Here is a 42,035-nt window from a genome sequence, read left to right on the forward strand (position 1 = left end):
ATAAGTATTTTTTTTATGATTTAAATAAAGATTTAGCAATAGTTTACGTTCGTTTAAATTTTGTTTCAAAAAGAAGATTTTTTTAACAATTAAAATTAGTAAAATAATGAGGGATAATATTTTATTATTTTATAAAAATAGTACTTTTATCCCCACTTAAAACGAACGTTTTTTATAGCTGAAATTTGAATGATACATAAAAAGATTGAGTTTTATGCAAAAAAGAAGATAACTTTATTATTCTTTCATAACATATTCTTAATCAAATTATTCTTACATATACTCATTTCCTTCCTTTTTGCAAAAATTGATATTTTCAAGCTTTGTTTTTTGACCTTTAATATACTAAAAAAACGTTCGTTAATGTGTGTGAATCGTGTATTGATAATAACTTCTTTTTGAATTTTTCGTAGATAGGAGAAAAATCGATTAATATATATGACCAACAATATTGATAATAGGACTGTTACTGAGCTTGATTTAAAGCGTTATATGGGTAAATGGTATGAAATTGCCCGGTTTAACCATCGTTTTGAGAGGGGAATGGATGGAGTGACAGCAGAATATTCAGTGCGGGAAGATGGAAAAATAAAAGTACTCAATCGGGGATGGAAAAAAGGAGCCTGGCATCTTATCAAAGGGAAAGCAAAATTGCCTGACAAGTCACAACCCGGGAAATTGAAGGTCTCTTTTTTCCCGTTAATTTATAGTGATTATTATGTTATGGAATTGGATCAGGAAAACTATTCTTATGCCATTGTTGGGAGTTCGAGTGATAAGTATTTATGGATATTGAGCCGTACAAAAGAGTTAAGTGCGGATTTAATGACTGATTTATTGACGAGAATTCGGCAAAGGGGGTATAATACGGAAAAATTAATTTTTGTTATTCAATAGATTTAAAATCAAAAGTCAATTCATATTGATCTACCTAAAAGGGCTGTCTCCGGGCAGCTCTTTTTATTTAAAATGTGCCTGTAAAATGCTTTAGGGGAAGATTCCGGTGGGTGTATTGCTTATCTGTCTGAAATGTAAAATATTGAAAGCGGAGATCAAACGTTGTAAATAGGGAAAAAAGGCGCTAAATAATTTTTTTAATCCTTTAAAAGGCTTAAATTTGTTCGTTTTTTACAATAAACAGTTACAGTTAAATATATAAATTATGGCAGAAAATGTAAATCAGAAGCTTTTCAGTGAGTTTGCGCCTAACACTATGCAGGAGTGGGTGGACAAAGTTACTGTCGACCTGAAAGGGGCCGATTTTAGTAAAAAGCTCGTATGGAGAACCAATGAAGGTTTCAGTGTTCAGCCGATGTATCGGTTAGAAAACATGAAAGACCTCAAGAATCTCGATTGTTTCCCGGGAGAGTTTCCGTTTGTAAGAGGCAATAAAAAGGATAATAATGATTGGTATGTGCGTCAGAATATCCGGGTAGAAGACGTTGCCGAAGCCAATAAAAAAGCATTAGATGTATTAAACAGGGGAGTAAATTCGTTAGGATTTATTTTTACGGGATGCCGTGAATTTTCAAAAGCTGATATGGCGGCTTTATTGAAAGATATCTGTTTGGAATGTGTAGAAATCAATTTTGTATGTGAGTGCAAAAAATGCTCTTTACTAGATGCATTTATGGCAGTAGTGGAGGAAAGAGGAATTGATCCGGAAAAGATATACGGAGGTATAAATATTGATCCGTTAACGAATTTAACTTTGAAAGGTAAAATTTGTTGTGAGAATCCTTTCGGAGCCCCTCTGGAAAATACCAAAAAAATGGCGGCTTATAAGAACTTCAAAACTATAGAAGTCGGAGGATATGTTTTCAATAATTCCGGAGCTTCTATTGTACAGGAGTTAGGTTTTAGTTTAGCTGCGGGAGTGGAGTATTTGGACAAGCTGACAGAAGCCGGAATGAGCGTAAATGAGGTGGCACCCCGGATTCGCTTCCATTTTGCTACAGGGTCTAAATATTTTATGGAGATTGCTAAACTGCGTGCAGCCCGTTATCTGTGGGCACATATTGTAAAAGCATACAATCCTTGTTGTGACAGTATGTGTAAGATGAATATACATGCGGAGACTTCTGAATGGAATAAGACTGTATATGATCCGAACGTGAATATGTTACGGACTCAGACAGAAACGATGTCTGCCGTATTAGGGGGGGTAGATTCTTTTACAGTACATCCTTATGATTATATATATGAATGCGAGCCTTCTGAATTGGGAGAACGTGTTGCCCGTAACCAGCAATTATTGTTGAAGGAAGAATCGCATTTTGCCCGTATTGTGGATGTAGCGGGAGGTTCCTATTATATTGAAGAATTGACAGAATACATTGCAGAGGCTGCCTGGAAATTGTTTTTACAAGTACAGGATGAAGGTGGCTATATTGAGGCGTTTAAGAAAGGTTTCATCCAGGCTGCTGTCAAGGCTACTGCACAAGCCCGGGATTTAGCAATTGCCCAGCGGAAAGAGAATTTCGTAGGTACGAACCAATTCCCGAATTTCAATGAAAAGATAGAAAAAGCTATTTGTTCTTGTGTTTTAGAGCCGGAAGATCATACTGCAGAAGGAGCTACAGTGGAGACACTTAAGCCATACCGGGGTACTCAAGCATTTGAAGCATTGCGGCTGAAGACAGATATGTTCGCTGCTAAGAATGGCCGTCCGGTCGTATATATGTTCCCCATGGGAAATCTGGCTATGCGTAAGGCAAGAGCTCAATTTGCTTGTAACTTCTTCGCTTGTGCCGGATTCCAGGTAGTTGATAATAATGGATTTAAGACTGTTGATGAAGGAGTTCAGGCTTGTTTAAACAATAAAGCTGCTATTGTAGTACTTTGTAGTTCTGATGATGAGTACGCCGGATTTGCTCCTGAAGCATTTGAGAAGCTGAAAGATAAGGCAATTCTTGTTGTAGCCGGTAATCCGGAAAGCCGTCCTGAATTGGAAGCTAAAGGATTGACCAATTATATACATGTTAAGAATAATGTATTGGAAGAACTGAAAGGCTATCAACAAAAGTTAGGTATTTAATAATTAATGAGTAGGGAAAGAGGATGAAGAGAATTTTGTTCCTCTGTACGTTATCACTCTTTAGATTTAAAAAGTATGAAACCGAATTTTAAAAATATAGATATTAAGACGGCTCAAAAGACTACCCTTTCAGCTGAAGAATGGGAAAAAGCCAATCATATCGCCAAAAATTGGACGACGCCAGAATTGATACCCGTTAAGCCGGTATATACGGCTGAAGATTTGAAAGGAATGGAGCATCTGGATTATGTTTCCGGTATTCCTCCCTATTTACGTGGACCGTATTCAGCCATGTATCCTTTACGTCCCTGGACGATCCGTCAGTATGCAGGATTCTCTACTGCTGAAGAATCCAATGCATTTTATCGCCGGAATCTGGCTGCGGGGCAAAAGGGGTTGTCAGTAGCGTTTGACCTGGCTACACACCGGGGTTACGATTCCGACCATCCGCGTGTTATCGGTGATGTCGGGAAAGCCGGTGTAGCAGTGGATTCTATCCTGGATATGAAGATATTGTTTGATCAGATTCCATTGGATAAGATGTCTGTTTCAATGACAATGAACGGGGCTGTATTGCCCGTGTTGGCTTTTTATATAGTAGCGGGTTTAGAGCAGGGGGCTACTTTGGATCAATTATCAGGAACGATTCAGAATGATATTTTGAAAGAATTCATGGTGCGGAATACTTATATTTATCCGCCTAAATTTTCAATGAAAATTATTGCTGATATTTTTGAGTATACTTCCAAAAATATGCCAAAATTCAATTCCATTTCCATTTCCGGTTATCATATGCAGGAAGCTGGAGCAACGGCAGATATTGAATTGGCATACACCTTGGCAGACGGCCTGGAATATTTGCGGGCAGGAGTAAATGCTGGTATGGATATCGATGCCTTCGCTCCTCGTCTGTCATTCTTCTGGGCGATTGGGATGAACCATTTTATGGAAATCGCTAAGATGAGAGCGGGAAGACTGTTGTGGGCTAAAATCGTAAAACAGTTTAATCCGAAGAATCCGAAATCTTTGGCTTTACGTACCCATTCCCAGACATCAGGTTGGTCTTTGACGGAACAGGATCCGTTCAATAATGTGGGACGTACCTGTATAGAGGCTATGGGAGCTGCTTTGGGACATACCCAGAGTTTGCATACCAATGCTTTGGACGAAGCAATTGCTTTACCTACGGATTTCTCTGCACGTATTGCCCGTAATACACAGATCTATATTCAGGAAGAGTCGACAATTTGTAAAGCAATCGACCCATGGGCCGGTTCTTATTATGTAGAAAATCTGACGAATGACTTAGTACATAAAGCTTGGGAACACATCCAGGAAATTGAAAGATTAGGTGGTATGGCCAAAGCAATTGAATCGGGAATTCCGAAATTACGTATAGAAGAAGCTGCAGCTCGTACACAGGCCCGGATTGACAGTGGGGAACAGACCATCGTCGGTACGAATAAATATCGTTTGGATAAAGAAGATCCGATTGATATTCTGGAAATTGACAATACCGCTGTACGGGAAGCTCAGATTGCCCGTTTGAAAGAATTAAAAGCTAACCGCAATCAGGCTGAAGTAGAAGCTGCTTTAGATGCTATAACAAAATGTGTTGAAACAGGAGAAGGGAATTTGTTGGAATTAGCTGTAGATGCTGCTAAAAAGCGGGCTTCTCTGGGAGAAATCTCTTATGCATGTGAAAAAGTTGTTGGACGTTATAAAGCTGTAATCAGAACTGTGAGCGGAGTATATTCAAGTGTTGCTAACGAAGATGCAGACTTCAAAAAAGCAAAGGAAATGGCCGACGAATTTGCAGAATTGACAGGTCGTCGCCCGCGTATTATGATTGCTAAGATGGGACAGGATGGTCACGACCGGGGTGCGAAAGTTGTAGCGACAGGGTATGCCGATATGGGCTTTGACGTCGATATGGGACCTTTGTTCCAAACTCCGGCAGAAACGGCTAAACAAGCTGTAGAAAATGATGTACATGTTATCGGAGTTTCTTCTTTGGCTGCCGGACATAAGACATTGGTACCGGCTGTTATTGAGGAATTGAAAAAATTGGGACGGGAAGATATTCTCGTGTATGTAGGAGGAGTTATACCTCATCAGGACTATCAATTCTTATTCGATGCCGGGGCTATTGCCGTATTCGGACCCGGAACGAAAGTTTCTAAAAGTGCTATTCAGGTACTGGAGATCTTACTTCAGTTAGCTAAAAAATAGTTTCCGATAGAAAGGAGATAAAAAGGGGTTACCGGCAACGATAACCCCTTTTTGGATATAGATGTGTTTACTGTACAGTAGGTACTTCAATAAAGAGAACTTTTGCATTTTCTTTTACTTCAATGCCAAAGGAGAGTGTATCATATATACCTTGTCCGTCCCTTCTGCCTAAATGAGAACCTTCCACAAAAACGGAACCTTCTATGACGAAAACATATACACCAAAACTATGGGATGACTTAAAATGATAAGTGTGACGGGTATCTTTTGTGAGTTCTCCGATTGAAAACCAGGCTTGCTGGTAAATCCATAATCCTTTTTCTTTTCCTGGATAGGGAGATACAATTTCTGTAATTTCATTTCGCCGGATGATATCATTAATCCGGGCGGTTTCATAGCGCGGAGCCACGTTCATTCTGTCGGGAATGACCCAAATTTGTAAAAAATCGGTATTTTTTTCATTGCTGGCGTTGTATTCACTGTGGAGAACCCCTGTACCGGCACTCATTACCTGAATTTCTCCCTGATGAAGTACAGTGGTATTTCCCATATTGTCCCGGTGTTTTAATGCACCGCTGAGCGGTATGGATATAATCTCCATATTCCGGTGAGGATGCATGTCGAATCCTGTGCCGGGATCGATAGAATCGTCATTTAATACTCGTAAGGCTCCGAAATTAATGCGTTGCGGATCATAATAATCAGCAAAGCTGAAGGTGTGGGAAGTGCGTAACCAACCGTGATTGAAATGTCCCCGGCTCTCTGCTTTGTGTAATACTGTTTTCATAATTCGTTTTTGTTTCGTTTAGTCGTATAAAATTAGAGATTAGCAGAACATCGGGCAATTCTAAAGCCTTATTATTTGTTAAAAAGGAAAGAGGATTAACTTTGGATTAATTAAAGATTGTAAACAAAACGAAGGAATAAGGTAAAAGCTTTCCGGAAAATTTTTGAATACTGATTGTTTATTTCTGAGCCAGATGAAAATAGTCTTTTAAGATAGTTTTTATAAAAGTTTGATTATCCATATCAGTGGAAATACCGGTAACTTCTTTTATTTTTTTAGCTAAAGGATCTAAAAGTTTAAAGTCCAGGCTGCGATTTACTTCTGTGATTACTTCGTTTACGATTCGGATGTCCCGGTCGGACAGTAAACTGACCTGGGGAAAAATGACGGTGTATCCGGCAGGCATTACATGTTGGGTTAAATCTTGTAAGCGAACAGGCGTTTTTTGGCGGATGACTGTTGTTCCGGCAGCCAGGTCCCCTATCCTTTGCATGCGGCGGGTCACTACAATTGAAATGATGGCAAGTGTACCGCTGGTGAGGGTAATGTCGATTAAACGGAAAACCCAACGCAACATATAATCCCAAAAGTTTACTTTTTTACCGTCTAAACGAACAACTTGTAATCCTAGGGCCATTTTTCCGACGCTTTTCCCGTTAAAAAATAATTCACAGAGCAGGTGGTATAAAGGGAGGATACTGAGCAGAATAATGATAAAAACAATGCTGCCTGTACTGCCTTGGCTGATGCCTACGCCCATACTGCCTAACAGGAGGAACAAAAGACCTGTAGAACCCAGAATGAGAAAATCCAGAAGAGTAGCTAAAATTCGGGGACCTACACCTGCCATTTCGTAGTCGATATTGACATTTTGAACAGTATTGACGGATATTTTCATCGGAAACAGAATTGTATCGTGCAAACATATGCTTTTTTGATAAAAAAATCTATTTTTGTTATTAAAATTACATTTATCCGTGGTAAAAGAATGAGTGGCTAACTCTTTTTCGTCCTATGAAAGAAGCAAAATTTATAGCTAAAAATAAGCAAAGGTGGAAGGAGATTGAAAAAAGAAGACAGGAACGCACGGATAAACTGGCTTCCGATTTTATTGAATTGTCTGATGATCTTTCTTATGCCCGGACGTTCTATCCGGGAAGTGCTACAGAAAAATACCTGAATCAGCTCATGATTCATTTTCAGACAAAAATTTATCGTTATCGTTCGGAAAGAAGAAAGGGACTCTTTTCTTTTTGGAAAGAAGATTTTCCTCTTTTACTGTTTCAGGAAAGAAAAACAATGTTTTTTGTATTATTGTTTTTTATTGTTTCCTGTATCTTGGGATGGTTTTCTGCAGCACATGAGGGAACTTTTGTACGTTTAATTTTAGGGGATGCTTATGTAAATCAGACTTTGCACAATATTGCAGAAGGAGTTCCTAGGGGGGTGTATAATTCTGGTAACGAATGGGAGATGTTTTGGGGAATTACGCTGAATAATATACGAGTGTCTTTTGTTGCCTTTGTATTCGGAGTATTTTTTCAGTAGGGGCTTTGTGGATTTTGTTTTCCAATGGCGTGATGCTGGGGGCCTTTCAATATTTTTTTTATGCTCAGGGCTTGTTTATACATTCAGCTTTATCCCTATGGGCACATGGAACATTTGAGATTACTTCCATTGTAATTGCCGGAGGTGCAGGAGTAGTGATCGGAAATAGTTTTTTATTCCCCGGTACATATACCCGTATTCAGTCGTTTAAAAAGGGAGCTTTAAAGGGAATTAAAATAGTAGTAGGATTGATTCCCTTCTTTATCTTAGCCGGAAGTATAGAGAGTTTTATAACCCGCTATGCAGACCGTTATCCGGTTGTGGGGTTGTGTTGTGTCGTGGTGTCGTTTGCGGGTATTTTGACTTACTTCGGATTTTATCCGGTTTTAGTAAATAAAAGGAAGAATGGAAAAAATTGATTTGTGTCAAAGACGGAGTTTCGGAGATTTGTTAACGGATACATTTGTGTTTATCAAACAAGAATTTAAGCCGTTTTTACGTTGTTTCTGTTATCTGGTATTGCCTGTTCTGATTGTGGATGTTTTATTTAAGAGTGCCTTTTTACAGGATTTTATACTTAATACAGGAGAACAATACTCAACAGATATCCTTCGTTTTAGAGGACAATTCTTCTGGACTTATTTTTTTAATCTCATTGTAATTTATGGGTTGATGTTGGAAACTTTATCTTATATACGGGTATATCAGGATAAATATGAGGCAGGCGACACTTCACCGGTAAAGCCCCGGGAAGTATGGTTTGTTATGAGACGCAAAGGGGTTCTTCTGGGGATATGGGGAATTGGTTATCTGTGTATCAGTTTGATTGCCTTTTTATTTCTCATTATACCCGGGATTTATTTTTTTACAGCCCTGACTTTTGGAGCTTATTTGATTGTAATTACGGATAGGAAAATGAAAGAGGGTTTTTCATTTTCTTTTATCCGTGGAGAATGGTGGAGTACTTTCGGATTCGGAATTGTCCTCTATCTGATTATAAGTTTTATGTCTTATATTTTTTTGATACCCACCTGGATTTTGTATATACCCGGTTTGATGACCGGCAATCCGGAAAATAATTATATCGCTTCTATGCTTTTGTTATTGGCGTCGTTGGGACAAAATTTTCTGTATACCATTTATTTTATTGGGATGGGTTTCAAATTTTTCAGTATTATAGAAGGACGGGAACATTATACTTTATATAAAAAAATCAATAGTATCGGTGAAAATACAATTTAGGAAAAGTTTAAAAATGACTTTCCGATACGGGAGTTGGACGTTTATTTTCTGTTGCATCATGCTCCCTTTATTTGGCGGACCGGCGAGGGATTCTCTCTATGAAATACGTTCGCCGGGAAATGCTTTTGTTGAAAAATTCCGTGCTGAGCCGGCATTTAATTATACGGAAATTGTGGAAGATAATCCTTGGGGAAAGCGTATGATACGTTGGCTGGCGGATCTTTTCGGTGGGCTACCGGCTGAAACTACGGCAGATGTTTTGGGATTCTTGTTGAAAATGCTGGTTGTTAGCTGTCTTATTTATGCTTTATACCTTATGGTGAAAGCAGGCGTAATATCTCCATGGGGACAAAAAGAGAAAAAATTTAAAGAAGAAACTTTAGATACTGCTTTATTTTCCGATCCGGACAGATTCCGGAGACGGTTGGAGGAAGCTTTAAAAACAGGGAATTATAAAAGTGCTGTAAGAATTCATTATTTAAATGTATTGTTTTTATTGAATGAAAAAGGACTGATACATTGGGATTTATGCAAGACAAATGCTTTGTATCTCAGGGAGATTCCCTTGGAAAAAAAAAAGGCTTTCCAGCGTCTTTCTACTGTTTTTGATTGTGTTTGTTATGGGGATTTTGAAATCGATGAGAAAGTTTACCCACAGATACGTGATTGTTTCCTAGGGTTTGAAAAGGAGATAGAGGAATGAAATTGAAAATTTACATCTACCTTTTTATGATGACCGGTATAGTGTTGTTTTATGTTTGGTATGAAACAAACCGGCCGGCCACTGTTGATTGGACAGAGACTTTTTCGGTAAACGATAAAATACCGTTTGGAACATACATTGCCGGTAAAAGTTTACCTTATCTTTTTCCGGAAGGAAAGGTTGAGATTTCGCGTAGGCCGGTAACTGAGCGGCTCCGGCGTAAAGATACCCTTTATCCTTCGGCTTATGTATTTATCGATTACGGATTTCAAACGGATCCGGCGGAAATGGAAGATTTACTGAACTTTGTGGAAAAGGGGAATTATTTATTTATTGCTGCATTACAGATGCCCGATACTTTACTCTCCTTATTCCATTTAAAACTGGAAGGTGATTATGAGGAACAGAAACATCAGTTAAAGGTGGATACAGCCGGTCAGCAGTATTTATTCCGAAAACGTTTTGTCGCTTATTTTGAGTTACAAGAGGACTTCGAAGGAAAAGTATGGGGGACTGTAACGAAAAAAAAGCGTCCTGATTTTGTCCAATTGAATTATGGAAGGGGACAGATATTTCTTAACTTAAATCCTCATGCTTTTACGAATTACCATGTTCTGGAAGCAGAGCAGGGGGAATATTATTATAAGGCATTGTCGGTTTTACCTGCCCGGGTAAATGTGATATGGGATGAGTATAAAATTGCCGGACCGGAAGGAGGCGAAAGTCCGTTCCGGGTAATAATCCGTTACCCTGCCTTAAAAGGAGCTTTGTATTTGATAGTAGTATGTGGAATCTTATACGTTTTGTTCCGTTGTAAACGGGAACAGCGGGCGATGCCTGTAATTGAACCTCCCGAAAATAAGTCATTGGAGTTTATTGCAGCTGTCAGTTCGTTGTATTACAAACAGCAGGATCATTACCGGATAGCTTTGAAACGAATTAATTTTTTTCTGAATGAAACAACTGTAAAATATAAACTGGATACAGGAAAATTGGATGGGTCTTTTATTTCGGACCTTGCCCAACGATCCGGTATAGAGGAAGAAAAGGTTGAAAAACTGATTCGGTTGATTATCACTATCCGTAAAACGGAACATATAAATGAGCCCGGATTAAAAAAATTAATACAATTATTGGAATTATTTAATGAAAAAAATAAAATATGAAAACTGAGCAGGAGGAAATAAACATAAATTTTGAATCCCGTATCGATTTTACTCTTTCAAAGAATAAACTGGATTCATTGCGGGGAGAAATCGCAAAAGTAATTGTCGGTCAGCAGGAGTGGGTTGACTTACTCTTGACGGCGATATTAGCGGATGGGCATGTGTTGGTGGAAGGGGTACCCGGTGTAGCAAAAACATTGATGGCTAAAGTATTGTCCCGTTTAATTGATGCGGATTTTTGCCGTATCCAGTTTACGCCCGATTTGATGCCAAGTGATGTTTTGGGAACTTCAGTGTTCATGCCTTCAACCGGACAATTCGAATACCGGAAAGGTCCTGTTTTTACGAATATATTATTGGTGGATGAAATCAATCGTTCTCCGGCAAAGACACAGGCGGCATTGTTTGAAGTGATGGAGGAGAGGCAGGTGACAAATGACGGGAAGGAGTATAAGATGGATTATCCTTTTCTGGTTATGGCGACTCAGAATCCGATAGAGCATGAAGGTACCTATCGTTTGCCGGAGGCACAACTGGACCGCTTTATTTTTAAGATTTCCGTTGGATATCCTGCTTTTGAAGAAGAGTTGCAGATACTTCGTTTGCACGATTCGGGGAATATTGTAAATTGGGAAAAATGGGTTCCTGTATTGGGGGCTGAGGATTTAAAAACATTGAGAGAACAGGTAATGCACGTCCGGGTAGATGAAAAGATTAAAGCGTATATCGTTCAGTTAGTGCGGATGACCCGGGAAAATGGATGGCTTTATTTGGGTGCCTCTCCGCGGGCTTCGATAGCATTGATGAAAGGGGCAAAGGCTTATGCTGCATTGCAGGGGAGAGATTTCGTAATTCCGGAAGATATTATACACCTGGCCTTACCTGTTTTCCGGCATAGAATACAATTGTCGGCAGAAAGAGAACTGGAAGGGGTTTCTGTGGATCAGGTTATTACTCAGTTGGTCGCTAAAGTAGAAGTGCCCCGTTAAAATCCCGGGTACGAAAAGAGGATATTATTCAAATTCTGTAGAAAGTGAAATTATTTCGGGAGTTATATTTACCGCCGCGTTTTTTTGCCTTATGTATACTTGGGGTACTGGCTTTGGTTATGGCTTTTGTTTTCCCTGTTCTTTACTGGGGTGTTTTAGGATTAATAGGGGCGTTGGGGATATGGACTGTAATGGATATTTTACTATTATTTACGGCAAGAGGGAGTGTATGCGGAAGCAGAGAAATGGCTGATAAATTTTCTAACGGGGAAGATAATCAGGTGAAAATTGTCTTACAGAACAAGTACCGGTGGACGGTATATTTACGGGTAATGGATGAGATTCCATTTCCTTTTCAGATACGCACTTTAACGCAAAAATGTAAATTGGAAAGTGAGGAAAAGCAAATTCTGTGTTACCGTCTCCATCCGGTAAGGAGGGGAGAATATGAATTTGGCAGGATTCGCGTATTTGTTTCTACTGTTTGGGGATTGGTTGAACGTCGTTTTTCTTTGGGAGAGGAAGCTAAAGTTGCTGTTTATCCGGCTTTTGCTGAAATGAGAAAGTATGAATTAAGGGCTATGGGTGCCCGCCAAAATGCAGGAGATAAACAAGTCCGTTTCGTAGGGATCAGTACTTCTTTTGATCAGATAAAACCCTATGTATGGGGAGATGATCCCCGCCGGGTCAATTGGAAAGCTACGGCAAAGTGTAACCGTTTAATGGTCAATTCTTATACGGATGAGAGGGCTCAATCTATTTATTGCTTATTGGATAAAGGCCGTACGATGCAATTCCCTTTCCGGGAGATGACAATGTTGGATTATGCAATAAATGCGGTCCTGGCTTTGTCGGATGTGATTTTGAAAAAAGGGGACCGGGCCGGTTTATATACATTTTCAAATACGTCCGATGTTTTTATAAAATCCGATAACCGGGGCGGACAGTTGAGACAGATTAATGAGGCTCTTTATAAGCAGCAGACTTATTTTCTGGAATCGGATTTTGAACAGATGTATGTTGCTGTTAACCGCTCGGTACAGACCCGTAGTTTATTGATTTTATTTACAAATTTCGAAAGTATGGCTGCATTGGAAAGACAATTACCTGTACTGCACAGATTGACACAAAAACATCTGCTTTTAGTGGTGTTATTTGAGAATTCAGAAATACGGGAAGTTATGGAAAACGCCAATAAAAGCGTATACGATATTTATTTTCAAACAATAGCAATGGAATTCATGGCAGAAAAGCAGCGTATTGTACGGACCTTGCGTCAGCAAGGTATTCTGGCATTGTTGAGCCGGCCGGAAGACTTATCCGTGGGCGTTATAAATGCTTATCTGAAGTTAAAGGAAAAGAATGTGATTTGATTGGCCGTTATTTTATAATCCCTTTTCGCAAAAGAATGGGACGACTGTATTTGTAAATAAGAGGTCGGTAATATTCAAATGTGGCTCCTGCGAGAGTACATGTCATGCCTGAAAGAAGTATAATAACCGGTAAACCGGCGTATTTTTCCAGATAACCTAACAGTATACCTCCCAGAGGAGATATACCGGTAAACGTCATAGCCAGATAACCCATTACCCGTCCACGTTTATCTTCTTCAGCCAATGCTTGTAAAAGGCTGTTGATGGAAGCCACTGTCATAATAATAGAGAATCCGGCGGATATAAGTATGGCGGCAGCTAAAAATGGCGTGTGGATAAAGGCCAATGAACTTAAAGACGCGCCTAGTAGGAATGTGTTGATGGTAATCAGCCTTTCTAATCCGGCAATCGTTTTACGGGCAGCCAGTGTGATGGCGGCTGTTAAGGAACCCAACCCGATACAGGACAATAAGTACCCCAGCATTTTGCTTTCTCCGTTTAGGATATCGTTGACATAGGCCGGAATAAAAGTAACAAGTGGCAGGCCGAAGAAGCTGACAATGGCCATCAATAATAAAAGAGAACGAATCGGAAGCTGGGTAGCCACGTAACAAAAACCTTCATTTAAGTCGGTAAAAACAGTGAGTCGGGTTTTCCGGGAATGCTGTATGGGCAAATGCATTCTTAATAAAGCTATGATTACTCCCAGGTAACTTAACCCATTCAGTAAAAAACAAAACATTTCTCCGCCAAAACCGATGACAATACCTCCGATAGCCGGTCCGACAAGACGGGAACCATTGATGACCGTAGAATTAAGAGCGATGGCATTATTTAAATGCTCAGGTGCAACCAGGCCGGGATAAAAAGCCTGACGGGTAGGATTATCCAAAGCGTTGATTACCCCCAAAAACAGACTGAGCGCCATGAGATGCCAGATTTCAATTGTTCCGTTAAAAGTTAACCAAGCCAGAAGTAAAGCTTGTACAGCGGATAGAGATTGAGTGAGAAGTAAAATATGATGCCTGTTGAAGCGATCGGCAAAGACACTGGCAAAAGGGGTAATCAGGAGTATTGGAATTTGAGCCATAAACGAAATACCCGCTAAAAAGAGAACAGAGCCTGTCAGTTTATAGGCCATCCAACTCATGGCAAGTTGTTGCATCCAGGTGCCAACTAAAGAAATGCACATTCCTCCGAAATAAAGCCTGAAATTGCGGGACTTTAAAGAAACCAGAATACGGTCAGTCAGTTCTTTAGGCTTGTCAAATACTCCTCGGGTCGTCTTCATATGGATTTTCCTGCAGTCATTCGGTTCTTTCGATGGGGAAGAGAAACATTTTTAATGGATTTAATTTTTCTTATATTCCTGATTCTTCTTTAATCAAAATAATATTTATTCTTCCTGCAGGCCAGGATTTTTCAGTAATTGTCCATGTATTGCAGATGCGGTGGGGACTGCGGCAATCCATGCAGGTTCCGGTTTTCCGGCAGGGAGTATTGAATCCTTCGTGACGCAATATATTCTGAGGGGCCGTCCAGGTACGAATGCGTTGCATAGCTGTTTCCAAATCCGGGACGATCTTATTTATCCCGATGAAAAGCACGACATGTTCAGGACCGAAAGTAATGCCTCCGACTCGGTTGCCCATCATATCCAGATTGACTAACTGCCCTTTCTGAGTAATGGCATTCGTGCCGGCGAGGAACAGATCTGAGAGGAGAGCCTGACGGCGCCAATATATTTTCTGGGTACGGCTCATTCCTGCTCCGAATGTCCGGATTAAGGTCACTTCCGGATTTTTTTCCAATTCGGAGAGAATACGGGTAGATTCCAGCGTTTGGGAATCGCCCCAGCTCACTGTAGCAGGTTGTAATACTGTAAATATTTCTTTGAAAAAAATAGCCCGGGCTTCTTCAGTATTAGCGGCCGGAAAAACTTCAAAATTATTATTTTTCAAAGCTTTTATTGTGTTCTCTATAATAGATAAGTCCATGAGTTTCATTTTCGGACAAAGGTAATGAACATATTGAAGAGAAGGGCAAAGAAATATAAAAAACTGAATTTTACGGGGAAAAAAGGAGTGAGAATTTATAGAAAATAGCGGTCCGGGGCTTGCTTTGAGTACGTAAAGAGAGGAACGCAATTTTTTAAGGTATAAATGACTTTATTTAAGTATTTTTTAACTATTTTTGTGACTTATTCTGACAGATAGGAAAAAACGTGCTAAATATTGAAATTTTGGTATGAAAAAAAGACTGGACTTTCAGCCTAAGTTATTTACAAGTTTGAAGAATTATTCGAAAGAAAAATTTTTCTCCGATTTAATGGCCGGTATTATTGTCGGCATTGTCGCGCTCCCTTTGGCTATTGCCTTTGGAATTGCTTCTGGTGTTAGTCCGGAACAGGGTTTGATTACGGCTATTATGGCTGGTTTTATCATTTCTTTGTTGGGGGGAAGTAATGTACAGATTGGAGGTCCTACCGGGGCATTTATTATTGTAGTATATGGCATTATAAGTGAATTCGGAATGGAAGGATTAGCTATTGCTACTGTATTGGCCGGTATATTTTTATTATTAATGGGGCTATTGAAATTGGGGACCGTTATCCGTTTTATTCCTTATCCCATTATTGTCGGATTTACAAGCGGAATAGCTTTGACTATTTTTACGACTCAGATAAAAGATTTATTCGGAATGCAGATGACGGAGATGCCTGCTGATTTTCTGCCTAAATGGGGAGCTTATTTCCGGAGTGCGGGAAGTATACATGGAGCATCGGCTGTGGTAGGGATAGCCAGTATTGTATTAATCGTATTTACACCGAAATTTTTAAAAAAAATACCAGGGTCTTTAGTTGCGATTGTTGTAATGACGGGAATCGTATATATTTTAAAAAATTATTTGGGAATTACAGGGATTGAGACAATCGGGGATCGTTTTCAGCTAAAAGCGGCTTTGCCTGAGCCCAGTATGCTTGCCTTGAATATGGAGACGATTCACTTCTTATTTCCGGCAGCCTTTACAATTGCCATTCTGGGAGCTATAGAGTCTTTGCTTTCGGCAACAGTGGCAGATGGAGTGACGGGAGATAAGCATAATTCCAATACAGAATTAATGGCACAAGGGGTAGCTAATATGGTTGTGCCTTTTTTTGGTGGAATTCCGGCGACGGGAGCTATTGCCCGTACCATGACGAATATTAACAATGGCGGGCGTAGTCCGGTAGCGGGAATTATTCATGCGGTCGTATTATTGCTGATCTTATTATTTTTAGGACCTCTTACCCAGCATATACCGATGGCTTGTCTGGCTGGAGTACTGGTAATTGTTGCCTATAATATGAGTGAGTGGCGGACTTTTCGTTCTTTGCTTCGGAATTCCCGCTCGGATGTGGCTGTGCTTTTGACAACTTTTTTATTGACGGTGATATTTGATCTGACAATAGCCATTGAGATCGGGCTTTTATTGGCTATGCTTTTATTTATGAAGCGCATGAGTGAAGTGACAAAGGTGTCTGTCGTAAAAGATGAGGTGGATCTTTCTTCGGAAAGCGAAATTTATCACGAAGAAGAAAAGCTGAATTTAAAAAAGGGAGTGGAAGTATATGAAATCGACGGTCCTTTCTTTTTCGGTATTGCCAATAAGTTCGATGAGTGTATGAAGGTGTTGGGGGATCGCCCTCAGGTCCGTATTATTCGAATGCGTAAGGTGCCTTTTATGGATACGACGGGTTTGCATAATTTGGAAAGTCTTTATCGTTTGTCAGAAAAGGAAAAAATACGCGTTGTACTTTCCGGAGTAAATGAATCCGTGCGGAAGGTATTGGAAAAATCCGGTTTAGCATATAAAATCGGTAAAGAAAATATTTGCAGTAATATTCAGGAAGCTGTAGAAAAGGCTAATAGCTATATTTAAGGCGAATCATAAATTTCTAAAGGCGGACGATGTCATTATGATGAAGAGAAATGTACTACTTTTTCTAGTTTTAATTCTTTTTTCATTTCCTTTGAAAATGAAGGCGCAGGCTTTTGTAAAGTCGTCTACGGAGGATTTTGAATGGAAACTGATCGGAAGAGCTTTATTTGACGGAGGTGTATTTTTCAGTGATTCCGCCCGTTTAGGGAATGGTATGGTTATTTCGGATGTGCGTCTGGGGACCAGCATCCGTTTTTTGAAAAATTGGGAAGGAAAAGTCGAGTTGGGATATAAGGACAGCAAGGTATCGCTGAAGGATATTTACATTGCTTACCGGAAACGGGATCATATGATAAAAATCGGTCATTATTTTGAACATCTGGGATTGGATTACCGGCTGGGGACTTTAAATTTCCGGTTAATGACGATGGCGGTGACCGATGCTGTTTTGGGAGATAAACGGAAAGTAGGATTCAGTTATATTTATAATAGTCATGTGATGACGGCGGCAGCCGGTTTTTTCAGTGACGGAGATATTGACAATACCAAAAGCCTGGATGAAGGTTATGTAATTGCTGCTCAGCTTATCGGTCGTCCGGTGTACGATGAAGAAAAGCTGGTCCATTTGGGTTTTGGGGTAAGGTATAGTGAACATGACGAGGCGGAAAGAGAGGAAGTCATTTTTAAAGGAGGTGCTCCTACAGATGTCCTGAATAAAAACGAAAATGTGTTTGTACAGGCTAAAGTGACGGATATGATCAATCAGTGGCGGTTCGGTGCAGATATCATTTTATTTTACAGAGGGATTTATCTTCAAAGTGAATGCCTGGCTGTTCATATCAATCGTATCGGAAAAGAAAATTATACCGGTAAAGGGGTGTATGTACAGTCGGGATGTTTGTTGCTGGGAAATAAACAATATAAATACAATCGTTCCCAGGGATGGGTTTCTAATCCTGATCCCAGAAATTTAGAGCTGTTGTTCCGTTATAATGTAACGGATATGAACGACAGGGAAGCACATATTATGGGAGGAAAAGAACAGGATATTACGTTGGGAGTGAATTACTTTATAAATAAATATATTGGTGTGAAGGTGAATTATACTCATATGTGGACAGATTCTTATGCTGTTTACGGAAAAGAAAAATTCGATTTTATTCAGGGACGTATCCAGTTTAGTTTTTAAAACCGGCAATAAAATCCGGACATTATAAATATTAATAAAAAAGAGTATGAAAAAAATTTTAGTATGTATGATCTTGATTCTGGGAGTAACTTTAGGAATCAAATGTTCTGAACCGAAGGATTATAAGACTACGTTAAAAGAGATGCTGATCGTTTCTGGTAGTGATAAGACTTTCGAAATGGTGGTACCTCAGATGATCGGAATGATGAGACAACAGATGCCGCAGGTGCCGGGTGAATTCTGGGATGAAATGGAAAATGAGATGTCTAAAACGGCTTATACCGATTTAGTGGATATGCTGGCGCCGATTTACCAGAAATATTTAACACAGGAAGATCTGGAAGAAATCATTAAATTTTATCAGACTCCGGCAGGTAAAAAACTGGGTACATCTGCTCCGAATATCAATATGGAAAGTATGCAGGCCGGTCAGCAATGGGGCATGAAATTAGGTCAGAAAATCCAGGCTAAACTGCAGGAAAAAGGATATTAAAATCCGTTTTTTAAAACAATGTCCGGAAACAGATGCTCCTGTTACATTCGTAATTGATTGATAGTGTAAAACCAGCAAAAGAGAGAGGAGTGGTATCCTGGATTCCCTTAACCGGTAGAGGTGGACCGGATCAGGAAGAAAGCTGTTTCCGGACGTTGACTTTTGTTTTATCCGTTGAGCATATGAACAGTATTAAGATTCTCCTTTTTTAGGGCTTTTTTCAAAATATACTTTACAGAAAGCATCTAACTTCAGCGTTCCCGTTTCAGCATTTCCCGAGGCATCCTTAAAGCCCGTGAGAGTTCCGGTCTTTCTTTTCCGTATGAGTGCTTCAACTTGCCTGGAACTTAATTTTTTTCCCTCAATTTCCATTGGGATCAGGAAGTCACAGGATTTCTTATACAGAGAACATCCCCAGGCGGTTTTTCCTTTTAGTATAGTACCTTTTCCGCATTTTGGGCAGGTTAAGGGCAGGGATTTTTGGGGAGATTTTGCCGTACTTTTTTTCTTTTCACTTTCTTTTGTATCTGATTTATCTTGTTCTACGGTAATTGTCTTAGCGGATGAATGTTTGACAAAGTGAATGATTTCATTGACCATATTTTTAAGCTCTTCCATAAATCCGCTTACATTGTATTTCCCGTCTTCGATCATACGGAGTTTCCTTTCCCATTGTCCGGTTAGTTCTGCGGATTTCAGGAGTTCATTTTGAATGGTTTGGATCAGCTCGACGCCGGTAGGGGTTGCTAACAGGCGTTTTTTGTCTTTCCGGATGTAATGCCTTTTTTGTAAGGTTTCGATAATACCGGCTCGTGTGGAGGGACGTCCGATTCCGTTTTCTTTCATCAGATCGCGTAATTCTTCGTCTTCTATTTGTTTCCCGGCTGTTTCCATTGCCCGGAGTAAATCTGCTTCTGTATAATACTTAGGAGGCTGGGTTTCCTTTTCCAGCATTTCAGGAGTGTGGGGACCTTGTTCCCCTTTTTTATAGGCAGGCAATACGTTTTCTTCGTTTTGTTTATCCGTTGTCGATCCGAAAACGACCCGCCAGGCCGGCTGAATAATTTGTTTTCCTGTCGCTTTAAAACTTTCTTCTCCGATTTTAGCCAATACGGAGGTATTGGCAATCTCACAGTCCGGATAAAAGGCAGCAATAAAACGGCGGGCAACCAGATCATATACACGTTTTTCATCCGGTGTCATATCATAACTGAATATTCCGGTAGGGATGATGGCATGGTGGTCTGTAATTTTTTTATCGTTAAAAACTTTTGGTGACTTTTTAATTTTTGTACCGCTGAGAAGAGGTGCCACCAAGTTTTCATAGGGTTTAAGTCCCTTTAATATTCCCGAAATTTTAGTATATTGATCATTGGGAAGAAAATTAGTGTCTACGCGGGGATAAGTCGTCAATTTCTTTTCGTACAACGATTGGATAATCTTTAGCGTATGGTCAGCGGTAAAAGCATATTTCCGGTTACATTCTACCTGCAACAAAGTCAGGTCAAATAATTTAGGGGGGCTTTCCATTGCCCTTTTGCATTCTACGCTGATAATTTCGAGATTCAGAGGGAGAATTTGCTGTAAAACGGCTTCAGCCTCTTCTTTTTTATTGAAACGTCCCCGCTGGCAGGAAAAAAGACCGCCCCGGTAATCGGTCCGGATCTCCCAATAGGTTTCCGGCTTAAAATTTTCGATGGCTTTTTGGCGTTCTACGACCAAGGCAAGCGTTGGTGTCTGTACTCTTCCGATGGAAAGCACATTTTTTCCGTTCCCGTATTTTAAAGTGTAGGCACGGGTGGCATTCATTCCCAATAACCAGTCGCCAATCGCACGGGCAGAGCCTGCTGCATATAAAGTATCGAAATCGTGGGCATCCATTAAATTTTCGAAACCTTCCCGTATGGCTTCTTCTGTCAAAGAAGAAATCCAAAGCCTTTTTACCGGAACCTGACATTTCGCTTTCGTCAATACCCAACGTTGAATTAATTCTCCTTCCTGTCCTGCATCCCCGCAATTTATGATTAATTCTGCTTTTGCTACTAATTCTTCTATAATAGCGAATTGTTTTTTGATGCCTTCTTCGTCGATCAGTTTGATACGGAACCTGGAAGGAATCATCGGTAAAATCGTTAAGTTCCAGTTTTTCCACTTTTCTGTATATTCGTGTGGTTCCTGCAAACTGCAAAGGTGACCGAATGTCCAGGTCACACAATATCCGTTTCCTTCCAGATATCCGTTCCGACGTGTAGTGGCTCCTAAAACATTGGCAATTTCCCTTGCTACACTCGGTTTTTCGGCTATACACATCTTCATTGTTTGCAGACATTAAATATAGAACAAAGATAGGATTATTTCGGCAAAGTCCCATGAGGGACAGCGGGAAATGAACAGAGGATCCTTCACTGACATTTTTATTTTACATCGTGTCCGAAAGGGGTAAGGGCGAGTCCAGCCAGCTTAAAATGTTGCAGTCCGAAAGGAATTCCAAGAATGGTAATACAGAAAAGTATTCCAAAGCCAACGTGGGATAAAAAAATCCAGACCCCTCCTACAAAAAACCAGAGAATATTCATAAAAACGGAAAGACATCCGTGTGCTTCTGCTTTTGGAACAATTTGGCTTCCAAAAGGCCAAAGAGCCAATATACCTAACTTCAGCGTTTGCAAACCAAAAGGAATGCCGATAATTGTAAGGCATAATAAAATGCTGGAAATAAAATATTCAATAGCGATAAAAATCCCTCCAAATACGAGCCATATAATATTCCCTATAATTTTCATGATTATCTTTTATTGTAGTCAAAGATACGAATAAAAACCGAAAAAATAGCACCCGGGGACGGGGGAAGGTGCTATCTAAAACCACCAAGACATTTGTTTTTTATATTTTACCGGAACATACAGGCAAAAGGGGACGGAATGGAAATCAAAAAAAATAGTGAAACTTATTCTATCCGTTTCTTTTCTTTCGTTTTAATGGCTTTATTTACAATAACAATGCTCAATTCATAGAGCATATACATAGGGATTGCCAGTAGAAACATACTGAACACGTCGGCAGGGGTGATAATGGCAGCTATAATTAAAATGACGATAAAAGCGTGCCGGCGGAATTTTTTCAGATGTCCGCTATTAATCAGGCCGATTTTGGCCATAAAATAGGCTAATATGGGTATTTCAAAAACGGCTCCCATGGCGATAGACAGCATGGTAAATGTAGAGATATAAGAAGACAGTGTTATTTTATTTTCGACGAACTCGCTTACCTGATAAGTTCCCAGGAAGCGAAAAGAGAGAGGAAATACAGCGTAATAATTTAATAATATGCCGCAGAAAAAGAGCAGAAAGGCTGCGATAAGGACTCGGGTGGAATACTTTCGTTCATTTTCATAGAGGGCCGGTTTGATAAATCCAAACAACTGATATATGATATAAGGGGAAGCGATCACCAAGCCTGCGTAAAATGCGACTGTCATATGGACAATAAACTGTGAGGACAAGTTGATACTAATTAAATCTACATGGAAATCTCCCGGACAAAGAGAAGAAATATGCGACCATTCCGCTAACTGGCACAAAGCCCGGTAAGTAATAAAATCGGAACGGTGGGGTGCAAAAATAATATCGAAAAGAATTTTTTTATTGACAAAAGCAAGAACAGCAAATATACCTACGAACAAAGCAATACGAAAAATAATCTTTCTGAGCTCTTCCAAATGATCCCAAAAAGTCATGTTGTTTTCTTTTGCATCGTCCATACAATCCTGAGCTGCTTATTTTTCTTTGTCAGAATTCCCTTTCAAATCTTCTTCAATACCATTCATCCCGTCCTTAAAACTTTTGACGCCTTTCCCCAGGCCTTTCATTAATTCGGGAATTTTTTTACCGCCAAAAAATAATAATACCACCAGAACAATGATGACAATTTCAGATGTCCCTATCATCAAAACCATACTCATAAATCTTTTATCTTCTTAGGACAAAGATAGAGAACAATTTTAAAAAAGAAAATTAAAAGTTCAAATTAACGGTGTTTTTATTCTAGTGGATTTTTATAATTTTGCGGGGAATCATTAATAATATAGATATGAGCGGATTTTTTGGTTGTGTATCGCGAAAAGAATGTATTGCGGATGTTTTTTACGGAACAGATTATCATTCTCACCTCGGTACAAAGAAAGCTGGTATGGCTTTTTATAACGGGCAGGATTTTGTCCGGTCAATTCATAGTATTGAAAGTGCTTATTTCAGAAATAAATTTGAGCCGGAGTTGGAGAGATTTAAAGATTCTTATTTGGGTATAGGGGTGATAAGTGATATGGAATCGCAACCGATTACAGTAACTTCGCACCTGGGTCGGTTTTCGGTAGTTACGGTAGGACGTATTGATAATATAGAAGAGATTGCACGGGAATTACTGGATGAAAAAATCCATTTTGCTGAATTATCGGGTTCCTCGATCAATCCTACGGAAATTGTAAGTATTTTAATAAATAAAGGGGAATCTTTTAAAGAAGGAATTGAAATTGTCTATAATAAAATCAAAGGTTCTTGTTCTTTTTTGGTATTGACGGATAATTGTATTTATGCAGCCCGTGATAAATTCGGGCGTACTCCTGTTGTTATTGGCAAAAATGAATTTGGATATGTCGTTGCCAGTGAAAGTTCTTCTTTTACAAATTTAGGGTATTCAATCGTCCGTGATTTGGGAGCAAGGGAGACGGTACGGGTTTCCAAGGATGGTTTTACTTCTATAATTGCTCCGGGGAGCCGGAAGCAGATTTGTTCTTTTTTATGGGTTTACTATGGATATCCCTCGGCTTATTACGAAGGTATTAATGTCGAAGATGCCCGTTATCGTTGTGGGGCTGCTATGGCAATGCGGGATGATTTGAAAGCTGATTTTGCTGCAGGTATTCCGGATTCGGGAGTAGGGCATGCAATCGGATATTCAAATGCCAAGGAAATTCCTTATAAACGGCCATTTGTCAAATATACTCCGACCTGGCCCCGTAGTTTTATGCCTCAAAACCAATCGATGAGGGATCTGGTAGCAAAAATGAAGTTGCTTCCGAACGAAGCTTTTACGCGTGGGTCGCGGATTGTTTTTCTGGACGATTCTATTGTGAGGGGAACACAATTAAAAGATAATGTAGTAAAATTGAGGGAGTGTGGAGTGAAGGAAGTGCATATACGGATTGCTTGTCCTCCCCTTATTTATCCGTGTCGTTTTCTAAATTTTTCAACTTCCCGTTCGACTTTTGATTTATTTGCAAGACGGGTAATCCGGGATTTGGAAGGCACTTCCGAATTGACGGAAGAGATACTGAAACCTTATACTGATCCGGATTCGGACCAATACAAGGCAATGGTAAAAATGATGTGTCAGCATTTGCAATTGGATTCTTTGCAATTCCAGCGTCTGGATGATCTGGTTAAAGCTATCGGATTGCCCAAAGAACAGCTTTGTACCCATTGTTGGGACAATAGCAGTTATATGGAGTAAAGAAGTAACAAAAATATTTAACGATAAAAATCAAAAGGGGCAAAAACTCCTTTGGGATTAGTGTTCCTTGGAGAAATCCTGTAGGAGCGGAAGAAGCATTTATATATTTCCGTCACTAAAGGTAAAATACATTCAACTTTTAAATATTTTAATTTCATTGTTTTTAATTTACGTTACTTTTAAAGAAAAGATTGCTGCTTCCCCGGAAGAATAGCGGAATTTGAAAATAGACGGATTTATTCTATCTTTTGAATTATAATTCCTCCTGAAAAAAGGTAATATTTATTACTTTTGTTAAAATTTAATTTCAATTTGTATTAAAATAAACTGTGTATGAAAAAATTATTTTTAGGTCTGTGTCTGATTCTATCATTGACAACGTTTGCACAGAAAAAAGAGTGGCTTGATCCGGAAGTAAATGCGATCAACCGGGTTCCTGCCCGAACTGCTTATTTTGCATATCCTTGTGTAAAATGTGCTGTTGCTGGTGTGAAGGAAAAGGCATCTAATTTTATGTCTTTGAATGGAAAGTGGAAATTTAACTGGGTAAAAGATCTGACTGACCGGCCAGTGAATTTTTACAAAACGGATTTCGAAGACAAAAATTGGGAGGATTTTCCGGTTCCTGGTTTATGGGAATTAAACGGACACGGAGATCCGATTTACAGGAATGCGGGTTATGCCTGGTCCAATCAATTTCGTCCAAATCCTCCAATGGTAGAAACTAAAAATAATCATGTCGGTTCTTATCGGAAAACGATCGTCTTCCCTTCTGACTGGAAGGGACAACAGGTATATTTGCATGTCGGGTCTGCTACTTCTAATTTATATGTATGGGTAAACGGGCAATTTGTAGGATACAGTGAAGACAGTAAAATGGCAGCAGAGTTTGATATTACGAAATATCTGAAGCCGGGGGAAAATTTGATTGCGATGCAAGTTTATCGCTGGTGTGATGGGAGTTATTTGGAGGACCAGGATTTTTGGCGTCTGTCCGGAATCGGCCGGGATGTTTATTTATATGCCCGTAATCCTGTCCATATTGAAGATTTATTCATTGTGCCGGATTTGGATGCAGCTTATAAGGACGGGCAATTGAATATTACTGCAACTTTGAACCGGAAGGCCCCGCTTGAAGTGGACTTCGACTTATATGATCCTCAGGGAAAACAGCTGGAACAGATAAAAGGCCGTCCCAATAGCAAAGGACAGATAAATGCCGTCGTTCGTGTAAATGAGCCTTTAAAATGGACCGCAGAGACTCCTGTACTTTATACCTTGAATACTGTTTTAAAAGACCGGTCCGGGAAAGTTCTGGAAGTTATCCCGCAGAAAGTTGGGTTCCGTAAAATTGAGTTAGACCGGGAAGCCGGACAAATTCTGATAAATGGGAAACCCGTTTTATTCAAAGGAGCTGACCGGCATGAAATGGATCCTTTAAGTGGTTATTGGGTGACAAAAGACCGGATGATAGAGGATATCCGCATTATGAAGGAAAATAATCTCAATGCGGTAAGGACTTGTCATTATCCGGATTCTCCCCTTTGGTATGAATTGTGTGATGAATATGGAATTTATGTCGTTTGTGAAGCCAATATAGAGTCCCACGGAATGGGATATGGTGAAAAGACTTTGGCTAAAAATCCTTCTTATGCATTAGCTCATTTGGAGAGAAATCAAAGAATGGTAGAAAACTTTAAAAATCATCCTTCCATCATCTTTTGGTCTTTAGGAAATGAAGCCGGAGACGGTCCTAATTTCGAAGCTTGCTATAAATGGATTAAAGAAAGGGATAATAGCCGGGCGGTGCAATATGAACGAGCCGGCAGAAAACCGCATACGGATATCGTATGTCCGATGTATGCCGATTTGGAATGGATGGAAAATTATGCCAGGGATACGCAGCAATATCGCCCTTTAATTCAGTGTGAATATGCTCATGCCATGGGAAATTCCCAGGGAGGATTCAAAGAATATTGGGATTTAATCCGTCAATATCCGAAATTACAAGGTGGTTTTATCTGGGATTTTGTGGATCAGGCTTTTCGGGCTTATACCAAAGAGGGAAAAATGATTTATGCTTACGGAGGAGATTATAACTCTTACGATGCTTCAGACAATAATTTCAATTGCAACGGATTGATAAGTCCCGACCGTGTACCTAATCCTCATATGTATGAAGTACAAAAGGTATATCAGTCCATATGGACTACGCCCGTAGATATCCGGAAAGGAGAAGTGAAAATATACAATGAAAATTTCTTTACGGATTTATCTGATTATTACCTGGAATGGCAATTGGTGGAAGATGGAGTTGTTATCCGTCAGGGAACTGTCGACAATCTGGAAGTGGAGCCGCAGGAGGCCAAAGTAGTGAGCCTGGGGTATGAAGAATCGGATTTGCCAGAGGGGCAGGAATTATTATTAAATGTAAATTATAAACTGAAAAGGAGCAAACAATTACTGGAAGCGGGTTATATAGTTGCCAGGGAACAGTTGCCGATAAAGGAATACGATGCTTTCAGTGCAGCTATTGAAGAAGGGAAGACGAATGTAAGCATATATGAAGATATCGTCCATCTTGTATTGGTGGGAGAAGAAGTGACGGTTATATTTAATAAAAACTCAGGTTGGCTGGAAAGCATTTCTTTAAATGGATTGGAAATGTTGGAATCTGGTTTTGCTTTATGTCCTAATTTCTGGAGGGCTCCTACTGATAACGATATGGGGGCCAATCTGCACCGGAAATTTGCAGATTGGAAAAAACCGGAGATGAAGAAACAGGAAATGAAAGCCGAAGCAAAAGGAAAAAATGCTGTGGTGACTGTTGTCTACGATATGCCTGATATGTCGGCTTCTTTGACGATGACTTACGAAATGAATGTTGCGGGAGAAATAAAAGTGAAAGAGGAAATGAGCGTAGATAAAACAAAGGAAAAAATGCCGTATTTGTTCCGTTATGGAATGCAGCTGGTGATGCCGCAGCATTTCGATCGTATCGATTATTATGGAAGAGGGCCGGTAGAAAACTATGCGGACCGTAAATATTCCCAGCATATCGGACGTTATCGTCAATTGGTAAAAGATCAGTACTATCCTTATATCCGCCCGCAAGAGTCCGGGACAAAGTCGGATATTCGCTGGTGGAAGGTTTTGGATATAGACGGAAGGGGACTTATGATTCGTTCCGATAAGCCTTTCTCTGCTTCTGCTTTGAATTTTTTGCAGGAAGATTTAGATGACGGATTTCATAAAGATCAGAGGCATTCCGGGGAATTGGAACCCCGGAAACTGACAGCCGTTTCTTTTGATCTCCGGCAGATGGGTTTAGGGTGTATTAATAGTTGGGGCGCCTGGCCTTTGCCTCCTTATCTATTGCCTTATGATAATTATACATTTGATTTTGTACTGGCTCCGGTGAGGAAAAAATAAAAAAAAGCGGCTGAAACCAGCCGCTTTTTTTATCGTCAGAGAGTTCAATATTTATGTTCTGAGTCGTTAACTTCCTGAATATTCATTGGTTTACGGGTCATTGCCCGCCATACATACCAGATATAGAGGATAATAATGGGAATAATCAGGGAAACATAAGACATAGCCTTCAGGGTGTATTCAGAAGAAGAGGCATTGTAAATTGTCAAAGAAGAAGCCGGATCTGCATTAGAAGGATAAAAAGCCGTATTATTGAAACCTGCTATAATAAAAAGGGAAATAACTGTTAATATTGTTCCCGGGGCTGCAAACCATATTCCTTTTTTCCATTGGGGGCAAGCCAGTGTTTTAAAAATGCCGATAAGTACTCCTATTACTCCGATAATGAAAATAAAGGTATTTACAGGCATTTCGAGCAGATTATAAAAATATTTATAAGGGACCAGTCCTACGTTACCGTTCTGGAGGATTCCATATCCTTCTCCTGTGAATATAAAAGCGAGAAACAAAAGGAAAGTAATCAGAAAAGGAATCATATTATACCACAATTGTTTATGGCATCTTTCCTGAATGTTGGCATCGTCCAGATTGGTTATAAAATAGAGGCAAGCCATTGTCCGTGCCAGGAAAAAGACAGCAAATGCCAGTAGATAATTGGTAAAAACAAAAAGAGCGTCCAGGCCTCTCCAGGGAGTAAGCCATTCTACTTGGTGCAGTGGACTGAGGCGGAAAGGAGAACCGGTGAAAAAAGTAGCTACGGCGGCTCCGAGCAAGAGCGGGCCTGCATAACCGTTGATCATCAAAAACACTTCGTAAGTACGGCTTCCTAAAAAATTACGGGGTTTACTCCGGTATTCGAAGGATACGGCCTGAAATACAAAGCAGAAAAGGATCAACATCCATACCCCATAAGCTCCTCCGAAACTGGTGGAATAGAATAAAGGAAAACTGGCAAAAAAAGCGCCTCCAAAGACGACCAAAGTCGTAAAAGTGAGTTCCCATTTATTTCCCAGGCTATTGACCAGCAAATCGCGTTCTCCTTTGGTTTTTCCAAGCGTATAAAGCATACTTTGTCCGCCTTGGACAAATAAGAGGAATACCAGGGCTCCGGCCAGAATGGAGATAAGTATCCACCAATAATGTTGCAAAATATATAATGACATAATATTGAATTTTTTGAGTGATTATTATCCGTTTTCAGAGAGGGGATTTCCTTACCTTCTCATCCCATTTTAGGTCCTTTTTTAATTTGGGAAAACATAATTCCTATTTCAGCAATTAACAAAACAGTAAAAAGTATAGCGAACATCCAGAAAGTAGTAACAACCCAGCCGGATGCAATGCGGGTAATCGCTACATTCACCGGCATCAGGTTTTGTACGATCCAGGGTTGACGTCCTACTTCTGCAACGATCCATCCGCATTGAGAAGCTATATATGCCAGAGGAATACAAATAATAGCCAGATAAGGGATAAATTTGAATTTTTCGAATTTACGTTTTTTGGCGTACCACCAGCTCAGGATAAAAAGAGCTACAAATAGCAATCCCAGTCCCACCATGATCCGGAAACTATAGTACACAAGCGGGATGGGGGGGATGGCATCGTAGGGAGATGCCAGATAACCATAACCGATATCGCTGTAATTTTCTTTTAATATTTGGTAAGAACTATCTGCTTTTTCCTTATTTCGTTCTTGTATCGCCTGTTTGTAGGTTGTCAGGGCCTCTATTGCTTTACTTCCGTTTGCCATTCGTTGTTCTACCGAGGGATAGGTAATGCCTTCGTAAGACGTATAACCGTCCAGGATATTTTGTATGCCGGGCACATAGGCATCCGTATCTCTATAACTCATAAAAGACAATAATTTAGGAATGGTAATGCCATATCGGGTAGCTTTCATCCGGGGAGACGGTAAAGCGGAATCTTCCTCGAGGAAGCCGATAACCGTAAGGCCAACCCCGTTTCCTCCTTCATTTAAGCCTTCCATTGCTGCCAACTTCATCGGTTGGGTACGAGTGACATCCTGAGCACTGGTATCTCCTGTAAAAATAGTGGCTATAATACTCAGGATTCCGAATACTGAACCGATTAAAATACTTTTACGGGCAAATTCCAGATTCCGTTTTTTCAGTATAAACCATGCACTCACTCCCACTACAAAGCAAGCAGAAAGAGTATAGGCGGATGTGACAGTATGAAAAAATTTGTTCATAGCTGTGGGTGAAAATAGCACTTCCCAGAAATTATCCATTTCATTCCGTGCCGTGAGAGGATTGAAATCGGTTCCTACCGGATTTTGCATCCAGGCATTTGCCACCAGGATCCATAAGGCCGAGATATTGGCACCTAAAAAGACCATCCAGGTAGAAAAAAGATGGAATTTTTTACCTACTTTATTCCACCCTAAGAACATAACAGCAAAAAAGGTGGCTTCCAAAAAGAAAGCAAATAAACCTTCTATGGCAAGAGGGGCTCCGAAAATATCACCGACAAACCAGGAATAATTAGACCAGTTCGAGCCGAATTGGAATTCCAGGATCAGTCCTGTTGCGATACCTATCGCGAAATTGATCGCAAAAAGTTTCATCCAGAACTTTGTTGCATGTAACCATTCTTCTTTACCGGTGCGAACCCACATCGTCTCCATAACAGCCAATAAAAAAGAAAGCCCTAAAGTTAGCGGGACAAACATGTAATGGTAAATGGCTGTCATGGCAAATTGCCAACGAGACCATTCCACCAGGGATGTAGAAGAAATTTCGTATAACATAAATTTAAGGTTTAGTAATTAATTCGTTTAATACGTGGTTACTTTTTTCTTTATCTGTTGTATAATTCGTGTTCAGGTAGTTGGGCATGAGAAACAATTTGAAAACTAAAAACAGAATGAGGAGTTTACAGACAACGATGATACACAGAATGCGTGCCCAGCGGGGCATATAGCGAAAACCTTCATAATATAGCATCCAGGCGCGTCTTAACATAGCAAATTATATCTCTACTTAAAACGAAATAAAGTTAGGAAAGTTTTTGAAAAATATCTATTTTTTTTAATTTGAATTAATTTAGTTTTTTATGTCTTGATATTTCTTTAATTTTGACAATCTAAGTCGTTCTAACGGGCAATCATCCGGCAGGAAGGGATAAAGGCTGGATTAAAGATGGAATTATGAATAATTTCGGCAAATATTTTTTGGGTTTTATCGGCATAGTATGTGTGGGATTATTTTGCTGGTATTTTTCTTCTATTATCGCCTATGTTTTGATTGCCGCTGTTATTTCTTTTTTAGGAAGACCGATTATTGATTTTCTGGGAAGGGTAAAAATCCGGGGAAAGGAATTACATAACGGGTTAAAGGCTGCATTGACGTTACTGGCACTGTGGGCTCTTTTTATACTTTTCATGGTGACAATCATTCCGTTGGTAACCCATGAATTTCAGAATATAGGCAATATCAGTGTCGAAAGTGTGATGAATAAACTGGAATCTCCCGTAGAGGATATTTCCAGAGTATTAAAGCACTATGGCCTGATTGAAATGGATGACGATATTGAACAATCTGTTTCGAATAGCCTGAGTTCTTTGGTGAGTGTCACCCAAATAAAAACGATATTCGGTTCTTTGGCTAATACCATCAGCGACATTTTTGTTGCATTGTTTTCCATTACTTTTATTTCTTTCTTTTTTCTGAAAGACAGCCGTCTGTTTAGTGGTATGGTTTTAGCTTTGTTACCGGCTAAATATGAGGAAGGGGGACGGAATGCTTTGGATTCGATTCAGAAGCTACTGGTACGCTATTTTGTCGGAATGTTTTTTGAAGTATTGGGTGTAATGACATTGAATACGCTGGGATTATGGATGGTGGGATTAAGTTTTTCGAATGCAATTGTCATTGGTTTGGTCTCCGGAGTATTGAATGTAATTCCTTACATTGGACCGATTATCGGAGTTGTTTTCGGAGTTGTTGTGGGGATTGTGTTACACATTGACCTGCCTTTTTATACGGATTTGTTGCCTTTATTGATTTATATGGTGATCGCGATGTTAATTACGCAGTTAATTGATAATGTGGTATTCCAGCCTTTTATTTACGGGAGTAGCGTGCATGCTCACCCCTTGGAAATATTTTTAGTGATCTTATTGGCAGGCAATTTAGCGGGCATCCCCGGTATGATTTTAGCTATTCCTTCTTATACGGTACTTCGTGTAATTCTGAGGGAATTTTTCAATAAATATAAATTGGTTAAAAAGATAACGCAAAGTCTGGATGAATAAGGGAATTCTGTTTATACTGCTCCTTCTGGGTTGTCTGACTGCATCCGCACAGTATGGAGGTGATCTGATATTGGGCGGGAGGATTAATTATGTGGGAGGAGGTAAAATTGTTACTCCCGATCACCAACGGGTTAATACCGGATTTACATTAAAAGTGGCCCCTTCTTTGGCCTATTTTATCCGGAATGGAATAGCTGTGGGAGTAATTACCGGTTATGAGTTTATGAAAGACAGAAGGGGACATCAGAATACCGGGGAGATTTTGCCTTTTTTGCGTTATGATGTAGGAGGAGGTGTCATTCGTTTTTTTGTACAATTAGAAAGCGGATGTGGATGGGGGAAAAGTCATTTGAAGGATGGGGCGGATGGAAAGCATTTCTTATGGACAACAAATCTGAAACCGGGTTTGTATATTCGGATAACCGATCATTGGGCGGCAGAAGCTACTTTTAGCTGCCTGCAATATAAGCATGTCAAGGCTACGGATCTGCAATCAGGAGAATCTGTGGTGCGTGACAAATGGGATTTTACCTGGCTGGATATCAGTTTCGGAGTAGCTGCTATTTTTAAGCTATGATTTTTTAATGAGAATCTCCCTCCGGGATATTGGAATGCCGGAGGGAGAGGGTTCATCTTTATGAAATCAATTGTTTTTCTCTTTTTCAGATTGCAATATTTTGTGAAGAGTTTTGACTTTCTTTTGTTTTTTAGAAGCCAGATTCTTTTTTTCTCCTTTGTCTTTTGCCAGGTTGTACAGTTGTGGTTCTTTACTGTTTCCCAGTTCGATATTGGTCAGTTTGCTGTAGGCGGGTCCGTTACTGGGAACAATGTATTTCCAATTGTTCAACAGTATGGATAGAATATCTGCTGATTCAATAAGATAATTCCTGCCTTGTAAATCTTTTCCCAAAAAAGCTGCGAGGTAATTCTGACTGTCGGGTGCAGCTCTGTTGGGTAAAGTAACTTGTAAAAGAGATGCAAAGGATGCTATCAGATCGATGTGTGAAACTAAGGCCTCAGAGACTTTTCCGGTTTCTATTTTTCCGGGCCAGCGGATGACCATCGGTATGCAAGTGCCGGCTTCAAAAGCACTGTATTTCCCTCCCCGGAAAGGTCCCCAGGGACGGTGATCTCCCAAAAGTGCTGCGGCCTGGTCTTGATAACCGTCGTCGACAACGGGACCATTATCACTCGTTACAATGACAATTGTATTGTCTGTCAGATCCAGTTCTTCCAGTGTGCGGGTAATTTCTCCTACGCTCCAATCAAATTGAAGCAATACATCTCCCCGGGGGCCCATCCCGCTTTTACCTCTGAAGCGGGGATGCGGGACCCGGGGAACATGGGCGTCATTTGTTCCGAAATACAGGAAAAAAGGACGGTCTTTGTTTTTCCGGATAAATTCTACTGCATGAGAAGTAATACTGTCTGCTATATTTTCGTCTTTCCAAAGCGCTTTTTTACCTCCTTTCATATAACCGATACGTCCGATCCCGTTTACAATGGCTTGATTATGCCCGTGATTGGGACTTGCTTTCATCACGGTCAGCATTTCGGGATGATCTTTGGCAAGTGGTTCTCCGGGGAAAGGAGTTTTGTAGCTCACGGCGATCGGGTCCTGGGGATCCAGATTTACAACCCTCTGGTTTTCTACGAATACACAAGGAACACGATCTCCTGTTGCAGCCATAAGATAAGAATAGTCAAAACCGATATCTGCCGGCCCCGGACTGATAAAGCCGTTCCAATCCTGGGTCCCGGTTTTATCCCCCAGGCCAAGATGCCATTTCCCTATCGCTCCCGTAACATAACCACAAGATTGAAACAGATCGGCCAGGGTGTATTGTTCCGGTCGGATAATCATACCGGCATCTCCGGGAGCAATGCCCGTATCGTTACGTCTCCAGGCATAGTGTCCGGTGAGTAAAGAATAACGGGCAGGTGTGCTGGTAGAAGCTACTGCATGAGCATTCGTAAAGCGTAAACCTTGCTGGGCTAATGTATCTACATGCGGAGTATGAATCGTTTTTTCCCCGTTACAACTTAAATCTCCGTATCCGATATCGTCCGCCAGAATAATTATTACATTAGGACGTTCCGGATCCCTCTCTTGCGCTATCAGAGAAGGACAGGAAGAACATACTGTTGTAAATAATAATAAACTTTTGAATGTATGCATAGCAGTTATTTAAATGAATAATTTGCAGTGAACTTAAAATTTTTATACGGCTGAAAGTCGGCATATAAAAATATATTAAGTATGTAAAAGTCGGAAATTAATTCATTATGTACAATGCCTGAAGGAAAAATCTGGAGTATTAAGCTGTTTTTGTTTGTTCTGAGATCCATCATTCAGCAAAATAAAGAGGTAAAAAAAGCCCGGAATTACCCGGGCTTTTACAGCTTTTTTTAGATTAAGGCAATCTTTAAAACCTCTTCGATTGTATCCGCATAGTGGAATTTTAATCCTTTCAAATATTCCTTTTTGATATCTTCTATATCTTTCCGGTTTTCACTGCAAAGGATAATCTCTTTTATGCCGGCCCGTTTGGCGGCTAAGATTTTTTCACGTATTCCTCCTACGGGCAATACTTTTCCTCTCAGTGTAATCTCGCCTGTCATAGCGAGGGCTTTTTTTACTTTTTTCCCGGTAAGGGAAGACACTAATGAAGTGACCATTGTTACTCCTGCTGAAGGTCCGTCTTTGGGAACAGCTCCTGCAGGAACGTGAACGTGAATATCTTTATTATCGAAAATATTTTCATCTATACCGATCTCTTTGGTATGGGATTTAATATATTCCAAAGCCAGAGTAGCGGATTCTTTCATTACGTCTCCGAGATTTCCCGTTAAAGTTAGATGACCTTTCCCTTTACTATAGCTGGATTCCACGAACAGGATTTCTCCTCCTACGGCTGTCCAGGCAAGTCCTGTGACGACTCCCGGCAGATCATTACCTTGGTATTCTTCCCGTGAAAAGATAGGGGAACCCAGGTATTCTTTTACTTTACCCGCATCCAATGTGAGATGGAATTTTTTATTCATCGCCACTTTACGGGCAATTTGCCGGATGATTTTAGCAATGAGTTTATCCAGACTTCTCACCCCGGATTCACGGGTATATTTTTCGATAATCATATCGATAATTTCATCCGGGAAATCGATATGGCTTTTACTTACCCCATGGTTTTCGAGTTGCTTGGGAATAAGATGCCTTTTGGCTATTTCCCTTTTCTCCTCGAGTAAATAACCGCTTACTTCTATGATTTCCATACGGTCTCTCAGCGGAGGGGCAATGGTGGAAATATCGTTAGCCGTTGCGATAAACATAACTTTGGATAAATCATAGTCTATATCCAGGAAATTATCGTGAAAATTCGTATTCTGTTCCGGATCCAATACTTCCAGTAAAGCGGACTGGGGATCTCCCCGGAAATCATTTCCCACTTTATCTATTTCGTCCAGGATAAAAACCGGATTGGAAGTCCCCGCCTTTTTTATACTCTGGATAATACGTCCCGGCATTGCACCGATATAGGTTTTCCGGTGACCCCGGATTTCCGATTCATCATGAAGGCCTCCCAGCGACATACGGACAAATTCCCGTCCTATCGCCTTGGCTACAGATTTTCCTAAAGACGTTTTTCCCACTCCCGGAGGACCGTATAAGCAGAGGATAGGGGATTTCATATCGGCTTTTAATTTTAAAACAGCCAGGTATTCCAATATCCGGTCTTTGACTTTTTCCAGTCCATAATGGTCTGCATCCAGAATTTCTTTGGCATGCTCCAAATCCAGGTTGTCCTCTGAATAATGATTCCAGGGTAAATCGATCAATTCCCTCAGATAATTCGATTGTACGGAATAATCCGGGGAAGCCGGGTTTAAACGTTTCAGCTTATTGAGTTCTTTTTCAAAAATCTCTTTTACGGACTCACTCCATTCTTTTTGTCTTCCTTTTTCTTCTAACTCCTTGATTTCTTCATCTACAGGATTTCCACCCAATTCGTCCTGAATGGTTTTCATCTGCTGATGTAAAAAATACTCCCTTTGCTGTTTATCAATGTCGATTTTTACTTTTTTCTGGATATCGTTTTTCAGTTCCAGTAAACTGACTTGTTTACTGAGGATTTCCAGTAGTTTGATTGCACGTTGTTTTAAACTGTCAATTTCCAGTAATTCCTGTTTACTTCTATATTCCACATCTGTATTGGAAGATATGAAATTAATCAGGAACAGCATGCTTTCAATATTTTTCAGAGCAAATCCGGCTTCATTCGGAATATGACTGGAATATTTGACAATTTTAGTGGCCATTTCTTTTAAAGATTCGGCAATCGCATTGTATTCCGGGTCGTTTTCCGACATCCGTTCCTCTTGTTTAATCAGGATCTTACCTACATGGTAAGGATCGTCGTAGAGGACATCTTCCAGTAAAAAACGTTTTTTCCCTTGAATGATAGCAGTCGTTGTGCCATCTGGCATTTCCAGAATTTTCAATATAGAAGCAATTGTACCAATTTTGAATAAATCGTCCATTTTCGGATTTTCAGTATTGGTATCCTTCTGTGCAATCACTCCGATAAGCGCATTTTGCTTGTACGCATACCTGATTAATTTAAGGGATTTGTCTCTGCCGATATTAATAGGAATAACTACTCCCGGAAATAAAACGGTATTCCGAAGCGGTAAAATTGGCAGTGTGTCAGGTATGTTGAGGTTATCATTCAATAATTCTTTTTCATCCCCAAGTATCGGTAAAAATTCCGAAGATTCCTCTGTAATCTCATCCAGCAGCATGTTTCTGAAATCTATTTTATTCATTTAATCTCTCCTTCTCAATTTTAGTTATTACAGAATTTATAGATGATATAACTGACATTTTGTCAATATAGCACATATATAAGTTGTCTTCCTATATAGGGCAATTCCCGTGCCAAAGTTCTGCCCGTGCAAGAAGTACGTTAGTTTGAAAAAAATGTGATGGAATGCCTTTATGTTTTTAGAGGGGAAATCGTAAATATTTTTGATTTTTAGAACATTTATATATATTTTTTGTGTATAATTTGTTGTATTGAAAATGATTTCACAGATTTACTTAAAGGATTACCCCTAATTAGATAAGAAAAATTAATCAGTCAGTTGGAATTTCAGTTTTGAAAAAAAGAGTAAAGAGAGAAGGTTAGCTGTTGCAGTTTACAGTTCAGGATTTTGCCGGAAAAAGGAGTATAAAAAAGCCGGCCGAAAAGTAAAACTTCCGGTCGGCTTTTCTTTATTTTATCCAGAATATTTATTTTTTTCTGTTTTCCATATGAGCTTTGTACCGGTTCATAAATTTGTCCACACGGCCAGCGGTGTCAACCAATTTAATTTTACCCGTATAGAACGGATGTGAAGAATTGGAAATTTCCAATTTCACCAGCGGATATTCAATACCATCAATTTCAATCGTTTCTTTTGTTGCAGCGGTTGATTTGGTAATAGTAGTCGTTCCGTTAGACATATCTTTAAACGCTACCAGTCTGTAATTTTCAGGATGTATGCCCTTTTTCATTTCGTATATAAATTTTATTATTATTTCTTGTATTAACGGCTTGCAAAGATAGCTCATTCATTATAAATTACAAAGAAAATGGAAAATAATTTTATGTCGGAGAAAAGGTATTTCATTAAAGGAAATGAATTCCGGCGGGGACAGCAGGCAAGTTTTCATTTAAAAATATTACTTTAGAGCCCGAATAGAAAGTGTTATGATGATTCCAGAACTATGTCAATTATTTTGGGAGGCAAACGGGGAGAAAGCGGAAGAAATGGTTGAATTTCCCTCTTCCGGTTCAAACCGGAAGTATTTTAGAGTAAAGAGTTGGCATTTTAGCCGTATCGGTGTATGGGGGGCCTCTCCGCAGGAAAACCGGGCTTTTATTTATTTGTCAACCCATTTGCGTAAACAGGGATTACCCGTGCCGGAAGTGTACGGACATACGGACGATTATACCTATTATCTGCAGGAAGATTTGGGAGATCTGCTTTTGTTTGATGCCTTGGCGGAAGCGCGGAAAACCGGGAAGTATATGGAGCAGGACTATTTTTTATTGCAAAAGACGATACGCTTGCTCCCGGTTTTACAGTTTCGGGGGGTGGAAAATCTCGATTTTACTCGTTGTTATCCTCGTCCTGAATTTGACCGGAGGTCTTTGTTCTGGGATCTCAATTATTTTAAGTATTGTTTTTTAAAAACTTCCGGAATAGAGTTTTCCGAAGATAAATTGGAAGATGATTTTAATAGATTAGCTGATACTTTGTTGGGGGAAACTTTCCATACATTTATGTACCGGGATTTTCAATCCAGAAATGTAATGTTAAAAGAAGGAGAGCCTTTTTTTATTGATTTTCAGGGAGGACGGAAAGGACCTCTCTATTATGATGTTGCTTCTTTTTTATGGCAGGCGAAAGCTAATTATCCGGAGAAGTTGCGTGCGGCTTTGCTGGACGATTATTTAGAGGCATTGCAGGCTTTTACACCTGTGGACCGGGAGGCTTTTAAAAAACGGCTGCGGTATTTTGTGTTGTTTCGGTTGTTGCAAGTATTGGGTGCATACGGTTTTCGGGGGTATTTTGAGAAGAAACGGCATTTTATAGAAAGTATACCTTTTGCTATTTCAAATTTAAAGAATTTATTGAGGAAAGGTTTTCCCGAGTATCCTTATTTGGATAAAATTCTGAGAGATGTATGTGACAGAGGCGAAAATGTAGAAGAGGAAGCTGAAAATGGTTTGACTGTACATGTTTACAGTTTTTCGTACCGGAAAGGTATTCCGGAGGACCCGTCGGGTAACGGCGGAGGTTTTGTTTTTGATTGCCGGGCGACGCATAATCCCGGTAAATATGAGGCTTATAAATGCCTGACGGGCTTAGATGAACCGGTCATTCGTTTTTTGGAGGAAGACGGAGAAATTTTCCGCTTCCTGGAAGCTGTATATGCTTTGGTGGAAGCTTCAGTCCTCCGTTACCGGCAAAGGGGATTTACGAGCCTTATGGTTAGTTTCGGTTGTACTGGCGGGCAGCATCGTTCTGTATATTGTGCCCAACATCTGGCTGAACATTTATACAAAAAATTAGGAGTGACGGTGCATTTGGTACACCGGGAAAGAGGTATAGAACAAAGTTTTAAAGCACTTTTATGAAAGCTATGATATTGGCAGCGGGTTTGGGGACACGTTTACGGCCTTTGACCGATAATTGTCCTAAAGCATTGGTAAAAGTAGGGGATAAATCCCTGTTGGAACATTTGATTTGTAAAATGAGGGAAGCGGGTTTTGATCATCTGGTTATTAATATACATCATTTCGGGCAACAAATTATCGATTTTTTAAAAGTCCGTCAGAATTTTGGGATTCACATAGATATTTCAGATGAAAGAGGAGAATTATTGGATACGGGGGGAGGAATAAAGAAAGCGGGTTCCTTTTTGGAAGGAAAAGAGCCTTTTCTTGTTCATAATGTAGATGTCGTTTCAGATTTGGATTTAAAGAATTTTTGGGAGGAGCATTGTGCTTCGGGTGCAGTCGCTTCTTTGTTTCTTGGACAGAGAGATACGGCTCGCTATCTTTTATTCGACAGACAATTCCGTTTAAGGGGTTGGGAAAATTGTAAGACAGGAGAATTGAAGTTCACGGATAAGGGGGAGGGTACAGAGGATTACCGGCGGTATGCTTTCAATGGAATTCATGTATTGTCCCCGGAAATATTTCAACATTTGAAGAACTGGGACGGTACGTTTTCTATTATAGATTTTTATTTAGCTATAGCAGGCAGCACCAGGATACAGGGGTGTTACAAACCGGAAATAAACTGGATAGATATGGGGAAACCCGAAGTATTAGAAAGGGGAGCCCGTTTAATAAAAGAAGGATGGAAAAAGTAAGGAATGCATTATTCCCTTTTTATCGTTTCGGAAATTTATCAGATTGTCCGAAAGTATTACACTTTGTATCTACAGCCGCTAAAAACATCGGTTATCCGGACGATGAATCCGTGGACCGGATGATTACGGCCCGCAGAGAACTGGCTGAAGCGGTAGGTTTTAAGGTGGATGCTTTGTGTTTAGGGCAGCAGGTACATTCGGATCATATCCTGGAGGTAAAACGGAGAGATACTGGCAGAGGAGCGAAGGAAAGGGAGAGCCGGTTCCCGGAAACGGATGCTTTAGTGACAAAGGAGACCGGGATTTGTCTGATGGTGTTGGCAGCCGATTGTGTACCGGTCCTATTATGTGATTCCGTCCGAAGAGTAATAGCGGCTGTGCATGCCGGCTGGAAGGGAACCTTAGCCGGGATAACCGGAAAAACAGCAGAAATGATGCAGGATAAATTCGGATGTCAGGCCTGTGATATTAAAGCGGGAATCGGACCGTCTATCGGAAAATGTTGTTTCGAAGTCGAAGAGGAAGTCGCTACATTATTCCGGCAAAAATTTGAAAATTTTACCGGAATTATGGAAAGAGAAGATACCTTTGGAAAGTGGCATATCGATTTGTGGGAGATTAACCGGAGGCAACTTTTAAAGGCTGGTTTGCAGGAAGGAAACATTGAAATTGCCGGATTATGCACTCAATGCCATACAGATGAATTTTTTTCTTATCGTCATAGCGGTAACAATGCCGGCCGCTTTGGTGCGGGAATTATGTTGTTAACGGATGACGGAAGGGAATAAATATTATTTCCCTAGTTTCAGAAATTGTAAACCGTATTGATAAGTTTTAATAAACTATTATTGAGAATACAGACAAATTGATGATTGTATGTATTCCCAATAATTTTAGGTTAGAAAGCTATTCTCCCCTTATGCGGAAATAACCGGATTACAGATTGGAAATAATTTCTTTAAATAAAGCCGTCATCCGGGGTTGGGCAGTGTTCCCGATATCCTGTACTTCTTCGTGGTTTGTTTTGATCAGTTCGGGGGAAGCTGTACTGTTTGTAATTACAGACATACCGAAACATTCCATATTCATATGGCGGGCCACAATAATTTCAGGAACAGTAGACATCCCGACGGCATCTCCGCCGATAACCCGTATCCAGTTGTATTCTGCCGGAGTTTCGAAAGAAGGACCTTGTAAGCCTGCATATACCCCTTTTCTCAATTGAATGCCTAATTTTTCTCCGGCTTCTTCAGCCATACGGATCAATTCCGGACTATAAGCATTTGTCATACCTGGAAAACGGGGGCCCAATTCATCGATATTTTTACCTCTTAACGGATGTTCCGGAAAAAGATTGATGTGGTCTGTTATAACCATTAAATCTCCTGCCAGGAAATTCGTATTAACGCCTCCGGCAGCATTGGATACAAATAAGCGGGATACGCCCAGTTGATGTAAAACCCGTACAGGAAAAGTGACCTCCTGCATGGGATATCCTTCGTAAAAATGGAACCTGCCCTGCATGGCGATTACGTTTTTACCTCCGAATTTTCCGATGAGTAAATTTCCCTTATGGCCCTGTACGGTAGATACAGGGAAATGAGGAATGGCTGCATAGGGGATAACATGTTTTACTTCTATGGATTTTCCAAGTTCTCCCAAACCGGTCCCTAAAATAATGCCGATGGAATAAGTTTCTTTTTCCAGGAAACGGGAGATATAGGCTGCACTTTCATTTATTTTTTGTAACATAGGCTTTCAGTTCATTTAATAAAACATCCTGTTTATTTAAAAATACCGGTTCTACGGGTATATAAAATAATCTCTTTTTTAGGTCTTCAGGTAAGTCCCATGATTTTAAACGCATGAGATCTTTTTCGGTTGTAAAAAAATATTTGTCCGGGTTGGGAATCGTTTCGAATCTGATGCAAATTTCTTCTATATCTTTAGAGGTGAAACGGTAATGGTCCGGGTATTTTAGTTCTTGAACGTGGGGAGTAATTTTTTTTAAGTAGTTTATATAAGGTGTGGAATTAGCTATACCTGTTAAACAAAGGATAAAAGAATTTTTATCCGGGCAAAGAGGGGTCGCCTTGGCGTTTATATCCCGGATCGGACCGTATTGTTGATGTGTAAAGAATAATTGTTGATAAGGTTTTATTTTCAAATGCTTAGAGAGAATTCTTTTTTCTATGGGGGTAAGTGTTGGGGG

The 42,035-nt window shown here is 39.9% G+C and carries 34 protein-coding genes and 1 pseudogene; 19 read left to right on the plus strand and 16 right to left on the minus strand.

Annotation, left to right across the window (positions count from 1 at the left end):
* The first annotated feature begins 438 nt into the window (after nucleotides 1–438).
* The 3 genes from Q0465_RS10450 to scpA all read left to right on the plus strand — a co-directional run bounded on the left by Q0465_RS10450 (nucleotide 439) and on the right by scpA (nucleotide 5,269).
* Entirely contained in the window at nucleotides 439–897 is a 459-nt protein-coding gene (locus Q0465_RS10450) for a lipocalin family protein (protein ID WP_298615922.1), read from the plus strand.
* Between the two features lie 265 nt (nucleotides 898–1,162).
* Nucleotides 1,163–3,037, plus strand: coding sequence for a methylmalonyl-CoA mutase family protein (locus Q0465_RS10455; protein ID WP_298615924.1), 1,875 nt, complete (start codon nucleotides 1,163–1,165; stop codon nucleotides 3,035–3,037).
* Nucleotides 3,038–3,112: 75 nt separating this feature from the next.
* Nucleotides 3,113–5,269 carry a methylmalonyl-CoA mutase gene (scpA, locus tag Q0465_RS10460; protein WP_298615926.1) on the plus strand — a complete coding sequence of 719 codons (2,157 nt, stop codon included), beginning with the start codon at nucleotides 3,113–3,115 and terminating at the stop codon, nucleotides 5,267–5,269.
* Between the two features lie 67 nt (nucleotides 5,270–5,336).
* Here the strand turns inward: scpA and Q0465_RS10465 are convergent, their stop codons facing one another.
* Both Q0465_RS10465 and Q0465_RS10470 read right to left on the minus strand, forming a co-directional pair.
* Nucleotides 5,337–6,056 (minus strand): pirin family protein, encoded by a 720-nt coding sequence (locus tag Q0465_RS10465; RefSeq protein WP_298615928.1) that lies wholly within the window; start codon nucleotides 6,054–6,056, stop codon nucleotides 5,337–5,339.
* Between the two features lie 178 nt (nucleotides 6,057–6,234).
* Entirely contained in the window at nucleotides 6,235–6,978 is a 744-nt protein-coding gene (locus tag Q0465_RS10470) for an RDD family protein (RefSeq protein ID WP_298615931.1), read from the minus strand.
* Between the two features lie 377 nt (nucleotides 6,979–7,355).
* Between Q0465_RS10470 and Q0465_RS10475 the strand changes: the two are divergent.
* From Q0465_RS10475 to Q0465_RS10500, 6 genes and pseudogenes are all read left to right on the plus strand, one after another.
* Nucleotides 7,356–8,023 (plus strand): annotated as a pseudogene (locus Q0465_RS10475) (stage II sporulation protein M).
* Entirely contained in the window at nucleotides 8,010–8,846 is an 837-nt protein-coding gene (locus Q0465_RS10480) for a hypothetical protein (RefSeq protein ID WP_298615934.1), read from the plus strand. Before Q0465_RS10475 ends, Q0465_RS10480 begins: the two are co-directional and overlap by 14 nt.
* Nucleotides 8,847–8,859: 13 nt before the next feature.
* A complete protein-coding gene (locus Q0465_RS10485) occupies nucleotides 8,860–9,549 on the plus strand; it encodes a hypothetical protein (RefSeq protein ID WP_298615936.1) in 690 nt (229 codons plus the stop codon).
* Nucleotides 9,546–10,715: a DUF4350 domain-containing protein gene (locus tag Q0465_RS10490; RefSeq protein WP_298615938.1), complete on the plus strand. Its 1,170-nt coding sequence runs from the start codon at nucleotides 9,546–9,548 to the stop codon at nucleotides 10,713–10,715. Before Q0465_RS10485 ends, Q0465_RS10490 begins: the two co-directional genes overlap by 4 nt.
* The gene (locus tag Q0465_RS10495) at nucleotides 10,712–11,704 is read left to right on the plus strand and encodes a MoxR family ATPase (protein ID WP_298615940.1); all 993 of its coding nucleotides are present in this window, start codon (nucleotides 10,712–10,714) and stop codon (nucleotides 11,702–11,704) included. Before Q0465_RS10490 ends, Q0465_RS10495 begins: the two co-directional genes overlap by 4 nt.
* A 44-nt stretch (nucleotides 11,705–11,748) precedes the next feature.
* Nucleotides 11,749–13,077, plus strand: a complete 1,329-nt coding sequence (locus Q0465_RS10500) for a DUF58 domain-containing protein (protein WP_298615942.1) — start codon at nucleotides 11,749–11,751, stop codon at nucleotides 13,075–13,077.
* A gap of 7 nt (nucleotides 13,078–13,084) precedes the next feature.
* Here the strand turns inward: Q0465_RS10500 and Q0465_RS10505 are convergent, their stop codons facing one another.
* Entirely contained in the window at nucleotides 13,085–14,368 is a 1,284-nt protein-coding gene (locus Q0465_RS10505; protein WP_298615944.1) for an MFS transporter, read from the minus strand.
* Between the two features lie 70 nt (nucleotides 14,369–14,438).
* Entirely contained in the window at nucleotides 14,439–15,074 is a 636-nt protein-coding gene (locus tag Q0465_RS10510; protein ID WP_298615946.1) for a lactate utilization protein, read from the minus strand.
* A gap of 250 nt (nucleotides 15,075–15,324) precedes the next feature.
* Between Q0465_RS10510 and Q0465_RS10515 the strand changes: the two genes are divergently transcribed.
* From Q0465_RS10515 to Q0465_RS10525, 3 genes are all read left to right on the plus strand, one after another.
* The gene (locus tag Q0465_RS10515; protein WP_298615949.1) at nucleotides 15,325–16,998 is read left to right on the plus strand and encodes a SulP family inorganic anion transporter; all 1,674 of its coding nucleotides are present in this window, start codon (nucleotides 15,325–15,327) and stop codon (nucleotides 16,996–16,998) included.
* A gap of 97 nt (nucleotides 16,999–17,095) precedes the next feature.
* Nucleotides 17,096–18,187 (plus strand): porin, encoded by a 1,092-nt coding sequence (locus tag Q0465_RS10520; protein ID WP_298615951.1) that lies wholly within the window; start codon nucleotides 17,096–17,098, stop codon nucleotides 18,185–18,187.
* Between the two features lie 46 nt (nucleotides 18,188–18,233).
* Nucleotides 18,234–18,680, plus strand: coding sequence for a DUF2059 domain-containing protein (locus Q0465_RS10525; RefSeq protein WP_298615954.1), 447 nt, complete (start codon nucleotides 18,234–18,236; stop codon nucleotides 18,678–18,680).
* Nucleotides 18,681–18,872: 192 nt separating this feature from the next.
* On the opposite strand, the gene Q0465_RS10530 is transcribed toward Q0465_RS10525, so the two are convergent.
* From Q0465_RS10530 to Q0465_RS10545, 4 genes are all read right to left on the minus strand, one after another.
* The gene (locus Q0465_RS10530) at nucleotides 18,873–20,996 is read right to left on the minus strand and encodes a type IA DNA topoisomerase (protein ID WP_298615956.1); all 2,124 of its coding nucleotides are present in this window, start codon (nucleotides 20,994–20,996) and stop codon (nucleotides 18,873–18,875) included.
* A 98-nt stretch (nucleotides 20,997–21,094) separates the two neighbouring features.
* Nucleotides 21,095–21,463 carry a YccF domain-containing protein gene (locus Q0465_RS10535; RefSeq protein ID WP_298615958.1) on the minus strand — a complete coding sequence of 123 codons (369 nt, stop codon included), beginning with the start codon at nucleotides 21,461–21,463 and terminating at the stop codon, nucleotides 21,095–21,097.
* 164 nt (nucleotides 21,464–21,627) lie between these two features.
* Nucleotides 21,628–22,440, minus strand: coding sequence for a twin-arginine translocase subunit TatC (gene tatC, locus Q0465_RS10540; protein WP_298615960.1), 813 nt, complete (start codon nucleotides 22,438–22,440; stop codon nucleotides 21,628–21,630).
* A gap of 15 nt (nucleotides 22,441–22,455) precedes the next feature.
* Entirely contained in the window at nucleotides 22,456–22,641 is a 186-nt protein-coding gene (locus Q0465_RS10545; protein WP_298615962.1) for a twin-arginine translocase TatA/TatE family subunit, read from the minus strand.
* Nucleotides 22,642–22,769: 128 nt separating this feature from the next.
* On the opposite strand from Q0465_RS10545, the gene Q0465_RS10550 reads away from it, so the two are divergent.
* Together Q0465_RS10550 and Q0465_RS10555 are read left to right on the plus strand one after the other, a co-directional pair.
* Entirely contained in the window at nucleotides 22,770–24,188 is a 1,419-nt protein-coding gene (locus Q0465_RS10550) for an amidophosphoribosyltransferase (protein ID WP_298615964.1), read from the plus strand.
* A 333-nt stretch (nucleotides 24,189–24,521) separates the two neighbouring features.
* Nucleotides 24,522–27,620: a glycoside hydrolase family 2 TIM barrel-domain containing protein gene (locus tag Q0465_RS10555; RefSeq protein ID WP_298615965.1), complete on the plus strand. Its 3,099-nt coding sequence runs from the start codon at nucleotides 24,522–24,524 to the stop codon at nucleotides 27,618–27,620.
* Between the two features lie 44 nt (nucleotides 27,621–27,664).
* Here the strand turns inward: Q0465_RS10555 and cydB are convergent, their stop codons facing one another.
* The 3 genes from cydB to Q0465_RS10570 are packed head-to-tail and all read right to left on the minus strand — an operon-like array spanning nucleotide 27,665 to nucleotide 30,607.
* Nucleotides 27,665–28,783: a cytochrome d ubiquinol oxidase subunit II gene (gene cydB, locus Q0465_RS10560; RefSeq protein WP_298615968.1), complete on the minus strand. Its 1,119-nt coding sequence runs from the start codon at nucleotides 28,781–28,783 to the stop codon at nucleotides 27,665–27,667.
* A gap of 59 nt (nucleotides 28,784–28,842) precedes the next feature.
* A complete protein-coding gene (locus Q0465_RS10565) occupies nucleotides 28,843–30,393 on the minus strand; it encodes a cytochrome ubiquinol oxidase subunit I (RefSeq protein WP_298615970.1) in 1,551 nt (516 codons plus the stop codon).
* Nucleotides 30,394–30,397: 4 nt separating this feature from the next.
* Nucleotides 30,398–30,607: a DUF4492 domain-containing protein gene (locus Q0465_RS10570; protein ID WP_367274308.1), complete on the minus strand. Its 210-nt coding sequence runs from the start codon at nucleotides 30,605–30,607 to the stop codon at nucleotides 30,398–30,400.
* A 185-nt stretch (nucleotides 30,608–30,792) separates the two neighbouring features.
* Here Q0465_RS10570 and Q0465_RS10575 point away from each other — a divergent pair, with 185 nt between their 5' ends.
* Complete coding sequence (locus tag Q0465_RS10575; protein WP_298615972.1) at nucleotides 30,793–31,899, plus strand: AI-2E family transporter; 1,107 nt, start codon at nucleotides 30,793–30,795, stop codon at nucleotides 31,897–31,899.
* A complete protein-coding gene (locus Q0465_RS10580) occupies nucleotides 31,892–32,476 on the plus strand; it encodes a hypothetical protein (protein WP_298615974.1) in 585 nt (194 codons plus the stop codon). Before Q0465_RS10575 ends, Q0465_RS10580 begins: the two co-directional genes overlap by 8 nt.
* Nucleotides 32,477–32,542: 66 nt before the next feature.
* On the opposite strand, the gene Q0465_RS10585 is transcribed toward Q0465_RS10580, so the two are convergent.
* The 3 genes from Q0465_RS10585 to Q0465_RS10595 all read right to left on the minus strand — a co-directional run bounded on the left by Q0465_RS10585 (nucleotide 32,543) and on the right by Q0465_RS10595 (nucleotide 37,453).
* Entirely contained in the window at nucleotides 32,543–34,078 is a 1,536-nt protein-coding gene (locus tag Q0465_RS10585; protein WP_298615975.1) for an arylsulfatase, read from the minus strand.
* 230 nt (nucleotides 34,079–34,308) lie between these two features.
* A complete protein-coding gene (lon, locus tag Q0465_RS10590; protein WP_298615977.1) occupies nucleotides 34,309–36,723 on the minus strand; it encodes an endopeptidase La in 2,415 nt (804 codons plus the stop codon).
* Nucleotides 36,724–37,189: 466 nt separating this feature from the next.
* Nucleotides 37,190–37,453 carry a type B 50S ribosomal protein L31 gene (locus Q0465_RS10595; protein WP_298615979.1) on the minus strand — a complete coding sequence of 88 codons (264 nt, stop codon included), beginning with the start codon at nucleotides 37,451–37,453 and terminating at the stop codon, nucleotides 37,190–37,192.
* 196 nt (nucleotides 37,454–37,649) lie between these two features.
* Here Q0465_RS10595 and Q0465_RS10600 point away from each other — a divergent pair, with 196 nt between their 5' ends.
* The 3 genes from Q0465_RS10600 to pgeF are packed head-to-tail and all read left to right on the plus strand — an operon-like array spanning nucleotide 37,650 to nucleotide 40,611.
* Nucleotides 37,650–39,083: an RNase adapter RapZ gene (locus tag Q0465_RS10600; RefSeq protein WP_298615981.1), complete on the plus strand. Its 1,434-nt coding sequence runs from the start codon at nucleotides 37,650–37,652 to the stop codon at nucleotides 39,081–39,083.
* Nucleotides 39,080–39,823, plus strand: a complete 744-nt coding sequence (locus Q0465_RS10605; protein ID WP_298615983.1) for a nucleotidyltransferase family protein — start codon at nucleotides 39,080–39,082, stop codon at nucleotides 39,821–39,823. The genes Q0465_RS10600 and Q0465_RS10605 overlap by 4 nt, the downstream gene beginning before the upstream one ends.
* Complete coding sequence (pgeF, locus tag Q0465_RS10610) at nucleotides 39,811–40,611, plus strand: peptidoglycan editing factor PgeF (protein ID WP_298615986.1); 801 nt, start codon at nucleotides 39,811–39,813, stop codon at nucleotides 40,609–40,611. The genes Q0465_RS10605 and pgeF overlap by 13 nt, the downstream gene beginning before the upstream one ends.
* Before the next feature lie 148 nt (nucleotides 40,612–40,759).
* Here pgeF and Q0465_RS10615 read toward each other — a convergent pair whose 3' ends face one another.
* Together Q0465_RS10615 and Q0465_RS10620 are read right to left on the minus strand one after the other, a co-directional pair.
* Nucleotides 40,760–41,575: a purine-nucleoside phosphorylase gene (locus Q0465_RS10615; protein ID WP_298615989.1), complete on the minus strand. Its 816-nt coding sequence runs from the start codon at nucleotides 41,573–41,575 to the stop codon at nucleotides 40,760–40,762.
* The coding region (locus Q0465_RS10620; RefSeq protein WP_298615992.1) for a tetraacyldisaccharide 4'-kinase at nucleotides 41,556–42,035 on the minus strand (480 nt) is incomplete at its 5' end. The genes Q0465_RS10620 and Q0465_RS10615, both read right to left, overlap by 20 nt.

The organism is uncultured Odoribacter sp. (assembly GCF_937966165.1).
In the GTDB taxonomy this organism is placed as follows: Bacteria; Bacteroidota; Bacteroidia; order Bacteroidales; family Marinifilaceae; genus Culturomica.

Excerpts from the sequence above, each read along its gene's own strand:
- Q0465_RS10450 (WP_298615922.1), top strand. The coding sequence starts at position 439 with ATGACCAACAATATTGATAATAGGACTGTTACTGAGCTTGATTTAAAG.
- Q0465_RS10455 (WP_298615924.1), top strand. The coding sequence starts at position 1,163 with ATGGCAGAAAATGTAAATCAGAAGCTTTTCAGTGAGTTTGCGCCTAAC.
- scpA (WP_298615926.1), top strand. The coding sequence starts at position 3,113 with ATGAAACCGAATTTTAAAAATATAGATATTAAGACGGCTCAAAAGACT.
- Q0465_RS10465 (WP_298615928.1), bottom strand. The coding sequence starts at position 6,056 with ATGAAAACAGTATTACACAAAGCAGAGAGCCGGGGACATTTCAATCAC.
- Q0465_RS10480 (WP_298615934.1), top strand. The coding sequence starts at position 8,010 with ATGGAAAAAATTGATTTGTGTCAAAGACGGAGTTTCGGAGATTTGTTA.
- Q0465_RS10485 (WP_298615936.1), top strand. The coding sequence starts at position 8,860 with ATGACTTTCCGATACGGGAGTTGGACGTTTATTTTCTGTTGCATCATG.
- Q0465_RS10490 (WP_298615938.1), top strand. The coding sequence starts at position 9,546 with ATGAAATTGAAAATTTACATCTACCTTTTTATGATGACCGGTATAGTG.
- Q0465_RS10495 (WP_298615940.1), top strand. The coding sequence starts at position 10,712 with ATGAAAACTGAGCAGGAGGAAATAAACATAAATTTTGAATCCCGTATC.
- Q0465_RS10505 (WP_298615944.1), bottom strand. The coding sequence starts at position 14,368 with ATGAAGACGACCCGAGGAGTATTTGACAAGCCTAAAGAACTGACTGAC.
- Q0465_RS10510 (WP_298615946.1), bottom strand. The coding sequence starts at position 15,074 with ATGGACTTATCTATTATAGAGAACACAATAAAAGCTTTGAAAAATAAT.
- Q0465_RS10515 (WP_298615949.1), top strand. The coding sequence starts at position 15,325 with ATGAAAAAAAGACTGGACTTTCAGCCTAAGTTATTTACAAGTTTGAAG.
- Q0465_RS10520 (WP_298615951.1), top strand. The coding sequence starts at position 17,096 with ATGAAGGCGCAGGCTTTTGTAAAGTCGTCTACGGAGGATTTTGAATGG.
- Q0465_RS10525 (WP_298615954.1), top strand. The coding sequence starts at position 18,234 with ATGAAAAAAATTTTAGTATGTATGATCTTGATTCTGGGAGTAACTTTA.
- Q0465_RS10530 (WP_298615956.1), bottom strand. The coding sequence starts at position 20,996 with ATGAAGATGTGTATAGCCGAAAAACCGAGTGTAGCAAGGGAAATTGCC.
- Q0465_RS10535 (WP_298615958.1), bottom strand. The coding sequence starts at position 21,463 with ATGAAAATTATAGGGAATATTATATGGCTCGTATTTGGAGGGATTTTT.
- tatC (WP_298615960.1), bottom strand. The coding sequence starts at position 22,440 with ATGGACGATGCAAAAGAAAACAACATGACTTTTTGGGATCATTTGGAA.
- Q0465_RS10545 (WP_298615962.1), bottom strand. The coding sequence starts at position 22,641 with ATGAGTATGGTTTTGATGATAGGGACATCTGAAATTGTCATCATTGTT.
- Q0465_RS10550 (WP_298615964.1), top strand. The coding sequence starts at position 22,770 with ATGAGCGGATTTTTTGGTTGTGTATCGCGAAAAGAATGTATTGCGGAT.
- Q0465_RS10555 (WP_298615965.1), top strand. The coding sequence starts at position 24,522 with ATGAAAAAATTATTTTTAGGTCTGTGTCTGATTCTATCATTGACAACG.
- cydB (WP_298615968.1), bottom strand. The coding sequence starts at position 28,783 with ATGTCATTATATATTTTGCAACATTATTGGTGGATACTTATCTCCATT.
- Q0465_RS10565 (WP_298615970.1), bottom strand. The coding sequence starts at position 30,393 with ATGTTATACGAAATTTCTTCTACATCCCTGGTGGAATGGTCTCGTTGG.
- Q0465_RS10570 (WP_367274308.1), bottom strand. The coding sequence starts at position 30,607 with ATGTTAAGACGCGCCTGGATGCTATATTATGAAGGTTTTCGCTATATG.
- Q0465_RS10575 (WP_298615972.1), top strand. The coding sequence starts at position 30,793 with ATGAATAATTTCGGCAAATATTTTTTGGGTTTTATCGGCATAGTATGT.
- Q0465_RS10580 (WP_298615974.1), top strand. The coding sequence starts at position 31,892 with ATGAATAAGGGAATTCTGTTTATACTGCTCCTTCTGGGTTGTCTGACT.
- Q0465_RS10585 (WP_298615975.1), bottom strand. The coding sequence starts at position 34,078 with ATGCATACATTCAAAAGTTTATTATTATTTACAACAGTATGTTCTTCC.
- lon (WP_298615977.1), bottom strand. The coding sequence starts at position 36,723 with ATGAATAAAATAGATTTCAGAAACATGCTGCTGGATGAGATTACAGAG.
- Q0465_RS10595 (WP_298615979.1), bottom strand. The coding sequence starts at position 37,453 with ATGAAAAAGGGCATACATCCTGAAAATTACAGACTGGTAGCGTTTAAA.
- Q0465_RS10600 (WP_298615981.1), top strand. The coding sequence starts at position 37,650 with ATGATGATTCCAGAACTATGTCAATTATTTTGGGAGGCAAACGGGGAG.
- Q0465_RS10605 (WP_298615983.1), top strand. The coding sequence starts at position 39,080 with ATGAAAGCTATGATATTGGCAGCGGGTTTGGGGACACGTTTACGGCCT.
- pgeF (WP_298615986.1), top strand. The coding sequence starts at position 39,811 with ATGGAAAAAGTAAGGAATGCATTATTCCCTTTTTATCGTTTCGGAAAT.
- Q0465_RS10615 (WP_298615989.1), bottom strand. The coding sequence starts at position 41,575 with ATGTTACAAAAAATAAATGAAAGTGCAGCCTATATCTCCCGTTTCCTG.